We start from the raw sequence: 57671 nt of genomic DNA, 5'->3' as shown, positions 1-57671 counted from the left end.
TACCTTCCCAGTGTGCCTGGCCTTGCTTATGAATAGTCATATTGCTCCTCCGTTTGGTTTCACTGTATTCAGTATAGGCTCTGGCTGTCACTTTGCAGCATGCCCTAACCTTTTGCAGAGCATTCTGACCGGCTTAACAATCAACCGGCCAGCGCTCTGTGGAGGGTTAGTATTCGGCTACTTCGCGCGCCATCTCACGGCTATAGCACTGGCTGGCGTTAAGCAACATCCGGGTATAGGCCGTCTGCGCCTGATGATTCACCAAAGCATCAACCGTGAGGGTTTCAAGAATTTTACCGTACTGCATTACCGCCACTTTCTGGCACAGATGGGCAATGACCCCCAGATCGTGGGTCACCATCAGATACGTCAGGTTTGACTCCAGCTGCAAGTCCACCAGCAGATTAAGAATTTCAGCCTGTACCGAAACATCTAATGCCGAGGTCGGTTCATCCAGCAGTAAAATCTGTGGCTCAAGGATCAGGGCTCTGGCGATAGCCACACGCTGGCGCTGCCCGCCAGACAACTGATGGGGATAACGCTCACGGAACTGGCGGCTGAGGCCCACGCGATCCAGCAAGGAGTAGATCCGCCGATCGCGGTCTTTAATATCGTGGATCTGCAACGGCTCTTCGAGAATATCGCCAATGGTATGTCTGGGATGCAGCGATCCGTAAGGATCCTGGAATACCATCTGCACCTGACGGCAGCGGTTTTTCGTCAGCTTATGATCGAGGCGCTGACCATCGATTGCCAGCTCCCCCTGCCAGTGGGTGAACAGGCCCGCCAGGCATTTTAGTACCGTGGTCTTGCCCGACCCGGACTCACCGACCAAACCATAGATCTCTCCCGCCTGCACATGAAGGCTGACATCGTGCAGTACCTGACTGCGCTTTTCCCCTTCGCCAAAGGACAAATTGAGATTTTTTACGTCAATCATCACAGACTCCTTATTCGCTCAGCCAGCTCGCCTGACGCTGTAACACAGGCAGGATCGGGCGACGATGGTGGATTTCAGGCAAGGCGTTGATCAGGCCCTGGGTATAAGGGTGCTGGGCATTATCCAGATCCCTGGCGGCGATAGACTCCACCACCCGACCGGCATACATCACCAGCACCCGATCGCAGAAGCTACGTACCAGGTTAATGTCATGGCTGATAAAGATAAGACCCAGCCCGCGGGACTTAACCAGATCGTCGAGCAAACCTAACACCTGTAAGCGTACAGAAACGTCCAGCGCCGAGGTCGGCTCATCGGCGATAACCAGCTCCGGGTCGGTAATCAGCATCATCGCTATCATGATACGCTGACCCTGGCCTCCCGATATTTCATGGGGATAAAGGTGATAAACCCTCTGAGGCTCGCGAATGCGCACAATATCCAGCATTTCCATCGCCCGCGCTTTCGCCTCATCCTTACGCCCTGGATTATGCGTCAGCCAGGCCTCGGCTATCTGTTTTCCGACACAGACCACCGGGTTCAGAGAGTATTTCGGATCCTGCATAATCATTGAGATCCGCTTACCGCGGATCTTGCGCATCTGGGCTTCATTAGCCCCCAGCAAGTCCTGCGATCCAAACTGTAACTTACTGGCGGTAATGCGCGCGCTCTTCGGATGCAGATGGAGCAGTGCACGCCCGACCGTCGATTTTCCCGATCCCGACTCACCGACAATGGCGAGTTTTTCTTTTCCCAGTTGAAAGGAGACACCGCGCACCGCTTGGGTGATGGCGCTGCCGTTGACAAAGTCGACGCACAAATCGCGCACGTCGAGCAGAGGGCTATCATTCGCTGCGAGGGTCGAGTATGTCACGTAGGCCATCTCCTAAGAAGTTGAATGCTAAGCTGTTGATAAGAATGGCCAGACCTGGAATAGTCACCACCCACCAACACTCCATCATGTAAGTACGTCCGCTGGAAATCATCGCGCCCCATTCAGGCTCCGGCGGCTGAGCGCCAAGACCCAGGAAGCCGAGACCTGCTGCCGTCAGAATAATGCCCGCCATATTCATGGTGATGCGGATAATGACCGACGGAAGACACAGAGGAACAATGTGATGCCAGAGTACGCGAGCCGGAGAAGCGCCCTGTAAGCGTACTGCTGAGATAAAATCAGCCTGTCTGAGTGACAGCGTTTCAGCCCTGGCTAAACGCGCAATCGGTGGCCAGGCGGTAAGGGTAATGGCTATCACCACATGCTCAAGTCCCGGGCCTAAAGCCGCGACAAAGGCCAGCGCCAGGACCAGGCTCGGGAAGGAGATAAAAATATCCGTCACCCGCATCAGGACCATATCCACCTTGCCGCCAAAATATCCGGCACAGACCCCGAGCAGTAAACCAATCGGCCCGACCGTGATGGAAACCAGCAGCACAATGTAGAGCGTGATGCGTGCCCCGTAGACCAGGCGGCTAAAGATATCGCGGCCAAACTCATCGGTACCAAACCAGTGCTGGGCATTGGGTGCCACCAGGACATTATTGAGGTTCTGTACCAGCGGATTATAGGGGGCAATTAACGGGGCAAATATCGCCACGATAATCAGCAGCAAGATGATACTGCCGCCGATTGCCGTAAGGGGATTACGGGCCATTTTAATCGCGAATCCCCAGCAGCGAGACAGCGTGCGTTTGATACGCAGACTCGCCTCACTCGCCTGATTACCCTGCGGCGTATCGAGAGAAATACTCATGATTTTGTCCTCGGGTCGAAGAATTGATAGAGCATGTCAGAGAGCAGGTTGAGCATGACAAAAATGACCCCCACCAGCAGTACGCAGCCCATCACCGCATTCATATCCCCCAGCAGCAGGCTGCCCGTCAGGTATGAACCAAAGCCCGGCCAGGAGAACACCGTCTCAATCAGTACTGCACCTTCGAGCAACGAACCGTAGGCTAATGCCACCACGGTAAGCAGCTGCACGAGGATATTGCGAAAAGCATGGTTCCAGATAACCTGACGCTCGGTTAACCCTTTAACACGGGCGGTTAAGATAAACTCCTGTGAAAGCTGAGCCAACATAAAGCTACGCGTCATTCGGCTAATATAGGCCATTGAATGGAAGCCGAGCAGTGAGGCCGGTAACACTAAGTGATTAATCGCGTTCCAAAAGACCTGACTGTTTCCGGCAAGTATCGCATCAATGGTCATCAGCCCGGTGCGACGCGGTACCACGCCATCCAGCCCAAGTTCCAGACGCCCTGCTCCACCGACCCAGCCCAGCCAGGCATAGAACACCAGCAGCCCTATCATCCCTACCCAGAAAATCGGCGTCGAGTAACCGGCCAGGCTGATAATACGCACAATGTAGTCATAGACACTGTTACGGCGTGCAGCGGCCAGAACACCCAACGGGATACCCAGACCTGCACCGACGATGATTGCCATCGTCGCTAGTTCCATGGTGGCCGGGAACACGCGAATAATGTCGTCAATCACCGGCTTACCGGTCAGTAAGGCATTACCCAGATCACCATGCAGCAGGTTAACAAAATAGATACCGAACTGAGTCATCAGGGATTTATCAAAGCCAAGCTGCTGATAAACCTGCTGGTATGTACTCTGATCGGCATCCGGACCGACGATCGCCAGTACTGGATCGATGGGCATCACGCGGCCGATCGTAAAGGTGAGGATCAGCAGCCCCAACAGGGTTATCACTACCTGCATCAGCCGTTTTGAAAAATTCCGCAAGCGAGAGCCGGAAGCCATAAAAGTCGCACTCATGGTTTCTCTCCTTCAGGTGTTTTATACACCTCACGTAAGAAGGTGGTTGCCGATGGGTGGGATTGATAGTCTTTGACTTCATTACGTATCACTACCGAGTCAACCATCTGCGAGAGGGGTAACAATGCGGGAATCAATTTATCGTAACGGACCTGGATTGCCTGGTAATCCGCGATTTGTTTCTGAGGATCGCGCTCCAACAACGCCTGGTCGATCATTTCGTTGAGCTGCTTATCATAGAACCCGGTACGCCAGCCCTGGAAGTTAGTCAGTTTGGCGGCATCGCTATTATCCGGGTTATACACCAGAGCACGCAGGCTGGAATGAGGGTGAGGCTCCATGCCACTACCGCCACGTCCGACGAGTAACTCGAACTTACGCTCGCGCATCGCACCATAGATCTGGTTGCCGGTGCCGGTAATGATTTTGGCCTTAATACCCGCTTGCATCAGGGTCGATTGCACCGCGATGGCAATATTCAGGAACGGCTGATCGGAGAGGGATCGAATAGTGGTATCAAAGCCATCGGGATAGCCCGCCTCAGCAAGCAGCGCTTTGGCTTTGTCGATATCTAATTTATAGCCCGGATCCGGTAAGGTAGACGGCATACCGGCTTTAATCGGACGCTGATGAAGCACGCCATACCCCGGCATCAGAGCCTTATTGATACCATCATAATCAATCAGATATCTTATTGCCTCACGCACTTTAGGGTTAGCAAACTGCGGGTCTTTCATATTCATGGCAACGTAGTACATAGTGCCACGTTGTACTGCTTCAACCGTCAAATCCGGCTGCTTACGCAGGGCGTTTATATCAGATACCGCCATATTACTGGCGACATCTAAATCCCCTTTTTCAATCATCAGACGTAAGGTTTGTGATTCCTGAAAATGACGCAATACAACGCGGTTCATTTTCGGCTCACCGCGCCAGTAATCAGGGTTAGCCTTCATACGTAAGACGTCTTTAGCCTGCCAGGTATCGAGAATAAACGGGCCAGAGCCGGCTTCATTGGTTGATAACCAGCGATTGCCCCAGTCATTATCCCGCTCATGGCTTTGCACTGTTTTACTGTCCAGCACGCCTAAATTGCCCAGCGCCCCCAGAGAATAAATCACTAATTGCGGATCGTTTGCTTTCGGCAGGACCATTTTAACGGTGTATTTATCCGGAGCGGTGACCAGCTCATCGACATTTTTCTTAGTAAAACCGTAGGATTTCCAGACCGATGCCTGGGCCAGGTTAAGATGCAGGATCCGGCGCATTGACCAGACCACATCTTCGGCGGTTAAAGGATTACCTGAGTGAAACTTCACATCGTTACGCAGGTGAAAAGTCAGGGTTTTACCATCCGGACTCACATCCCAGGTTTGCGCCAGGGCTGGCGTCACACGGTTTAATTGCTTCGGATCTAACTCAACCAGCGAGTCATAGAGATTAACGACAATGCCCACGACTTCGTTACCGGTCATCGCGGCCGGATCAAGGGTCAGCAGGTTATTCATATTCATGCCAATAATCAGCTGATCGTCAGGCGTTTTTGCCTGAGCGCCAGGGCTTCCTATTGCCATGATAAGCGTGAGCAGACACACGCCAAGAATAGCGTTCTTTTTCATATCTACCGCCTGTAGGGTACGTCAGGCTACGCCGAGGTAGCGCGCCTGAACTTATTTATTTAGGTCAGTCGTGGCTGACAGTATTGGCTTCGATATAGTTGAAATTAATGTCTTCGCCCAGTCCCGGGCCTTGAGGCAGATGCACAAAGCCCTGCGCGTCCATAGGGTCGACAATGCTATTCAGGTAGGCAGCGGGTTCGTCGTACTCGAGGAAAGGATGCAGCAGGCCGCGTTCATACCAGCGACAGTTGCGAATGGCTCCGACAACCGCCAGACTTGCTGCACCGTTACCATGCACTTCACAATCCATACCGAACGACTCGGCCAGAGCGGCAACCTTCATGGTTGGCGTAATTCCGCCGACGCCGTTCGATCCGGCACGGAGAATATCGCAGGCGCCCGCTTTAACCCATTCGGCGCGCATATGGTGCTTACCGCCAAAACTTTCAGGACCGACGATAGGGATAGTCAGGTTTTCCGCAAGCCAGGCATATGAGGACATGGAGTCTTCTTCCATCGGCTCTTCGAACCAGGCAAAGTTAAGCTTCTCCAGCTCTTTACCTATCCACAAGGCTTCGCTGCGGCTGTACCAGTGATACCCGTCGATCATCAGGTCAATATCCGGCCCGACGGCTTCACGTACCGCGGCGCAGGCTTTGATATCCATTTTAGGGTTAGGTGCAAAAGAAACCGGCGGCATCCAGGTGTGCAGCTTTATTGCCTGATAGCCGCGGGCGACTAACTTCTCGGCAAAACTGGCGTACTCTTCGGGAGTGGACAGACCCCCGGGCAGGTCATCACCACACATGGTACTGCCGTAAGCAGGAACCTTGTCACGGAATCCACCCAGTAGCTTATACACCGGCATATTCAGTTTACGGCCAATCAGATCCCACAGCGCCTGCTCGACAAATGACAGGGCGCGCTCGGTCAGCTGATGCGCACTCCCGCGCTGCCAGTGATTGAGATCCTGCCAGATACGTTCACGATTGAAGGGATCTTGTCCTACCATCACCTTACGGAAGAAGGTGTTAACCACAAAAGGCCGCACCACTTCAGGGGGAGCAAACGAATAACCCTGGGTACCATCATCGGCAGTAATCGTCAGCATCGCCATTTTAGCCATCCCTTCCGCACCGGGATGAGAGTGACCAGCACTGTCAGAGACCCGTCGGGTGGGATATTGGAAAACGGTGACATTTACTGATTCAATTTTCATTATCAGTCCTTAAGGCAATAAGTAAATCACTGTGCTCACCTGAGATACATTGCATGGTGCAAAGTGGTAAAGCGGCTCGCGTTTATTGAAAAGACGTTTCAATATCAAATATAAGCATTATTTTACTCAACTACTTTAGACAAACACATCTAAGTAGAGACTTATATTTGTGCATTCGCATAAAGTAGTGTTGTGAGTATCACGCTTAACAGGACTATTCACATAAAGAGCGCTCCCGAGAGACTAAAATCCGTCGAAAGTGGAGAGAGTGTCAGTGATGCGTATCGCAAAGCGGGGATTTTAGGAGCGAGTGACGGTGAGAACCCATTGAGCGCTAAGAAGCTTCTTAGCGCGTTTAACTTATGAACCAATTTGTGAATATGACCAACTGGCTCCGTTTATTTCAATGGCAAATAGATGTCGGTGAGCAGTTCATGTTCCGCCACCTCATTCATAAAGTTGTGGTAGTGAAAGAACAGCGGGAAATCGCGCAGTTCTTCTCCGCTCTGCGGTAGCCAGTCGCGATATAGCGATTTAGCCAGCTCGGTTAATGCCTCATGCGACCCTTGATGGCGCAACACTGCACATCGACCTGCCGGGATATCACTGTTTATCACTCCAAAGCGACTCTCTTCCACAATTGGTGAGGTGACCGTTCCGCAAAGATGAAACTCAAATTCATCCGGCGGCGTTAAAGTTGGATCATGGGGCGCAATACCGTATGTCTGGCTGCTGGCAACGGGCGAATATCCGGTGTTTTTTCGCCATTCAATAAAACGAGCCGCCGTTTCATTGATAAGCTCTGGTTGCCCGTGATGAGTCAGCATCGCGATTGATGCCGCGGGAAAATGGATGATGTTTACCTGGCCTTGCATAGGTTGTCTCCTGGCTTTATAGGGTTCAGATATCCGCTTATGCCAGTCCACCCAGGGGGGCTGCTGGCGAAATTGCGTCGGTGACATGCCAAACATTTGCCTGAAAGCCCGGCTAAATGATTCTGCATGCTGAAAACCGGCGTCGAACGCGATATCAGTAATTTTCTCTAACGGATTAAAAGCCAGCCGATAAGACGCGCGTTTTAAGCGCATTATCTGGATGTAACGGCCAGGGGGTATCCCGCAATAACTCGAAAACTGGCGATGGAAATGAAAGGGCGAGAAGTGAGCCACTTCACTGAGTTTTTCCAGTAATAAGGTATCGTCGAGATGGCGGTCAATATAATCAAAGACCTGTTTAAAACGTCTGGCGTAACTCTCGGTTTTATTATCACACATGACTTCCTCCGTGCTGCTTACTATGCTCGAAGGCGATTGAGTTTGCCTGACCAGTCTTGCTCAAATAGCGTTTACCCATAAAGGCACGGTAGTAATCAATAATACAAGGTGACATAGAGGGTATTTTAAGACAGAACAGTCTCAATCTACGCAAGACGAGTCAACTTTTAACCGCGGGTCGATTATTATGCCATTCACTTGCGCTATCATTCTTGCTAAAATATAAATAATTAGCATGCTAATAATTAAACATTGAGATAGGTAACAACCCTTATGCGCTTGCCTCAACGCAATCCTTATGCGCCTCGCGAGTGGCAGCCTCATGAAAAACCCGCCCTGCTCGGTTCGCCTTCAACCCCCATCCACAGTACCTCGAAACGCTTTGCTTTTGGTATTGTCGGTCTGCTGGTGTGTCTGACCGGGGCGATGGGTAATGCCATGGTTTCGGCAAACCTGCAAAATCTGCAGGGGACTTTTGCTGCCTGGTCGACAGAGATTGCCTGGCTGCCTGCCGTCTACGTGATGACCAATATTTCCATCAACTTACTGCTGGTGAAGTTCCGCCAGCAGTATGGTCTGCGCGCCTTCACTGAAGGGTTTCTGGTGCTCTATGTGCTGGTGACCTTCTTTCACCTGTTTGTTAACGATCTCAGTTCAGCGCTGATGGTGCGAGCGGCCCACGGTATGGTGGGCGCCGCGCTCAGTTCGCTGGGGATCTATTATCAAATTCAGGCCTGGCCCGCTAAACATCGCTTGAAAGCGTTAACCATCGGGATAACCGGCTCGTCGCTTGCTATCCCTATTGCACGGCTCTTTTCAACCGAGCTATTACAGCTTGAAGAATGGCGCGGCCTGTATCTGTTTGAACTCGGGCTGGCGCTGATTTCACTGGCCTGCGTTATCGCGCTCAAACTCCCCCCCAGCGACAGGCGCAAAGTGTTTGAGAAAAAAGATTTCATCACCTTTATTCTGCTGGCCCCCGGCCTGGCGCTGCTCTGTGCGGTACTTTCCATGGGCAGGCTCGACTGGTGGTTTGAAGCGCCCTGGATAGGCTGGGCGCTGGCTTTATCGCTGGTGCTTATCGTCAGCGCAATCACCTTTGAGCATAACCGCAGCAACCCGCTGCTGAATATACGCTGGCTTTCCAGCGGCAGTATTCTGCGCCTGGGGCTGATTATGCTGCTGATCCGCATCGTGCTGGCTGAGCAGAACACCGGGGTTATCGGCTGGCTGCAGTATGTCGGCCTGCAAAACGAGCAAATGACTCACCTGGCCTGGTCTATTTTCGCCGGGATCGTCTGCGGGATAATCACCAGCTGCCTGACGCTTAAGCCCACTAAACTGGCCTGGCCCATCATCACTTCGCTGGCACTGATCATGGTCGCCTCGCTGTTGGATAGCCAGTCCAATAACCTGACCCGCCCGGATCAGCTCATGCTGAGCCAGTTCCTGCTCGGATTCAGCAGCGCCTTTTTCCTTGCTCCGGCGATGCTTGCAGCCATTGGTGGTGTGATTGCCGACCAGCGTAATCTGGTCAGTTTTTCGGTGATGTTTGGTATAAGCCAGAACCTTGGCGGATTGTTAGGCTCGGCTATTCTGGGTACCTTCCAGACCTGGCGCGAGAAATACTATTCCAGCATGCTGGCAGACCAGCTCACCACCCTCAATCCGCTGGTCAATGAACGCCTGCAGGCCTATAGCCAGATGTATCAAAGTCAGATTAGCGACAGTGCCTTACTGAGCACTCAGGCCGTTACCCAGCTACAAACCGTCAGCACGCTGGAGGCCAATATTCTGGCTTATAATGATACTTATCTGCTGACTGCGGGTATTGCCGCCGCGACGCTTGTCTGGATTTTATGGCGATTACTACGACTGCGTCTGACCGCACGACTGGCGCTGAAAAAAATCGCTGGCAGTGAATAATGAACGTTAAAACAATGACTAATATTTTATTTCAGGAGTGGTTATGAGCCAGCAGGATGCCGCAAAAGAGCAGGTCAGTATCCGTAATAATCTGCGGATAGTGTCAATTTTCACGGCCGCAGCCATTGGTATCCTTGGCGTACTGGTTATTCTCTACGCCTGGCAATTACCCCCTTTTACCCGCTCAGCACAATTTACCGATAACGCCTACGTTCGCGGGCAAACCACCTTTATCAGCCCCCAGGTTAACGGCTATATCACCGATGTTCCGGTGAAAGATTTTGCTTATGTGAAACAAGGTGAGGTGTTATTCCAGATTGACGACCGGATCTATAGCCAGCGAGTGCATCAGGCGGAGGCACAGCTGGCGATGAAAATCGCGGCGCTGAAAAATAACCTGCAACAGCACAAAAGCGCAGAGGCGGTTATCCTGCGTAACGAAGCGGCGCTGAAAAATGCGAAGGCACAGAGCCTGAAAAACCAGGCTGACCTGAAGCGGGTAAAAGATTTGACCGCGGACGGTTCCCTCTCTATTCGTGAACGTGACGCTGCTCTGGCAAGTGCCGCACAGGGTAGCGCCGATATCGACCAGGCTAAAGCGACCCTTGAGATGTCGCGCCAGGATTTACAGACGGTGATCGTCAATCGTGATTCGCTGGAGGCGGATGTCGAGAACGCGAAAGCAACGCTGGAGCTGGCAAAAATCGACCTGGAGAATACCCGGATTATCGCCCCGCGCGATGGCCAGCTCGGGCAAATATCGGTACGCCAGGGAGCCTACGTCACCGCCGGAACCCACCTGACTTCGCTGGTCCCTTCCCAGCGCTGGGTTATCGCCAATATGAAAGAGACGCAGCTGGCTAACCTGCGGGTCGGACAGTCGGTGAAATTTACCGTCGATGCCCTGGACGGTAAAGCCTATCAAGGCCGGGTCGAAAGTATCTCGCCCGCAACCGGCGTGGAGTTCAGCGCGATCAGCCCGGATAACGCGACCGGTAACTTTGTGAAAATCGCCCAGCGTATACCGGTGCGTATCGAGGTCCTGAGTAAACCTGAGGAATCTGCCCTGCTACGCCCCGGCATGTCGGTTCAGGTGACCATCAATACCGAGGAGGTAAAATGATCCTTCGCCCTATCGCGGTGCTGATAACCACCGTTATGCTGAGCGCCTGCCAGTCGGTGGATGTTGCGCCCGCAAAACCGTCATTGCAGATCCCCACTGAGTGGCGCACCGCTCATGGTGCCGCAAGCCCGGTGGAACAACGCTGGTGGCGCAATTTTCACGATAATCATCTGAACCAGTACGTCGACCTGGCCTTGCGCAATAACAGCGACGTACTGATTGCCCGGGAGCGGGTCAATGAGTATCAGGCCCGCGTCTATGCCTCAGAAGGCAGCCTGTTTCCATCATTGGATGCCGGAATCAACGGCTCCCGCGCGCGCGCTCAATCTGCCGCGACCGGCCTGCCCGTCTACAGCACGCTGTATAAAGGCAGCCTGACCGCAAGCTATGATGTCGATCTCTGGGGCGTGAATAGCAGCGCCGCTAAAGCCGCTGCCGCCACGCTGGAAGCGCAAAAAGCGGCCGCCGCAGCCGCGGATTTAACCGTCACATCGCTAGTGGCATCAGGCTATGTCACCCTGATGGCGCTGGATGAACAGCTGCAAGTCACGGAATCAACCCTGAAATCCCGGGAAGAAGCCTTTAACCTGGCAAAACGCCAGGTGGCCGCCGGGTATAGCTCACAGCTGGAACTGATGCAGTCTGACTCCGAACTACGCTCAACCCGGGCGCAGCTGCCCCAGCTGAAGCATCAGATTGTGCAGCAGGAGAACGCCCTGAGCCTGCTGCTGGGCGCTAACCCGGGAGACGTCGTTCGCAACACCGACTTCGATACCCTGACGCCTCTGAGCCTGCCGTCACAACTGCCTTCAACCCTGCTAAACCGCCGACCGGATATCGTCGAGGCCGAACAACAGCTGATAGCCGCAGATGCGACCCTGGCTAAATCCCGCGGCAACCTGCTGCCATCGATAAACTTAACCGCAACGGGATCGATACAGGACCGCAGGCTAGCCAACCTGCTCGATAACCCCCTCCAGCTCTGGAGCCTGGGCGGCAGTATCCTGGCCCCGCTGCTCAACCGCCAGGCGCTGAATGCCGAAGTGGATATCTCCCAGTCCCAGCGTAACCAGGCGCTCTATAGCTATGAAAAAATAGTGCGAAATGCCTTTGCCGAGGTCAACGACAGCCTCGACGCCATCACCGGCTACCAGGAACAATGGGCCGAGCGGCAGGCACAGCAAAAAGTTGCCCAGGAAACCCTGCGCATCGCCCAGAACCGCTACCAAAACGGCTACTCATCCTACCTCGACGTACTCGACGCCCAGCGCACCCTGTTCTCGGTACAGACTGACGAAGTTAAGGCTAAAAATAACCTGCTGCTGGCGCAAATTGATCTGTATAAGGCGTTGGGTGGGGGGTGGGTTGTGAAATAAGCATTTTGATCAGTAAACTAAGGTCACGTTGTATCGCCATAGACCATCTCCCCGCCTTCAAAACTCCAAATATCGCTTAAGGGTACCCTGGCTGTTGTTCCTGAAAACCAGGGTTATTCCCGCACCAAAATAACCTCAATCCCGGAACGCTGTAGCTCTTTCAGGCTTTCGGCCGGTACGCCTTCATCCGTAATCACCAGGTCAATTCTCTGGGTATCAATGATTTTGTGCAGGCTTGAGCGATTGAACTTGCTGGAATCAGTGACGACGATAATACGCTCGGCAACCTCACACATGCGGCGGTTTAGTCGCGCCTCGTCTTCATTATGGGTACTCACACCGCGTTCGGTATCAATGGCATCGACGCCAAGGAATAGCATGTCGAAGTGGTAATTCTGTAACGACTGCTCTGCCTGGTCGCCATAAAATGAGAGTGACTGACGGCGCAAGGACCCGCCGGTCATCAGGAGTTCGACGCCTTCGGCTTCGAGTAGCGCTGTGCCAACATTCATCCCGTTGGTCATCGCAATAACATCATGATGATGACGCATCATGCGAGCAATTTCATACGTCGTGGTACCGGAGTCGAGGATAACCCGGTGCCCCGGCTGAATAAGCTCCGCCGCTACACGGGCGATACCACGCTTCAAGGCCGTATTGAGGGAACTCTTATCCTCAACCGAGGGTTCACTGGCGGTGGCATTTCCTTCACAGATGAGTGCCCCTCCGTAAGCGCGAACGGCAATTCCCTGTTTTTCTAAAAAAGCCAGATCGTTGCGAATGGTCACCGTCGAGACACCAAACAGCGCAGAAAGATCGTTAACCTGAACGCTTCCCTGCTGCCGTAATCGCTGGATTATCTGCTCGCGTCGTTCACTGGTACCAGTGACGCGCTTATCCGTTGAATAATCGGTGCTGCTCATAGGTGATCCTTTAGTCAAATCTTTCGTTTCATTTCGATTCGCCTATTAATACCTTTCCTTTGCACGAATGCAAGCACTGTCCTCGGATCAACTGTGATAAAGACGGTATTCAGTAACTTTCATTACGTTTCTTTTGTGAAACAGATCTAAAAACCATAATCTTTCGTTTTATTTTCATAACACCTTGATGCAGTATAAATCGAAATGAATCGAAAGATTATAGCCAAATCGAACCACTATGGAGAGGAAAGTGAAACATTTGACAGAAATAGTGAAACAGCACAAACAGGGAACCGCGACAGGAATTTATGCGGTTTGCTCGGCACATCCGCTGGTTCTGGAATCCGCCATTCGCTTCGCAAAGAAACACAATACCCCACTCCTTATAGAAGCAACCTCTAACCAAGTCGATCAGTTTGGCGGCTACACGGGGATGACTCCCGCAGACTTCCGCGGTTTTGTCTGCCAGCTTGCCGACAAGCTTGACTACCCTACTTCGCTGCTGATTTTAGGTGGCGATCACTTGGGCCCAAACCGCTGGCAACATCTACCAGCTGCCGAAGCCATGGCGCATGCCGATGACTTAATCCAAAACTACGTCGCCGCTGGATTCAGCAAAATTCATCTCGACTGCAGCATGTCCTGTGCCGACGACCCGGTGCCATTAACTGACGAAGTTGTCGCGTCACGTGCGGCCAGGCTAGCCAGAATAGCTGAAACCACAGCACAGAAGCATTTTGGCGAATCCTCCCTGGAATACGTTATAGGTACCGAAGTCCCGGTACCGGGCGGCGCACAGGAAACGCTGACCGAGCTGGCGGTGACCACGCCGGAAGCAGCCAAAGCCACCCTGCAGGCACATCGCGATGCATTCGGGACCGAAGGGTTGAGCGCTATCTGGCCACGGATTGTGGGTCTGGTGGTTCAGCCTGGCGTCGAGTTTGACCACACTCACGTTATCGATTATCAGCCGCAAAAAGCAGTGGCGCTGAGTCAGATGGTGGAAGAGTATGACACTCTGGTATTTGAAGCGCACTCCACGGACTATCAGACGCCGCAGGCACTGCGTCAGCTCGTGGTTGATCACTTCGCCATCCTGAAAGTCGGCCCGGCACTCACCTTTGCCCTGCGTGAAGCACTGTTCTCGCTCGCCGCCATTGAAGAAGAACTGCTCACGGCAAAAGCCTGCTCCGGGCTACGCCATATTCTTGAAAACGTCATGCTGGATCACCCGGAATACTGGCAAAACCATTATCACGGCGACAGTAATGCCCGACGCCTGGCGCGCGGCTATAGCTACTCTGACCGAGTGCGTTATTACTGGCCAGACGGGCAAATTGATGAGGCCTTCGAGCAGCTGGTACGCAATCTAGCCGATGACCCTATTCCGCTGCCACTTATCAGCCAGTATCTGCCGCTTCAGTACAGTAAAGTCCGCGCCGGAGAACTTACTGCCACACCGCGCGAATTAATCATCGACCACATCCAGGAGGTAATACGTCAGTATCACGACGCATGCCAGAGTGTTCAGACCCATAAATAATAAGAGGAATTCCATAATGCCCAATATCGTTCTAAGTCGTATTGATGAGCGTTTAATTCACGGTCAGGTCGGTGTGCAGTGGGTTGGATTCGCCGGAGCAAACCTGGTGCTGGTTGCCAATGATGAAGTCGCCGAAGACCCGGTGCAGCAGAACCTGATGGAGATGGTACTGGCAGAAGGGATCGCCGTACGCTTCTGGTCGCTGCAAAAAGTGATAGACAACATTCACCGGGCAGCCGATCGCCAGAAAATTCTGCTGGTCTGCAAATCTCCTGCTGATTTCCTCAAGCTGGTTGAGGGAGGTGTGCCAGTCACACGAATCAACGTGGGCAACATGCACTATGCCGATGGCAAACAACAAATCGCCAAAACGGTTTCCGTCGATGCTGACGACATTACCGCCTTCAGCGGCCTGAAAGCTGCCGGTGTGGAATGCTTCGTGCAGGGCGTTCCGACTGAAACGGCTATGGACCTCTACAAACTACTCTGAGGGATTCGCGATGGAAATCAGTCTATTACAGGCTTTTTCGCTGGGCATTCTTGCCTTTATCGCCGGCCTGGATATGTTCAACGGCTTAACACACATGCACCGGCCGGTGGTTCTCGGGCCGCTGGTGGGTCTTGTCCTCGGCGATCTGCATACCGGTATTCTTACCGGTGGTACGCTGGAACTGGTATGGATGGGCCTTGCGCCGCTCGCTGGCGCGCAGCCACCTAATGTGATTATCGGCACCATCGTCGGTACCGCGTTCGCGATTTCCACCGGTGTTAAACCGGAAGTCGCTGTCGGCGTTGCGGTACCCTTCGCTGTCGCAGTCCAGATGGGGATTACCTTCCTATTCTCGGTGATGTCCGGCGTGATGTCCCGCTGTGATCGCATGGCGGCAAATGCCGACACCCGCGGTATTGAGCGAGTGAACTACCTGGCGTTGCTGGCGCTAGGAATTTTCTACTTCTTCTGTGCTTTCCTGCCGATTTACTTCGGTGCAGAGCACGCCAAAACCATTATTGATACCCTGCCAGCGCGGCTTATCGACGGTCTCGGCGTTGCGGGCGGCATCATGCCAGCTATCGGTTTTGCTGTACTGCTGAAAATCATGATGAAAAACGTCTACATCCCTTACTTCATCATCGGTTTCGTTGCCGCCGCATGGCTGAAACTCCCCGTACTAGCGATTGCCGCAGCTGCTCTGGCAATGGCTCTTATCGATCTGATGCGTAAAGATCCGGAACCCACTGTATCTCAGACCCAGAAAGAGGAGTTTGAAGATGGAATCTAATAAAACCCCCCTGCCGTCGATTACTGAAAATGAAGAGAAAAATCTGCTGACCGGCGTCAATGAAAACACCTATGAAGATCAGACTATTGGTGAAGAACTCACCAGGAAGGACATCAATCGTGTGGCATGGCGATCCCTGCTACTGCAGGCGTCTTTCAACTACGAACGTATGCAGGCCTCCGGCTGGCTATATGGCCTGTTGCCCGCACTGAAGAAGATCCACACCAACAAACGCGATCTTGCCCGTGCCATGAAAGGACACATGGGATTCTTTAATACCCATCCGTTCCTCGTCACCTTTGTTATCGGCATTATCCTCGCGATGGAGCGCTCCAAGCAGGACGTTAACAGTATTCAGAGCACTAAAATTGCCGTAGGTGCCCCCCTGGGCGGTATCGGTGATGCGATGTTCTGGCTCACATTGTTGCCTATTTGCGGGGGCATCGGTGCAAGCCTGGCATTGCAAGGTTCCATCCTCGGCGCAGTGGTTTTTTTCGTGATGTTCAACGTGGTGCACCTTGGGCTGCGTTTTGGGCTGGCCCACTACGCATACCGTATGGGCGTAGCAGCCATTCCGCTTATTAAAGCGAATACACGTAAGGTCGGTCACGCAGCGTCGATTGTCGGGATGACCGTGATCGGCGCGCTGGTTGCGACCTATGTTCGACTCAATACGACACTCGAGATAACCGCAGGAGATGCCGTCGTTAAGCTGCAAACTGACGTTATCGATAAACTGATGCCCGCTTTCCTGCCGTTGGTTTATACCCTGATGATGTACTGGTTAGTCCGTCGTGGCTGGAGCCCGCTACGCCTGATTGGTATCACCGTTGTCCTCGGTGTAGTCGGTAAGTTCGCCCACTTCTTGTAAGTCTCAGGAGTCATAATGTTAGGCATTATCCTTTGCGGCCACGGCGGGTTCGCCAGCGGCCTGGAACAAGCAATGAAGCAAATCCTTGGCGAGCAGCCGCAGTTTGTCGCCGTTGATTTTCCACAAGCTTCCACCACGGCGCTGCTGACCTCGCAACTCTCAGAGGCCATTAACACACTCGATCCCGAGCAGGATGTCGTCTTTTTAACCGACCTGCTGGGCGGAACGCCCTTCCGGGTGGCGTCGATACTGGCTATGCAAAAACCCGGACGAGAAGTGATTACCGGCACCAACCTGCAGTTACTGCTGGAAATGGTGCTTGAGCGTGATGACCTGAGTAGCGAGGCATTCCGCCTTCAGGCGTTAGAGTGCGGGCACCGGGGGCTGACAAGTCTGGTGGATGAACTGGGACGCTATCGCGAGGAAAAGGCGATTGAGGAAGGCATATGAGCATGCTACTGCGTGCTCATCGTGTACTGAGCGAAACAGGCTGGATGGACGACCATCAGTTACATATCAGCGAGGGGAAAATTACCGCCATTGAGCCCATCCCAGCCGGCGTTACGACGCGCGATGCCGAGCTGCTCTGCCCGGCGTACATCGACCTCCACGTCCATGGTGGCGCCGGAGTCGATGTGATGGATGAGGATCCGCAAACGCTCGACACCCTGGCGATGCACAAAGCGCGGGAAGGAGTTGGTGCCTGGCTGCCCACCACCGTAACCGCGCCGCGTAAATCGATTGAATCCGCACTACAACGCATCGCCCGACGAATGCATCACGGCGGGCCTGGCGCACAAATACTCGGCAGCTATCTTGAAGGACCCTATTTCACGCCGCAGAACAAAGGCGCCCACCCGCCGGAACTGTTCCGCGAACTGGAGTTAACCGAACTCGATGCGCTTATTGCCTGTTCGCAAAATACCTTGCGTGTTATGGCGCTGGCACCAGAAAAACCGGGGGCAATAGCGGCTATTCGCCACCTTAAGCAGCGTGGTATTCGGGTGATGCTTGGCCATAGCGCCGCGACCTACGAGCAAACCCTTGCCGCACTCGATGCGGGCGCCGATGGCCTGGTGCACTGCTTCAATGGGATGACCGGTCTGCATCACCGTGAACCGGGAATGGTGGGTGCAGGATTAACCTACTTTCGAGCCTGGATTGAACTCATTGCCGATGGTCATCACGTTCATCCGGCCGTCATGCGTCTGTGCTCCCAGTGTGCAAAAGACCGTGTGGTGCTGATAACCGATGCAATGCGTGCCGCCGGAATGCCTGACGGGAAATATGATATCTGCGGATATGACGTTGAGATGAAGGGCGGGGTGGTTCGCACCGCGTCCGGTGGGTTAGCGGGCAGTACGCTGTCGCTCGATGCTGCGGTTCGCAACATGGTGGCGCTCGCGGGTATCGATGCAGGGACAGCAATTCATATGGCCACTCTGCATCCGGCAGCGATGATTGGCGTTGACGACACGTTAGGCTCTCTCCGCGTCGGCAAACGGGCAAACCTTATTGCTCTTGACGCGGGTTTGCAGGTGCAACACACCTGGGTTCAAGGCCTGGCTATCCCCTTATAACTGTTTCAATGTTTACCTCCTTCCCTGCGTAGCGCGCTACGCAGGCCTTTTATTTCCCTTTCGAAAGCTTACTTTTCCTGTTACCGATCAAAAGAAAGACAAAGTAACACAACTATAGATCACAATTTTCGATTTATTTCATTTCGTTTAATTGAACTTTCGATTTCCTTTCTGTAAATTTCACTTACTGACTTACGTGACAAAGTGAAATGAAACGAAAGGCAATCCATAAGATAACGGAACCTGTCTGACGCTGATTTCACGCGACTAAGGACTGAGTTATGCCTGAAACCTATATTCCCGCCCCCGCCCAGACGGGCACCTGGACCGAAGAAGAGATCCGCCAGCAACCCAGCACGTGGATCCGATCGTTAACCCATATCGACAGCATCCGCCAGAAGATCGAGCACTTCCTCACTCCGCTACTGCAGAAAAAAGATCTGCGCATCGTCCTGACCGGTGCCGGAACTTCTGCCTTTATTGGTGACATCATCGCCCCTTGGCTGGCGCGCCATACCGGAAAAAACTTCGCTGCGATACCGACAACCGATCTCGTCACCAACCCGATGGATTATCTGAAGAGCGACAGCCCCCTGCTACTGATCTCTTTTGGCCGTTCCGGTAACAGCCCGGAGAGCGTTGCAGCTGTCACGCTCGCTAACCAGTGCGTCGCCGAGTGCTACCACCTGGCTATCACCTGTAACGAAGCGGGATCCCTGTTCCAGACCGCTCACAACAGCAGCAATGCCTTCGCGCTGTTGATGCCAGCCGAAACCAACGATCGCGGCTTTGCGATGACCAGCAGCATCACTACCATGATGGCAAGCTGCCTTTCAGTATTCGCACCGGAAGTCATCAACAGCCATACTTTCCTGGATGTAGCTAACCGCTGCCAGAGCATTCTGCAATCGCTCGGCAATTTCAGCGACGGTGTGTTTGGCCGCCTGCCGTGGAAACGCGTGGTGTATCTTGGAAGCGGTGGCCTGCAGGGAGCTGCCCGTGAATCGGCGCTAAAAGTGCTGGAGCTTACGGCAGGTAAAGTCGCCGCATTCTACGACTCCGTTACGGGATTCCGCCACGGGCCAAAATCGCTGGTAGATAGCGAAACGCTGGTGGTGGTGTTCATTTCCAGCCACCCCTACACCCGCCAGTACGATCTCGATCTACTGACCGAACTCCGCCGCGACAACCAGGCTATGCGCGTCGTGGCGATCGCTGCCCACAGCGATGCTATTGTTGAAGAAGGCCCTCATATTCTTCTGCCTGCCTCCCGGGATTTTATTGATGTCGAACAGGCCTTCTGCTTCCTGATATACGCCCAGGTTTTCGCCCTGACCGAATCACTGCACTACAGCAATACCCCGGATACCCCTTCTGCCAGCGGCACCGTAAACCGCGTGGTGAAAGGCGTAGTTATTCATCCATGGCAGGCCTGAGAGGATTAAGAGATGGGTATTATTTCTACGAAGTATCTTCTGCTGGACGCTCAAGCGAAAGGCTATGCGGTTCCGGCCTTCAACATTCACAACGCCGAAACTATCCAGGCAATACTGGAAGTGTGCAATGAAATGCGATCGCCGGTGATCCTCGCCGGTACACCGGGAACCTTTAAGCACATCGCTTTTGATGAAATTTATGCGCTGTGCGAAGCCTACTCCAACACCTACGATATGCCACTGGCGCTGCATCTGGATCACCATGAATCACTGGAAGATATCAGCCGAAAAGTCGATGCTGGTGTTCGCAGTGCGATGATCGATGGCAGCCACTTCCCGTTTGCCAGTAACGTTAAGCTCGTGAAATCCGTTGTCGATTTTTGCCATCTGCACGACTGCAGCGTTGAGGCTGAACTAGGCCGTCTAGGTGGCGTTGAGGATGACATGAACGTGGACGAAGAGAGCGCGTTCCTGACTGACCCGCAGGAAGCCAGACGCTTCGTTGAGCTGACCGGTGTTGATAGTCTGGCCGTCGCCATTGGTACCGCCCATGGTTTATACACCAAACGTCCTAAAATCGACTTCCAGCGCCTGGCCGAAATTCGTGAAGTGGTGAATATCCCGCTGGTACTACACGGTGCAAGCGATGTGCCGGATGAGTTCGTCCGCCGCACTATCGAACTGGGGGTGTGTAAAGTTAACGTGGCCACTGAGCTCAAAATCGCTTTTGCCGATGCGGTGAAGCAGTGGTTTGCCAATAACCCGGAGGGTAACGATCCACGCTACTACATGCGCGTGGGAATGAATGCGATGAAAGAGGTGGTGAGAAGCAAAATTATCGTTTGTGGATCGCAAAACCGCCTGCTGTTGCCTGCCGAAGTCTGAATATTGTCGCATCAGAACCTCATTAAAAAATCACTCTAAGCCTCGCAGGAAATGAAGACGCATTCTTATCCAGGATGCGCCTTCCATTCAAAATAGTTTCAATAAACGAAAACAAGGATCTCTGCTCCATGAAAAAAGTGCTCAATGTTTCGTTACTCGCCCTGATGGTATCAAACAGCGCCTTTGCCGCGAATTACTCGCTGAATAACGAAAATATGGCTATTACCTTCGACGACGCTAACTCGACGACGGTGATTAAAGATACCCGCGCCAACCATCAGTTGTCGCCGCAGGAGCTGTTCTTTCTGACGCTACCGGATGAGAAAGTCATTCATGCTGCTGATTTTAAAATTAAGCATGTCGACAAGCAGGACGACTTCATCCGCATCGATTACAGCCACCAGGATTTCAATGTCACCGTCACGCTAAATCTGCTGAAAGGCAAATACGCCAGCATTGACTACAGTATTGCTGCGAAAGACAAAGCCCGTGACGTTGCGAAAATCACCTTCTTCCCGACGAAGAAGCAGGCACAGGCCCCCTACGTAGATGGCGCAATCAACAGCTCGCCAATCATTGCCGACTCATTCTTTATTCTGCCAGACAAGCCCATCATGAATACCTATGCCTATGAGGCAACCACCAATCTTAACGTCGAGCAGAAAACGCCTGTTCAGCCGGAAACGCCGCTGAGCTATACCGTGTTTTTCGGCACATTCCCTGAAACCAACCAGCTGCGCCGTAGCCTAAACCAGTTCATTGATACGGTACGACCGCGCCCGTATAAACCATACCTGCACTACAACAGCTGGATGGATATCGGCTTTTTCACCACCTACACCGAAAAAGACGTTATCGGACGTATGGACGAGTGGAATAAAGAGTTCATCACCGGACGGGGCGTCAAGCTTGACGCCTTCCTGCTGGATGATGGCTGGGACGACCGTACCGGCCGATGGCTGTTTGGCCCGGCGTTCAGCAACGGTTTTGGCGTGGTGAAAGATAAAGCCGACAGCCTGCACAGCTCGGTGGGTCTGTGGTTATCACCCTGGGGCGGCTACAACAAACCGCGAGATATTCGCGTGTCGCACGCCAAAGAGTACAATTTCGAGACCGTTGACGGCAAACTGGCACTTTCCGGGGCGAATTACTTCAATAACTTCAACCAGCAAATCATTCATCTGATCAAAGACGAGCATATCACCTCATTCAAACTCGACGGCATGGGTAATGCTAACTCGCACATTGAGGGCAGCCCGTTCGCCTCTGACTTTGATGCCTCTATTGTACTGCTCGACAATATGCGTAAAACCAATAAAGACCTGTTTATCAACCTGACCACGGGGACCGATGCAAGCCCGTCATGGCTGTTCTATGCCGACTCCATCTGGCGCCAAGGGGATGATATCAACCTCTATGGTGTCGGTTCGCCCGTGCAGCAGTGGATGACCTACCGCGACGCAGAGACCTATCGCTCTATCGTCCGGAAAGGCCCACTCTTCCCGATTAACTCGCTGATGTATCACGGAATTGTCAGTTCAGAACATGCCTACTACGGGCTGGAGAAGATACAAACTGACAGCGACTTTGCCGATCAGGTCTGGAGCTACTTTGCCACGGGTACCCAGCTGCAGGAGCTGTACATCACGCCATCCATGCTGAACAAAGCGAAATGGGACACCCTGGCACAGGCGGCAAAATGGTCACGCGACAACGCCAGCGTACTGGTCGATACCCACTGGATTGGCGGAGACCCAACGGCACTTGAAGCCTATGGCTGGGCGTCATGGAACAAAGACAAAGCAATCCTTGGCCTGCGTAACCCATCGGACAAACCGCAAACCTACTACCTGAACCTGACGAAGGACTTTGAACTGCCGCAGGGCGAAACCTCCCAGTTCAACCTGAAGCCAATTTACGGCAATAACAATACTATTCCGGCAAACTACAAAGAAGCGGTAGTTATTACGCTAAAACCACTGGAAACAGTGGTCCTGGAAGCCACACCGCTGAAATAACCGCAACGTATGTACTGCCCGGGAACGGGTAGTACATATTCATACTGAAGATAGTGCTCCGGGCCTATTTAGCCACAGAGATACTCATTGTGAGTAGGGTCACACAATGGAATCTTCCAGCAAAACTCAAACGAAATCCTGGCAGGAATATGGCATAAATGATCGTCATTCCTTAGCCGACGAGTAACCCTGCAGCAAGGGTTTATCAGTGTTATCGATGTGCTTTACGACCAGAATTGCCGATTGTTTTTAATCAGTGAAAGGGATTAGGCAAAAATTAAGATGCAAGAAACTTTCATGCTTTCAAGTTACCTGGCGCTGACCGCTTCCCTGCTGGTGGCCTATATCATTTTCGGCATCGCGGGTTTTGGTACGGCATTAGTCGCAAGCCCGGTGATGGCGCTTTATATCCCGGTAGCGAAAATTGTCCCGTTACTGGCACTGCTGGACATGTGCGCGGCCATTGTTAACGTCAGCCGTGATGCTCGCAATGCGCAATGGTCAGAGTTAAAACGGTTAATTCCATTGATGATCATTGGCAGCCTGCTGGGGGCGGCAATATTGCTGAAAACCCGGCCAGATATCCTTTTATTGGCTATGGGAGGCTTCGTCGTTTTTTATGCCCTCTATTCGCTCAGCGGTTTAAAACCAGACCGGCAATTTTCAGCCAAAGCCTCGCTGCCTTTTGGCCTGGTAGGAGGCGTGTTCAGCGCCTTATTCGGCAGCGGCGGCTTTATTTATGCCATCTATCTCAGCGGACGCATTAACAAAAAAGAAGATTTCCGCATTACCCAAACCACACTGATCGGAATGAGCACCCTTAGATGCAGTTTATAAGGCGTTGGGTGTCAATTAGAATTATAACCATTTTTCTAAAAGTTGAAGAGGCTACATATGGTAAAACGCTCTGAAATTAAATTCATAAGACCTTGCCTATCCATATATGAAAATAATAAGGTATTGACCCCAGCTTATGCTTTGCAGTGTTTGACGCAGAAAAAAGTGGTTCAGATAAACTTAGATAATTGCTCTTTACAAAGAATGGAGGAATTATCATCGACATCAACTCTGGAGGATGTAAAACGAGTTGGCCTATTGCCGTTAGTGAATTTATTACGATCAGGAAATATATGTTTAACCGCAATTGGTGTTAATGAAATGCCTGATATATGGGTTGAGAAATCAATGACGGCCTATCAGAACTTTTGCCACCGATTCTGGCCTGGGCATATTGACGATCCCGAAGCGACTTTCAGGGATTACGTCCCAGACTCTGAAAAAAAGAAAATTAACTTCCAGGAACTTTCCGTTGAAGCAAGGACAGTATATGGTCTCCATTATATATCTATGCTTCAAATTCAAAATATAAAATTAAGCTATTCTCATCTCACGCCTGAAAAAAGATTAGAAGTATATCTTTTTAGCATGATAAGCTTCATTGATATGATCAGTGCGTATGATTTGGAAATAGCAAAATATGCTTTTTGGGATCTTGACGCCAACACCATTAACCAGCTACCAGAGAGTATACATACTCGTCGAAAATATATAAAAGAGAATTTTTATAAGAACGGAAGCAATCTTGATAAATGTCGATGGCATGCATTTGATGCGGCGATGGATTTACACTGGCTTACGGGAGCTAATTTCTCAGAAGATATAGGTTCCTTCATCACTTTAAATGGTGTAAATTTTGAGACTGAACACTGGGTTGGAACAAACGACAAAAAATTATATTACATCTCACAAGATATTCATCATATTTACTATGAGGGTTCAGCGATGAAGGCGTTGAGTTCCTGTAGAGAAAATGAGATGACTGCATTTCAATACTGGAAAATTGTTGATAGTCTTTCGCAGTCTGTACTTTTATCCCGTAAATATTCAAAAAAGGAACCAAACCCTAATATTACTAAGTTAATTGATTTGGCTGTAGAAAAAATCGAAAATGATTTACATAATTATTTTTTAACAAGAGATGCCTAAAGTTATCATTATCGAAATAATACGCTTCAGTCCCTTTTTAGCTTTAAGCGGCCAGGTGATTTTCAGAATTGTATCTTAGTCTTGATCTAACATAGACCAACGCATGCAGGATGGTACTCATTGCGTGGGAAAACCATGTCTCACCATTCGCATTTTGTAAGCCTTACTATCGTAGGTCACTAAATTCGGCCTGTCAGTTTGCCACAACAAACTGACAGGCCCTTAACGGAATACTTAAGCCTACACCACACTTTTATACTAACTCAGCCAGCTAATTTCTGGAAAACTCCCGTTTCCCAAAGTCAAAAGGACTAACTCACTTCTCCCTATTCGCATCTAAATAATCCGCCCACTACTGCAGCATCAACCTACGCTCCCCAAAATGTTCCGCCTTATGGATTACGCCGCACGCACAGAGCTACGCTCCTGGTGACTCATCTGCCGCTCTACCGCATCCATTGACTGTAAGTATCCCTGCTCATTCACTTTTAGAGATCTCCCAACATACTGAATATGTCCCAAAGAGGAGATCATCATGCGTAAAGCCCGATTCACCGAACACCAGATTATTACCGTTTTGGAATTAGTCGAAGCCAGTCGAACAGTTAAAGCTGTCTGCCGTGAGGCCGCTATTTCAGAAGCCAGTTATTATAACTGAAAGGCAAAATAAGGTGGTATGGAAGCCGCGGATATCAAAAAAATCAAAGAGCAGTAAGATAAAAACAGGCGCCTCAAAAAAATGTTTGCTGACCTGAGTATTGAGAATCACGCACTGAAAGATGTTATCGAAAAAAAAGCTTTACAACCAGTGATAAAGCGTGAGCTCGACAGTTATCTGGTCTCGCAGTTTTCGATGAACATACGCCAGGCATCTAGGACGTTATCACTGAGCAGGACTGTCTTTTTTACCAACCTGATACCCGGCGAGACGAGTCGGTGATTCAGGCGCTGATGAAAACAACAGAGCTGCTACCCACAATACGGTTTTAAGAAGCTTTTTCAAGTCATTCGTCGGCAGGGAAACGTCTGGAACCATAAGTGAGCTCACCGGATTTACTGCCTGTTAAAACTGAATTTTCAACGTAAAGGAAAGCAACGTTTGCCGGCACGTAATCCGGCTCCGCTAGCTATACCGGAGGCATTTAAACAAAGCTGGTCAATTGATTTTATGCATGACGAGCTGACATGTGGCCGACGTTTTCAGACTTCAATGTCGTCGATGATTTTAACCGTGAAGCTCTGGCGATAGAAATAGACCTGAATATCCCGGCGCAGCGAATGGTGCGGGTGCTGGACAGGATCGTGGCAAACCGTGGATATCCGCTGAAGATGCGGATGGACAATGGCCCGGAATTAGTCTCACTAGCTCTGGCGCAATGGGCTGAAGAGCATTGCGTGATGCTGGAATTTATCAAGCCAGGCAAGCCAATACAGAACACATTTATAGAACGGTTTAACCGAACATACCGGACCGAAATACTGGATTTTTATCTGTTCAGAACAATGAACGAAGCACGAGAAATTAAGGGACGCTGGCTGAATGAATATAACAGTGAGTGGCCTCATGAATCCCTGAATAACCTGACGCCGGAAGAGTACCGGTTGATCGCTGAGAAACCGGAAATCTCAAAAAGTGCGTGGAACTAAAAGCGGTCTACTTACAATACCATCATATATACCAACAACTGTTGGCAGCTGCAGGTTGAAGTCGATTGACCTAGGGAGAGTTAATACAGCGAGAAAGGAAGACAATTACTGAATTTCAGACACAAAAAAAGCCGCTCGTAAGCGACTTATTTTTTCGTACTTTTTGGTGCCGAAGGCCGGACTCATGGTTTAAGGAAAAATGGCTGATATTTATAGATTTTCTGATTGTCGCCGTTCAGCGATATACGGTAAAAGTCCGTGATGGGCGATAATGCTTGGGTCTATCTCACTTACCGTAATGCCGGTATAGGCTGTCCAGCCATGCAGGCGTTTCACATACTGCATCACCTCCGCCGGAACCTTGGGGGAAAAATTAAGCACAATCTCTTCTTCCTCACCATGCCAGAGCGGCAGCGTGGTGACTTCTACATCCGCATGAATGCGCTGCCAGTCAGTCATCCTTAAACCGCAGATTTGCAGCAGGCTCAGTATATCGCCATTTTCGTCATCAAACGGCAAAACCTCAGGTATCACATTCACTTCAATAGAATGTGGCTTAATCTCAGGGATCTGCTTTTTCACTAACTGCTGTATACCCGCTAATAATTTCCCTGCCGCAAAGCGTGGCTTAAACCAGTGCAGAATTTCCCGTTGGAAGTTATCAAGACTAAAATCGTAATATTCCACTGATATTTCCAAACCAATAATTTCATCATCAAAAATATCACTGGAGGAATAGGATTCATTTATTTGAGAGTGAAAAATAAAATCAATTTTTTTATCCATCATAATTAACCTCGAAGAAAATAATAAAAAGGAGAGTGAAGATTATTAATGGCACCCATTAAATATAACCTATTATTCGTGAGCAAAGAACATAATCAATAAAAAATAATTGGTTATCGAACTTCACGCTTTATAAGAACCTATCCCAAAAGGAATTATCGCATAATGCTCTACGGTAATTTCTGAGGGAGAATGTATGGTGTGCAGCAAGTGGCAGATCAGTGATGAACTATGGGAAAAAATGGATCCACTCATTCCGGAGCATAAAACCAACCACCCACTGGGGACTCATCGTAAACGCATTGACAACCGTGCTGTCATGGATGCCATATTCTTTGTCCTCAGGAGCGGTTGCCAGTGGAACGCCCTGAACGCCACCGGGATATGTTCATCGAGTTCTGCACACCGACGTTTCTAGGAATAGCGGGATGCGGGAGTCTTCGAACGCTTCTGGCAAAACGGATTGCTTGCCTGCGAACATCTGGACGGCATTGACTGGTCCTGGCTGTCGATGGACGGTTGTATGAGCAAATCGCCACTGTCGGGAACAAAAAAACAGGCCGTAATCCCACGGACAGAGGGAAACAGGGCGTAAAGCGTAGCCTGCTGACAGACGCCAACGGGCTTCCTCTGTCGCTGGTTGTTGCAGCAGCGAACACGCACGATATCAAACTGGTTGCAGATACGCTCGATGCACTTCAGACGGGGCGTCCGGGGCAAAAACTCAAGCTCTGTCTGGACAGAGGTTACGAAGCTGGCTGAAAGCATATCTACAGAGCCGCTGCTACGAGCCACATAACTAGTTCCGTAAAGAGGAGTCTGAAGCCAAGTAAAGACACTGACTTCAAAGCCCATCGCTGGGTGGTCGAGAGGACTCACAGCTGGATGAATCGCTTTCGCCAGGTCCTGATCCGATGGGAAAAGAAGACCGAATACTATACTAATCCCTAACTATCATAAGCTTAACAACAAGAGTGGCGATAGTTTTGCGATGTGGCCTGCATTGATTTTTTAACAAATGAAAGATTTTAAAGAGTAAATTTATTAAACAAAAAATAAAATAGCCACCAGTTTTTCATGAAAAAGTTGGTGGCTTTAATATTATTTAGTCTGAACTGCATTTTTTGCAATTATACGCATTTCATAAAGCCAGTTATAAAATGCAAAATTACCAGTTCCATTTTTAATCGCCCAAGCCAAATCGCTAGGATTTTTTAAAGTTACTATATTGTAATGCAATACCATTTGACTAGTAAGATCTTTCATCGTTTCAACATTCTTATGAGCGCCAGCATTCCTTGCTGATTGAAGATGATTAAGGTCTTTGAGCGGCAAACCGAATGCTGATAATAGTCTGCTTTTATTTTGTGGATTAAGAGCATTAATCAAACTAACGATTTTATCTCTGTCTCCCCAAGTAGGTTCACGCCGCATAAAAAAATTCATATGCCCGGTAGCTGAACAGGATTGACCTGCTTTAGAAGCTTCAAAGCCAATTCTTTGCCATGAATTGTCCGAGGTAGTACTGCGCGGAACAACTACGCTCTTGTCTAAGCAGGCACCTCCGCGACATGATTGATGTAAAAGCCTACGACAAAAAAGGCACCATGTTTGCCACAAATCAGACATTAAAGCTTCAGTCAACCTATTCAATGTCCATTCGTCTATCGTTCCCTTGGCCCTCTCGTCCCTCAAAGTATCAAAACGACGCTGATGAACGTTACATTTAACGAGTAAACTCCTATATAAATAATTCATAAATTACTCGCTTATAAGAATGCTTTGATTAATTCTTTTACACGAGTTGTTCTTTGCAACTGCTTAGTAGTTGTCGACAAGCATGATTCAACATAATCTTTGTATGAGCCATCCTCATCCTGAACCTCATGCGCTTCAGCCATCAAAAGCAATGTAGGAACAACTTTATCAGCGTCAGGCTTAAAATTAATATCAGCCTCGAAACCTAATTCATTTTCGAGTGAATCACTTCCAGGAAGCCCAAATTTTAAAGCAATAATTGCACAAAATAGCGAATGAATTACATAAGATTTCATCATAAATGAATCTCTAAGAATTGAAAAATCACCCTTCAAAAGATTAAAGAAATAATCAATTTTCTCATCAAACTCAGTTTCCTCCGCAAAATTTAAATCGAATTTCTTATAAATATTTTCGATAGTTGTGGCTGATTTACTAGTAATACCTCTATCTAAAACGACTGCTAAATCTGCAATAAATTCAGCATCGCCCATGCGAGCCAGCACTTTCGGCGAAAGTATTCCGTAAATTTCTAAAAGCTCAGCATGCTGATCTGCTTTTTCAACAATGAACCATTTGAACTTGCCTTGATATTGAGAATGCCTTTTCTCTGCTGAGGATAATGGTGAAGTATAAGCATTCATCCTTCTGAACATTTCAAGTAATTCAGACCTACTGGCTGAGTAAACAGTTGATGTTTCCACTTGAAAGCTAATGAAATTTCTTTTTGCTTCTTCGGGAAGATCTCTAAATCTCATTCCAGAGTAGTTTCTTGAAGCAGAAGTAAGCGAGAATTTATTTTTATAGAAATCGATAATTGTTGTTACACGTTGCTGACCATCAACTATTTCTTTAATAGGCCTTTCATTTGCTTTGTCAAAAGCTTGATAAAGATATATTTTTGGGAAAGGGTAATTTTCAAGTATTGTATCTATAAAGTAACTTTTTGCATAATCGGGCCAAATCCCGCTACCTCTTTGATAATCCTTATTAATTACAAGCTCTTTTCTTTCGAGCATTGAAACCATATCAATTAAAGTAATTTGTCCGACATTAGTGTTCATAGTAACCTCTCACTTTTTATAAAATTTTATTATAAATCCACATCCATAGAGACGATAACCTTACCTACCACATCCACTTTTGTAACATCATAAACATAAAACCTACCTCGATTACTTATTTTTATTTTACCTTCTGGAATTAAAATCACATCATATATATCCAGAGAACTATCAATTGATAAAAGCCATTTCCCATTGCTGATTTTTTTCCACCTTTAACTAGCCAATGCAAATCGGTCCCAGTGTCGAGAGCGCACTTTATTATCACATTCCCGCGAACACTGTTGCGCTGAGACCATGCATTTACATTGTTTGACGGCACATTGAGAGCTTCTGCCAATGCGCGTTGTGTTGTAACGCCATAAGCAGAAAGTAGTCTCTCAATTACCTCTTGAGCACTCGACTGGATGTTAGACATACCGAATTAACCACAAAAGTAGTTTGCATAAGCACAATTGTGATCTAACGTAGGTACACACCACATGTAACACCGTAGAACACACCATTTAACCGGAGATACTGCGTCATGCATATTGAAAATGCAAACATTCAGAACGCATTTGACTTAGAGGCTATCCCAATAGGATTTTATTCCATACGATAAGACCACAGGCAAAATGCAACATGGCCTCGTAATTTTCGGTCTTCTTTTCCCATCGGGTCAAAACCCGGAGAAAGCGATTCATCCAGCTGTGAGTCCTCTCGACAACCCAGCGATGGGCTTTGAAGTCGGTGTATTTACTTGCTTCAGACTCCTCTTTACGAGACTGGATATGTGGCTCGTAGCGGCGGCTCTGTAGATATATTTTCAGCCAGCCAGCTTCGTAACCTCTGTCCAGACAGAGCTTGAGTTTTTGCCCCGGACGCCCCGTCTGAAGTGCATCGAGCGTATCTGCAACCAGTTTGATATCGTGCGTGTTCGCTGCTGCAACAACCAGCGACAGAGGAAGCCCGTTGGCGTCTGTCAGCAGGCTACGCTTTACGCCCTGTTTCCCTCTGTCCGTGGGATTACGGCCTGTTTTTTATTCCCGACAGTGGGGATTTGGTCATACAACCGTCCATCGACAGCCAGGACCAGTCAATGCCGTCCAGATGTTCGCAGGCAAGAAATCCGTTTTGCCAGAAGCGTTAGAAGACTACCGCATCGCGCCATTCCTGGAAGCGTCGGTGTGCAGAACATGATGAACATATCCCGGTGGCGTTCAGGGCGTTCCACTGGCAACCGCTCCTGAGGACAAAGAACATGGCATCCATGGCAGCACGGTTGTCAACGCGTTTACGATGAGTCCCCAGTGGGTGGCTAGTTTTATGCTCCGGGATAAGTGGAGCCATTTTTTCCCATAGTTCATCGCTGATCTGCCACTTGCTGCCCGCCATACATTCTCCTCAGAAATTACCGTAACGTATTATACGACAATCCCTTTTGGGATAGGCTCTAAGTATCAATATCGTAGGAAATAATACAAAAGGTGATCATTGCCCAACATTTTCTCGACAGAATGCCCTGTTCTTATCGATAAATACGACAAGATATAGCCCTGAAAGGTAGAAGTTAAAATCTTTAATTAACAATGAATTAAGTTTATTCCCCAGATTGTGCGCCTATAGGGAAAGAAAATGGGGAATCACATAGCGAAGAGATTCATTCCCCGTAAAGCGCTTGATTCACTGTACGGGGAGAAAGGAATAGCAGGCGCGTATCGCCTTAAAGGGGTGAGCCTGAGCCATCGGCCAAGAGAAAAAGGGCTCAGATATGAAACGCGATGCGCTTTCCAGTGGGTAATTCAACATCCAAGCTAAGCTTGCCGCCCATTGCTTCAATATAGCGCTTCAGTGTGGCCAGTTTCAGGTCATTACCCCGCTGCTCCAGCTGGGTGATGGCTGGCTGGCTAACGCCCATCATTTCCGCCACATACTTCTGCGAAAGCTGAAGCTCTTCACGCATCATCTGTAAGCCGACCTCAAGGATCATTTCATCCGACATCTCTTTGATTCTGGCCTGGCTTTCAGGAGAGCGTGCGGCAATCACATCGTCTAGTGTTCTCATTGGTTTATCTCCAGATTTTGCAGGTGCGCGGCAAACTCATCTTCAGCAATACGGATCAGTTTCTCATAAAATCGTTTGTCATTGCTCTTATCCCCGGCACAAAGCACAATCGCCCGGCGAATCGGGTCAAAGGCATAAAATGCGCGTATCGGCTGCCCGGAAAACTGAATACGCAGCTCCTTCATATTCTTGTATCGCGAGCCTTTGAGCGTATCCGCATAGGGCCTTGGCAGCTCAGGGCCATACACCTGTAACTTGCCCAAATCTGCCAGCACTTTTTCCTGAAGCGCGTCATCCTGTTCGCTTAGCCAATCATCAAAGCGTTGGCTAAAAAGTACTGTCCACATACCATCCACTTATAAGCTATGACTTATAGGTAATGATATAAGCTAAAGATTATATTATCAAGAGAAAGTGCGTGGGATTACCCTTTGTGCCACTTCACACTACGCCACACCGATACGCTGATGTGAGTCGTGGCCAGACCTGGCCTTTATCACATAACACCAGAACCTCGCTCAGAAGTCCCATCAACGGGAGATGGCGTTAGCTACGCAAAGCCAATAAGCAAAATGCCTCACGGCGGGGCAATTTATTGTCCGGTCGTGAGGCGTTGGCCAACGAATGCAATGAGGCGGCAGGAAAAACCTTCTATACCCATCATACTTCAAGCTGCAGCTGCGTTGGCTGCATTCGCTTACCCGAATCACTTACCCACGTAAGCTCATCGGAATTCCCTCATTTTCCGCCTTCCTGCAACTTGAAATATTCTGGGTATATCACTCGAAAAGCTGATAAATCTAAAATTTCAAAAATGATTTATATCAGTAAAATATATGAAAATATTCACTGCCTTACTGGTAGTAGTTCTTCACCATTTTCTATCAATATTCCATCATCAATAAATTTTTTCACCCATCGATGAAAGTGCTTAACCTCAATACCCTGTTGCTTCAACTCATCACGAAGCATTTTTTTAGTACATACACCACCATTTGAAGAGTTTTTATGTATCATTTCCCAAACAGTTTTATGATTATCAGTCAGATTTGGAACATGTGATAATTCAGGGTGTAGGTTTACTGGTCTTCGAGTATGATCAATGACCGCCAGAGAAGAAATCCTTTCACCATCATTATCTATAAATAACTCTGATTCATACAATTTATAAGCATAGCTCTTTGGTTCTTCCGCGTCTTTCATTTTGGTACAGGACAAAATTAGCGCTTGGTTTTCTTTATCTTTTTTAACATTAAATTCAACATCCAGTGCGGCTTTTAATGAACTTGAGCCTCTGGCACCTTTCGTTTCATCTTTACCCGAGTGATGTACAAGAAGGACGCTGGCTGATGTTCCATTTTTTATCGCATCACATCCAACAACCAGGCGGCCCATATCTTGCGAGTTATTTTCATCCAGATTGCCGTAACAACGTGCTAGCGTATCAAAAATAATTAATCTGACAGGTAATTTGCATTTACCTTCAATGTATTTTATCCCATTCAGTAAAGCACGCCGTTCTGAGAGATCGGCAGGAAACACCGGCCGATTGACTAATATAAGGTTACTGACTTTTTTATTGTAGATGTTTTCCCATGCTTTTACTCTTCGGCTGACACCGATCCCGCCTTCACCGACAATATAAATCACAACACCCGGATTAACTCTATTACCAGACCACTCAATACCGGTTGCGATATGACACGCCCACGATATAGCAAGAAAACTTTTAAAAGATCCAGTAGGACCGTAAATACTGCATAAAGAATTTTCTGTTATATAATTTTTCATGACATAGCTACTTTGTTTATCATAGCCATCCGATCCTACACTGATAGGTAGTTTGTCGATGACATGTTCATGCTTGTTTCTATTATTTTTTATCTGACTCATTTTTTATACTCATATAGGAATTAATTAAATTCTGGCAATAGTTACCCACTGCCAGAAAAGACAGTTATTTTCAGAAGTGAAATTTATCTTACGGAGGTAGCGATCTTATTCTGAACCCAGTCTTTAACTTCACTTTCGACAAAAGCCACTTTACTTGCACCTATCTTTATTTTTCTTGGGAATAAACCCAGCTTTATCAACTCATAAATACGCGGCCGTGAATAACCGGTAATATCCATAACCTGATTAAATGATAATAACTTATCCATGATATACCTCTTTATATAAGTAAATTAAATGTTAGTGTCAAACGAGTAAGGATGTTTAAATTCATGATGAATTTGTTGTAGATAATCGGACCACCACTGCATCATTTTCCTTCTTTCCGGAATAAGCTCGGCTTTATGGATATAAGCCGCGCGCACATTATTTCTTTCCTGATGACTCATCTGTCGTTCAATGGCATCCCGACTCCATTTCCCTGACTCAATAAGTGCACTACAAGCCATAGTACGGAATCCATGAGAACAAACGTCTTTTTTGGTGTTATACCCCATTGTTTGCAATGCATGATTAATAGTATTTTCACTCATTGGCTTTTTGGGATAGTGATCGCTGGTAAAGACAAATATTCTATTGCCAGTAAACTCCTTAATGCTTTTAATTAACGTCAAAGCCTGATCACTCAATGGTACAATATGTGGTGTTTTCATTTTTGAACCACGATATGAAAATTTCACATCAGGAATTTCTTCCCTGATAGAGGGAATAGTCCATACAGCATTCTCTAGATCAAACTCATCCCAACGCGCAAAACGCATTTCGCTCGATCTGACAAAGCTATGCAACAGGAATTGAATTGTTAGTTTCGTTAGTTCCCGCCCCTTATACTCATCAATTCGCTTCAGTAACTCGGGAATTTTCTCGAGTTCAAGAGCAGGACGATGAACTGAATTTTTCTTTATTAATGCGCCAGATTTATGAGCAATGGGATTAAATTCCAACAACCCATTATCAACCGCCAATGTCATAATAGAATTAATACGCTGATAAATACGCGAGGCTAATTCTAAGCGCCCTGATGTCTGAATGATTTTTACGGGTTGTAATAGCTCCTGCGCATTAAGGGCTTTAATATTGTTTTCACCTAACTGAGGAAAAACTTCATCCATCAGAGATTTTAAAATACGCCGACTATGCTCTGGTGACCACTGCCGATTACTATCGTGCCACTGCATGGCCACTTCTCGGAAAGTTAATACATTTTCCTGATCTTTTATTCCGCGAGGATCGATCCCCCTAGCAATATTGGCTTTATATTCTTCCCGCTTTTCACGCGCCAAAGCCAGAGAAATATATTTATACTCACCAAATGAGGTCAAACGGTCCTCGCCCTGGAAGCGATAACGTAATCGCCAATAAGCGCTACCGCTGGATTTGAGCAGTAGATATAGCCCTCCCCCATCCGACAAACGTAATTCTTTTTCGACACTCTCCCCAGCTAATTTTTTAGCATTTAACTCTCTCAGCTGTTTTTTGATAAATGCATCTGTCAGCAACATCATTAATTCTCCGATTGTATTTTTAGATACGAACACATCTGGTAATCACTGGCCACATATCCAAGCTACTACGAGTGTTACCAGGGTCGAATAGCACTTTTAAAAAATAAATCAGAAAATATTATTAAATTGCATTAATGTAATTCTAAGAAAAGAAAAATTAACATTTTACAGAATATTACTCCGAAAAAATGGAGGTTTTAACAAAACAAAAGATTTAAATTCTTTTTACCTAAGGTATGTTTTGGTGATTTCTGCCCTAAAATGGCCCATTTCCTGACTCACCACCTCGAGTGACTCGTCATAGGAACATCCGTAATCTTGTAGTTCAGCCATACGTTCCTGTGCATAGCTGTGTCGCGTTCCATGACTCCCCGCTGACCATCCCAATGCTCTGGTGCTGGTATTGCTGAATGATCGACTCCAAGATTGACCCGCAGAAATCGCATAATATTGCTGATAATGAATGCCTCGGTCCGTCACTGTTACCGGTTCTGCTAATCGCCTGCTTTCCAACATTTCTGCTAATTCTGAAGCGATCTTAACTTCCCGGAGCAGCCCTCCTTTGCCCTGGACTGTGTATGATACGCCGCCCCGCCCCATAAATTTTTTACCTGACGCAGGCCGGGCACTGGGTTCGCGATACCGCCATTCACGTAGAGAAAACAGCTCGTGGCTGCGTAATCCTGCGTTATAGGCAATACGCGTAGCTAAGCGGTTTTTGTCTGACTGGTGAGATGCGATGACTTCAATTTGTTCTGATGTATAGGACCTAGATGACAACGACTGTTCATGCAAAGAACGCACGACTGTCAATGTTTGTCCATCGGGTAGAGCCTGAGTCAGATGTGCCATCATCGCCTGTAGAGCCTGACGCTCCATATCCAAGCTTTTTTGACCAACATCAGCAGCCCGAATGTGGAAATAGCGGATCGCCATTTCAGGCGTGATTTCCTGTAGGTTCACTCCACCATTGGTTCTGAAATAGAGAGCAATACGTGTGAGTGCTGCCTGATAATTTCTGACTGTACCGACAGACTGGAAAATATGTCCCTGTAAGGATTTCATGACGTTAGCAGCCTGACGTTGAGCTATGTCTCGATCCGTCTTTGCAGATGAAAATCTAGCCATGATTTTTCTCCAGCCAACGTGTGACTGTCGTTAAAACGACACAGACTCTTTTTTGTCTTAACCAACGCTGAATTTCCGCGGCAGAAGCGCCATGATGTTTTAATGCGAGAATTTCTACCCGATATCTGTCCAGACGTGACTGATTACGCCGGTAAGGCCGTTTCCTGCGTAGCCTGGTCTCCTCCTGTAATGTCATAACTATCGTTTTTGCATCAAACATAATATCAGTGCCTACTAGTAGTGAGTTGTAAGAACATCTGACCTGTAATGCTATAGCCAGCGACCACCATAGATATCATCATCCATAGCGCCTATTCGCCCCGGTTTGCCTGATTCAGACGGGCTCGGACTGGTCTCGCCCCAAAATAGTTTTTATACGTTTTGCCGCAGGGGATAACACCCGCTAGATTGGGGGTTCTGCGTAGATTTAATAAATTTAAGAAAATGCTTATAAAACATCACATTATCAAAACAATGATGCTGTGAGTGGCATCTTCATATATTTAATAGATTTAAGGCTGTTATTTGGTCATAACTTTCTGAAAAGTTAGACAAGCCATAGATTTGATACCTGTTTTGGCCAGGTTTTGCCGTTACAGCGAAGTTATTTGTCTGTTATCGGCCAGACTTTGCCATCAAAAGTTAATGTTGTCAGTATTAGCCCTGACAGCTCTCATGAGCGGCTTCACGCTTTATAAGTTAGTAAAAAGTAATAACAAAATCAACGTTGCATCAATTAAGTTGCGCATTTTCCCTTCCAGCCCTTGCCCTTCAAGGCCTTCAGGCCTTTTCTTTATATAACGCATAGCGTCATTGGAGGTAAAAACCTTGATCGAGTGAGCCTTCAGGCGATGCATTTTTTGTAAGCCTTCAGGCGTATGAAATTTTTTGTCTCTGCTACCCGTAACGTCATGATTTTTAATGACCGTTATTTGAGGATCATTTGGATGTCAAACGACTGTCATTTGAGACTCGTTTGTATGTCAAATGGCTGTCATTCGGGAGTCATTTGAAGGTTATCTGAGCCTTTGTTAAAGAAGTGAGGGGCAGCTTTGAGCAATCTGCTGACATTGGTAACAACATTCTGAGTGGGTCAACTGGTTTGCTTTACCTCTTTCTCAGGTTTCCTTTAGATTTCCTTGGGACACCTTTGGGATTTCTCAGGGATGAATTACGGGACAGGATATACTTTGTAGCACCGCCACCCCGGTGGACGTATTACAAAGCCCGGTCAGGGCTGCTCCCCGATACCTTGGCAACGTCTCACAGCCGTATCCGGTGCATAACCATTCACTCCCGTAAAGCGCCTCGGAACGATTCTGCGGGGTTTTCCGGGAGGAAGAAGTCTTTTTAGGCTCAGGGCCTGAAAACGCGTTGAGGCCGTCTGAGGCGGTGTGGTAAAGCGATGTTATGTTCAATAAGAGTGGCAGTCCCGGCCACTCTTAAAAGTATGGTATTCCTGCAGGTCAGCTTTCGCAGATGTAATGCGAAGGTCGTAGGTTCGACTCTTATTATCGGCACCATCTTTCTTCATAAAATCATTAAATTACAGTTTCATTGTTTTGCTTTGTTCAACACTAATGTGCGTTTATGAGCGTTGTAAGTGTGGCAAAATTGTGGCAACAAGAAATGTTTAACTTAGCACTACAAAGTGAAACTAGTATCAGTTTGACTTCGTGTTATTATGAAATGACAACATCAAATAATTGTTTTTTTATGGATTTTCTCATCATTATCACTTAATTAGATGAATTGAAATTTCGCGAAATAAGGCGTATGATGTAAACGCTCTTTAGCGTATTGTGGATTTACCATGTTTTTGGTCAAATCTAGTTGGGCGTTGCGCCGAACTCTAATTTATTGATTACATTTACAGTTGCGGAACAAACTTTTTGAGCCGCAATCCAGTAGGTTGCGGATCAAAAAGTTTGTTCCGCGGCTACAAGTAAAGAGCCTAGACCAAGGGATGGACAGGGAGGTAAGAACTCCTCGTTCATTCTTTGGTACTAGTTAATGACTGGTAAACGGAACAAGCTGGTAATGAGCATCGATATCGAAACGACACTTAAAAAAGCTTACCCTGATTTTGAAATACTTTTAAAATCAAGACCAGCTACGCATTACAAAGTATACAAAATCCCCAAGCGCACGATCGGTCATCGTATCATAGCTCAGCCTACGCCACGAGTAAAAGCAATACAAAGTGATATAATAAAAATACTGAAAGAATATGTATATATTCACGATGCAGCTACAGCCTATGTTGATGGGAGGAATATATTAGATAACGCCCAAATACATCAGAATTCAGTTTTTTTATTGAAATTAGATTTAGTTAATTTCTTCAATAGAATTACACCTGAAATTTTATTCAAGGCATTATCTAGACAGGGTTTACATATTTCAGATGACAATAAAAACATATTAAGACAATTTTGTTTTTGGAATCGGTCAAAGAGAAAAAATGGTGCCTTGGTTTTAAGTGTAGGAGCACCTAGCTCACCTTTTATTTCGAATGTTGTTATGAAAAGCTTCGATGAAGAGTTAACTTCTTTTTGTGAATCAAATAAAATTAACTACTCAAGATATGCAGATGACTTAACTTTCTCGACAAATGAGAGGGATGTGTTAGGGTTGGCTCATCAAAAGGTAAAAACAACACTGAGTCATTTTTTTGGCACCAGAATTATTATTAATAACAACAAAATCGTATATTCATCCAAAGCACATAATCGTCATGTTACAGGAGTGACTTTAACCAATGATAATAAGCTATCAATAGGAAGGGAAAGGAAAAGATATATATCTTCTTTAGTGTTTAAATTTAAGGAAGGCAAGCTTTCGGGTGATGATATCAACCATCTTAAAGGCTTGATTGGTTTTTCTTTTAATATTGAGCCATTGTTCATTGGAAGACTTGAAAAAAAATATGGAAAATCAACCATTAAGTCTATCAAAAAACATTCAGAAGGAGGGGTAAATGGAACAGATCTTACCGAGTAGGATAATCAAATTAATAAAAAAATCGGAAAGCGGCGATTTTGCTTCCTCTTACCAACTTTTTAAAATATTTGGCTCAGATGAGTACGGAGTTGATCCAGATGAAAAAATGTCTAGCCATTATAAAGAATTATCAGCCAAGCAACTCGAAGGTGGTCAACTAAGGGTTGCGGATATCCATTTGGAAAACTATAAAGGATTTGAGTCCCTGATTATGGATTTTTCCATGAAAAAAGGCTCTACAATTTTAGTAGGAAATAATGGTTGTGGAAAGTCGACGATTCTCGATGCAATCCAAAAGGGACTGACACATCTCTCCTCAAGGCTATCTACTCGCTCACATAATGGCGATGGTATCGAAAAGCATGAGCTAAAAACAGGTAAAAATTATGCATCGATAGCTATCAATTACGACTTTATGGGAGTTCGTTTTCCTATGATCATAGCTATGACTGAACCTGGTTATGAGGATAGTGCTAAAAGCAACTATAGCGGAATTAATGAGTTAGGGAATATTTTCAAAACAGCCCATTCAATCAATCCAAATGCATCTTTTCCTTTAATTGCAATGTATACAGTTGAAAGAGCGAATGACGTTTCTACTAAAGATATTGAGAATTCTGACGAAATCAAAGAAGCTCAAATCTGGGACAAATTCAAAGCATATAATAAAAGTCTTACAGGAAAAGCTGATTTTAAACTATTTTTTAGATGGTTTAAAGAATTAATAGAAATTGAAAACTCTGATAATGCTGAAATTAAAGCATTAAGAGCAGAGATTCGAGCTAAAGAAAAAGACTTAGATAACCCATTACTAAAGGCTCTCCTGGCAGAGAATAAGAATTCTGATACTACTAAAAAATTGTTAGCAGATCATGAAAATTCCCTGAAATTTTTAAGAAGTAAATTAAATAACTATTATTCAATTAATAGTAAAACATTACACACTGTTGAAGATGCAATTTATTCTTTTCTGCCCGGATTCAATAATCTTAAACTTCAAAGGGCGCCTCTTGATCTCATAGTGGATAAAGATAATGTATCTTTAAGCGTTCTGCAATTATCACAGGGTGAGAAAACCATTTTAGCATTAATTGCCGATATTGCTCGTAGATTGACATTATTAAACCCTAACAATGAAAAGCCTTTGGAAGGCACCGGAATTATCTTGATTGATGAAATAGACCTGCATCTGCATCCGTCATGGCAGCAAAATATTATTCCACGGCTTGAAAAAACTTTTAAAAATATTCAGTTTATAGTTACAACTCATAGCCCACAAGTTTGTCATACTATTGATAGTCAAAATATATGGTTATTAAAGAATGGCCAAAAGTTTAAGGCTCCTAAAGGAGTTAGGGGGGCAATATCTTCTTGGGTATTAGAAAATTTGTTTGAAGTTGCTCAACGACCGCCAGAAGATAAGTATACAAAGCTTTTGCAGGAATATAAGAGTTTAGTGTTTTCAGAAAAATATTCTAGTGAAGAAGCAAAAAAGCTAGGCACTACTTTATCCCAACATTTCGGTCCGGATGATGAAACCTTAGTAGAGTTAAAGCTTGAAATTGAAAAAAGAGATTGGGAGGATGATTTTGAAAAGGATTAATAAAACAGGAGAAGACCAATTCTTTATTGATTTTAAAACGCAGAATCCAAATGGAACTTGGGACGAATTTAGAAATCATGAAAAAAGCGTTTTGTATAAGAGGCTCAAACAACACATTTGCAATGACCAGATGTACCTTTGTGCATATTGTGAGATAGATTTAGATCGTAAAAATGAACATCAAATAAAAATAGAGCATTTCAAATCTAAATCTGGCTCGCTCCCCGGTGGAAGTAACTGGCATTTAGAATGGTCTAATCTCTTAGGTGTATGTCTTGGTGGTACAAATACAGGTGATAATTATGAATTACCAGCTAACTTAAGTTGCGATTCATATAAGTCACACTATGAAGATAAAAATAAAATTACTGACAAAGACTGGACAGGTAAAATTCTCCTTCCTCTCACGCTTCCGAATGCGCACAATTTATTTAACTTTGACAAGGTCACAGGTAAGTTGCTACCTAATGAATCGTACTGTAATAGCATAAGTATAGATGGTAAACCTGCGGTAGAAACACTAGGTATTGTTACAAAAACAATAGAAGTTTTAAATTTAAATTGTAGCAGGCTAAATAACGCCAGAATGAAGTTGCTGTTTCACTTCAACAGTTGCGCACGAGAAAGAGATTTGAGGAAAATTCATAATTTATTGATGCAATGGAGTCAAGGTGAACCAAAATTTTTTCAGACGACACGAGATATAATAATTCGAGAAAGTAGAATTTGCCGAGGATTGCTGGATGGAACAATAAAGTATTAGAATGTGTTAAATATGCGCAGCAGAGCAGAAAGTATTTTTCTATCACACTAAGTGATAGGTTGATAATATTCTGCTCATGGATTTTTTTTCGTAAATGTATAGTTTGAAAATCACTCCAATTCTTATGATGCTCTTGTAGATTCAGCCAAAAATAAGCATCGGTGTTTAATATATTCGAAAGAGCTAAACTTTCGGATTCTTTTATTATAGATTTATTTTTTAATATATCCATTGTTCTATTATAAGAAATGCCCATTCTGTTGGCTAACTCATATACCGACATTTTCAATGGTTTCAAAAACTCCTCCGACAGCATCCCCTCAGTGTCAGGGTAGTTGCCCATCTCTCTAAAAATCAATTTAAGGGTGTGGAGTAACAAATGAAACGTATTTCCCCTGAACGAAAAGCCAGCATACTGGCGAAATTGCTACCGCCCTACAATATGACTGTGGCTGCTGTTGCACAGATGGAAGGAATATCCGAAGCTACCCTGTATAACTGGCGTAATCAGGCTAAATCAGAGGGAAAACCGGTGCCGGGTGCAGATAAAACAACAGAACAGTGGTCAGCAGAATCGCGCTTTGCCGTGATATTGGTCAATAACAGTACGAGAGCTTTCTAGAACCACTAATTCCACTTATGCCACAGAACGGACGCTAATCTGCTTTTAGCTGTACACTCTTCGCCAGATCGGTGCTACGCATGAAGTAATTTACATAACAGAGGTCATACATACTCTTGGGCTATCGGTAGTACCCATTCTTGCTGCTAACACCCATTTCCATCCAGCATCTTTACAACACAAACCACCAAAGGTCATTTTTCAAACAAAACTGTATACCGCCCTAAATCGAATTTGGGATATACATATTTATATCCCGCTTTATGCGATATACCCACAGATACCATCAGATACGAAGAGAATGAAAAATGAGCAAAAAAGAAGTAATCCACTGATTTTAGGCACAAAAAAAGCCACCCTTAGGTGACTTAATTTCGCATATGGTGCGAAGGCCGGACTCGAAAAAAACATATAACCAACTGTATTAAATAACATTTAATACGTATAAAAAAATAAAGACCACCAAAATGACCCCAAACGACGAATCTCTCCTATGTCAGTCATTGCAATTTCAATGATTACATCATAAAACAATCATCTAATTCTTAAAAATTGTTGCAAGTTCTGAAATGCATTGGATAAGGTGTAGAGGTCACTTCTTGCCGATGGGATGGACTCATGTGGAATGATGTTGAAACTGCTGATGATTTACTAAATTTCAAGCTGATCGCAGGAATTGCGACACGTCTTGTTTTCGAATCCGCCGGAGAGCCAGTATCTATTGGAATATCTGGCAAATGGGGAACGGGGAAATCATCTCTTGTCAAAATGATTGGGGAAAAACTCCAAAATGATAGTTCCGAAGATGACTATGTTTTCTTGGAATTTAATGCATGGCTGTACCAAGGTTATGATGATGCCAAGTTAGCACTGTTACAATCGGTATCAGATAAAATATTATCAATTGCCAAAGAAAAAAAAACCTTGATTGATAAAGCAGTTTCCTTTTCTAAAAGAATTAATTATTTCAGAGCATTGAAAATTGCGGCGCCGGCAATTTCTGGAGCGATTTTTGGAAGTGTAGTCGCTGGCCCAATTGGTGGGATTTTAGGCGTTGTAAGTGGTATTGCTTCAACTGGTAAAATAACTGAGGATGATGTAGGGAAACTGAGGGATGATTACTCAAAACTAGCACCTCAATTCAATGGAATATTAAACCCGGAGCAATCATCTTCATTACCACGACAAATTGAAGAACTGAGAACCAGTTTAACCAGCTTGTTAAAAAAATTAAATATAACATTGGTAGTATTGGTCGATGATCTAGATAGATGCATGCCAAATACAGCAATATCTACTTTAGAAGCAATGAGATTACTTTTATTTGTACCTCGAACTGCCTTCATAATTGCTGCTGATGAAGGAATGATCCGTAGTGCTGTACGTTCCCATTTTTCGCAAACCGATCTTGACAGCGATCTAGTAACTAATTACTTCGATAAATTGATACAAGTTCCTCTAAGAGTTCCGCGACTGAGCACTAATGATGTTAAAGCCTATGTAGTTATTCTTTTGTCAGAACTTGCTGTCCGTCACAATATTATTCCAAAAGAAGATGCGGAGTCAGCGAAAAAAATAATTTTAGAGAAAGCAAAAAAATCTTGGCAAGGATTATTAACTAGGAAAGAATTAAACGAAGCCTTCGGAAGATACTCATCCGTACTCGAAAAAGAAATCACCATCGCCCTAGAAATTTCTGAAATATTATCAAGCACTAAAGAAATTGCAGGTAATCCACGTTTGATAAAAAGATTTCTGAACAACTTAATTATCAGACAACAAATAGCTGAGGAACAAGAGTTAGCAATTTCATTCGAAGCTCTGGTAAAAATGCAACTATTTGAAAGGTGTGCCACAACAACCGCTTTTGAATATCTTGCGAGAGCAGTTACTGAAAGCGAAGATGGGAAGCCAAATTTCATTGCAAAATTAGAACGAGAGTTGCAAAGAGGAAATCCTTACACCTCTCCAGATAAAAGTTGGAACAACCCATTTATTGAGTCATGGATAGGAATTAAACCAAGTTTATCATCGGTTGATTTAAGACCTTTATTATATCTCAGCAGGGAAAAATTTATTTCTATCTCAAGCATGGATGAAATTAGTGATGATGCAAGAGCGTTGTTTGAGTCAATACTCATATCCGATGATACTTTCGATATACTTTCACCACAGCTTTTAGATATTGGTGAGATTGAGGCAGAGAAGATATTAATAAAACTAAAGGTAAAGTGTCGTTTAGAACAATGGAGCTTTGAGTATTTAAAAAAATGCCTATTTGTAGTATCAGAATATAGTTCTTTAAGCAATGAGTTAACTTCGCTTTTGAAAGAAATACCAGCCAATATACGCCCTGCGCCTCTAATCCCTTTAATAACTAAGTATCCATGGGCTGTGGAAATATTAGAGTCATGGGAGAAAGACCCTAATACAAATAAACCAGCATTAAATGCAATTAAATTGAAAGCAAGGAGATAAATATGGGTACTTCGACTTCTAGTTCAGGTTCTGGAGCTAATGTTCCAATCATTCCTCCCTGGGAGGATAAGCTTCAAAGCCTCCCGATAGGTTCGGGTGAAATCATATACCCTAATTCAGATGATGAGAGGGAGGAAGAACCACAGGAACCCCTATCTGTTGAACATAATGGAAGCATTGATGGAATAGCACCACCAAGGAAATATGCCACAGCCAGGAGAGAATTACGAAATTATGCTGAGAGCTCAGATAAATCGCACTTCAGCAAGGCAGTTGGAAGCTTCTCAAAAGTAGGAAACGGTGGTGCAAAGAAAGCCTCACGTAAAATGAGGACATCGACACGCGCAGCGACTAATTTGTTATCATTATTACTCAATTTGAGAGAAGGTAATAATGTATCAGTCAAAAACTGGGCGCAGAAATTATTAAAAAGTAACCCATCTGCATCTGAGATTATTGATGCAATAATCTCAGAAACAACAACATCTGGGGGTACTGTCGATGAGGAATCAATCAAAAACTCAATGTCATTTGCATTATCGGAACTAATAAATAAAGATAAAAATATAGATCTTTTTAAGATGAGTGACAATAACATTTGGAACTTGATAGAGCTATATCTTTCCAATGAAGTTAAAAACAAGCTGATTCATGAAATCGGGCAATTGTTTGAAGGTTCAAAAAACATACCATCAAGCTCAATGAAAAATATAAATATGATGAGAAAGTATCTCCAATCAGAAATTTCAGAACAAATATCAGTATTAAAAAAAGAATTCCCAAATCCGAGCACCAAACAATTTCAAAAAGTCATGGATAAAGCACTTGAGAACACATTTATTGTCTATGAAGGAGCATTACAATGAAAGTAGTATGCGCGCCTGAAAAGCTTTTACCAAAAGTATTAGAAGAAGGTGTTGAGTATTTTTCCCTTTACACAATTCCCGCGAACAAAAAAATAGGTCACATAGCGCAAGATTGGAGAATAAGACTAAAGAAAATGGGTTTTCACCCTGATATTGTGACTTGGGATTTTGTAACTATAGCAATGTCAGTTTGCGCCGCAGACCTAGCATGTTTAAGGAAGAAAACCGCTGATGGCTGGACTCGGGAGATTAAACTAGCAATAACGGTTTGCAACAAAGAAAATTGGTTACCGCATATTAATAAACTCCAAGATGCATTTCGTTTTTTAACAGGTGACTTTTGGGAAATAAAATTAAAAAATGGTGGTGAACCTCCTTTAGAACCATCAACTTTAACGACTTCCTCTGCGGACTGTATATCATTACTCTCTGGCGGAATGGATAGTTTAATCGGTGCAATCGATCTAATGGAAAATGGTCGTTCACCATGTTTCGTTTCACAAATGGCAAAAGGTGATTCTAAGAAACAAATAGAATTTTCAAAAACATTAAATGGGAAAGTACGTCATTATCAGTGGAACCACAGAATAAAAGTCCCTCATATAACTGAGCGCTCAACCCGTGGCCGTTCATTAATATTTATTTCATATGGTGTTCTTGCTGCAACAATTTTAAATCTTAAAACTCCAGTTGAGTTGTACATTCCCGAAAACGGATTTATTAGTCTGAATGTTCCACTTAACGAAGGTAGATTTGGAAGCCTTAGTACAAAAACCACTCACCCTGTTTTTTTAGCTATCATTCAAGATATTTTTGATTCTGCCGGAATAAATATTTCAATTAAACGCCCTTATCAAGGATATACAAAGGGTGAGATGATTAAAAACTGCAAAAACCTTCCACTTCTTCTTAACTACATCGGTAATACTACAAGTTGTGGTCGTTTTGGCTACTATAATTATCAACATTGTGGTCGATGCGTCCCCTGCTTAGTTCGCAGAGCCGCATTCCTAAGCGCGGGGATATCAGATACAACCACGAATAAATATTATTTTGATGATATCGGAAATCCTAATTCAGAGAGAGAAAAAGGCGCAAATGATATCGGAGCTGTTGCTCGAGCCTGCTTACTTATCAGAGAAAAAGGAATTAATGAAGTAATAGGAGGATCGCTCGTTTTCTCAAGTAAATCTATTGAAGGACGGAAATTTTATTCTGATGTGGTTGAGAATGGATTCAAAGAACTTGATTTGCTTCTTACAAAGCACGGCATTCTATAAGTCTATTCAAAAAGCGCTCCTCTTAGAACTCGTGCAATGCTTCCCCGCCACTCCTTCTCGCTTGGTGTGGCGGATTTAATACAGATCAATAGGTGATCACAGCCCCATGCATCATGGTGAATTCATTAATAGGAGATGAGGAACTTAAAATGCGATATCATCGAGACCGAAATGACTTATTTCCCTCCTCCTTCGGGTGGTATTGTCTTACCCCACCTGACAGCCTCAGAGGATCATCTTATCCTCAAACAGCATAGTACCTGTCACAGATATCCAAATGGATCCGCGTGTCTCAGCGACGATTACTGGTCGTTAAATTAAATAAATACTTTATCGCTAGCGCGCAATACTTCCCCCTCCTCGCCTGCCCGCTTTGTGTGTCGGTTTTAATGCAGTTGAGTGGAGGCGCTCAGGCCGCGCCAGTGCTGGCGTGGTAGGGTGTGAAAAGTTCGAATATTTAAATGCAAAACCATGCAGCGTAGGCGTGCATGGCTATTTTTAGAATAATAACGGGTATTTTTGGGGCGTTTTACGCGGATTTTTTGCGGTTCAGTTCTGCCTGACGACGCGAGAAAATCAGGCTCTGTTCAGGCGAATATTTTACCTGATTATCTGCCCGTGACGCCCTGTCAGGTCGGAATCCGATAGTGGTCAGAATATCCCGGTCATCTTCTGCGTAATCAACAGTAACCCCGCTGGCCAGATAAACGGATAACGCCTCGCGGAGACTGGCGGCAGCGCGGTCGAGGGCGCTTTCTCTGACGATTTCAGGCTGTTTGCTGATATGCATCAGTTCAGGAGCCAGGGCAGCGGTCAGGGCGGTGCCGTTCGCTGTCATAAAGGAATGAAGCTGACGGCGGATGCTGATGTGCTGTACGGCTTCATGAGCGCGGATATAGTCCCCGGCAGACTGATTCACTTCCCATTTTTTCAGGTCAGATAAATCGCGTAACGCCTGTATTTCTTCCGGCTCAGGGTTATCACAGGATAACTCTCGCTCTCTGAGTATCATTTCAGCCTGTGCCAGTCCTGCTTTGCTATCAAGCCAGCGCGTTTTATTGTGCTGGCAGACTGTAAAAGCCTGCTCCAGTGGTGTAGGGGTCATGTTTCTTTCTCCTGAATCAGTAGCGCAGTGATGAACGGGAACAATCCTGTATACGCGGAGGCGCAACGGGTGCAGCCGGTGCCGGTTCAGGTGACTCTTTCTCCACAGGAGGGCGTATCACCTCATCAATCGATTCGACGGTGCGAAAGGTCGCCGAACAGAACACATTGATGCACTGAAGATAGCTCTGTTTAACGTTATCCGACAGATAGCGGCTGGTACGCACATGAGCAGCCTTTTTACAGTACGGGCAGCGCATCATGGCTTCACCTCCTGCGGTTGTGTCTTCCGTGCCAGCTCTTTAGCCAACAGCATTCTCTTAGCGGGGCTTTTATAGAGCTTCATATCCACACCGGTGAGCGCAGGGCGATGAAGGCCAATCTGTGAAATCACCGGCTCATGCGCCATATCGAATGCGTAAAATCGGCTCTGTGCCAGTACATTCTCGCCCAGCTCCTGAATCAGAACACTGTGAGGGCGCTCTTCCCCTTCCATTTCAAGTTCACGCAGACGTAACGTGAAAGCACGTATCAGTGCCGGGGGGATGTCCTTCATTGCAGTTGCCCACTCGTTCCGGGCATAAATAGAGAGCGCTGAAGAATGGGCACCAACGTATTTACCGCCTGATTCACAGGCCGACAGCATGACATCGGTTTTATCATCTTCCAGCTCGGCAATGACAACAGTGATATCTTCTGCCAGCTCGCGGCCAGCCACTCGTTGACTATGTTCCGCTTTAAGCTCCGGCGTCATCATTCCGCGTAATTCCCTGAAGCGGGTTCGGAAGTTTTGCTCTGATTTTGCACTCTCATTCAGGGCGTTCTGGCGTTCTTTTTCACTGCGGGTAATGGCTGCATTGATATCATTCAGTTTCAGCATATTTTCCGTGTGTGCAGATTTGGCCTGACTGAATACCTCAAGAGCGTTGCTCATCCTGGCTTCTGCGTTCTGGTTTGCCTCTTCGTTAATGATATTTAGTGCGCTATTAATGACTGTACGTATTTTTTCATCCTGCTTGCTGCCAATGGTTTTCATTACTGATGTAAATGAAGCTGCTTTCATCGTCGGGCTCTCTCTGTGTTTTCAACCTGACGTCATTCTGTAGTTCCTCAGACAACAATTCGATTCATTGCAGTTGTGGCATATATGGCACAAACAGAGCTTAAAAATCAGGCTGGCCAGAGAAAGGTCTCAGCAAAACCCTGCTTCTGTTTATTTTTATACTAATAACTATTCACCATTGTTCACCAAAATAAAAACATAAGTAATACAGTAAGTTAAATGGTGATCAGTTGATGATTGACTGTTCACTGTCTGTTCACCACTGTTCACCTCTTGATAAAGGTCATCTCATTTTCATCTGTGGGATTGAATGTTTATTCCTATTAATGATGAGATGGTTAATTGATAGAAACAGTTTTAACTTTTGAGAGTTAATCTCATTCGTTCACATCCAATAACATTCAACAATATTCGTAATTAGCCGTTTTTTTAACTAGTACTCAGAGGTGGCATAGTGTATTTCCAGCTTATTGCAATACCCGAATTTATGCTGAAAATAGAGAGCTATCCGAAGCTAGACGGACACGCCTGGCACTGTATGGACTTTATGAGGTAGCCCAATGCGCACTGCTTTTTTATCCCCATTACCCTCCCTTGCTATAATTCAATTACTTAGAATTAAATGTAATAAATATTAGTTTTTATATTCCTGTTTCTTCGTTACTGAATTGCTAATATCCACCAATTTAGGCCAATATCCACCAATATAGATCAGCAATTATCATCTTATAAAAATCAATTGGTTATCTGCCTTTTTGATATAAAAAATCTTGTTGATCCGAATAAAAATATTCACAAAATAGAGAGCTATCCCAAGCCGGATGGATACGTCCGGCTCTGTATGGACTCTATGAGGTAGCCCTATGCACACTGCTTTTTCTTCCCCTTCTTCTGCCCCAGCTATTCCGCCGGTGCCATTTTCTAACGTCGTTCAGGAGCGTTTTTTACGTCTGCCGGAAGTGCTGCATCTGTGTGGTCTTTCCCGCTCTTCGGTTTATGATCTCATCAGCCGTGAGTCTTTCCCGAAGCAAATCAACCTAGGTGGTAAAAACGTGGCATGGGCGCAGTCTGAAATTACTGCCTGGATGGCGGATCGCATTGCTGAACGCAACCGGGGCTATGACGCATGATGATGGTCGTTCTGCAAAAACATCCTTTTTCTGGCTTGCATCCGTTGTGTGTTTCCTGGTACAGTTTTCCCGCTGTCGCAAAATCGACAGTCGGAATTGGCGTTCCGAATATCTCAATGGCGACACCAGACGCGCCGTGCGTCTTTTTTTACGTCGTAGCTCAGGCATATCCATTTTTTGGATTGTGGTGCTTATACATACACCATAGTCTTATTCAAATAATGGTGGCTCGGGCGGGGCAGCCTTCGGGCTGGCCGGTATCCATTGAGGCCGGTTACGCCAACCCCGTTCGGGTCACCACCAGTGAAATTGGCGTTTCCGGTGGTGGCGATAACCGCTACTCAATGGAGGTTGCCACAATGGCTACGACCCTCACCCTGTCACACCCCCAATTTGTCTTTGTTTTCGCTGCCGTTCGTCGTTCAGAGCACAAACCTAATATCTGTATGCTTCGCACCATCGCCGGTGATGAACGTAGCGCCCGTCTTTCCCTCGTTCGCGATTACGTCCTTACGTTTGCTGGCCGTCTGCCAGTGACGGAGGTCTACGCATGAAACAGCCTGTTCTGACCCTGAAAGACCTCGAATGCCTGGAGCATCTGCGCAACGTCGGTCAGTTAGTCACGGATATGTCACGTCATCAGGAGTGCACCTCTCCTCGTCGCGCTCCTGCACAGCAACTGACCTCTGTCATTTATCTGATGACCGCCCAGCTTGATGGCGTGCTCGAGCGTTGCAATCAACACTGGCTGACCGGGGAGGCTGGCGCATGAATAAGGCCTTAACATCTTTCCTTCGTACTGCCCTGTATCGCCGTGCTGTGGCCTGTGCCTGGCTGACGGTGTGCGAGCACAACCAACGTTTTCAACACATCACCCTTGAAGTACTGGAAACCGCTATAGCCAGCGAACTGGAAGGATTTTATCTGCGCCAGCATGGCGAGGAAAAAGGCCGTCAGATTGCCTGTGCCTTGCTGGAAGATTTAATGGAAGCCGCACCGCTTAAAGCCACGCCGTCACTGTCTTTCCTCGGTCTGGCTGTGATGGATGAACTGTGTACCCGTCATATTAAGCCGCCGGTTCTGCACTGAGGGAGATATCATCATGAAAATAAACGTAACTGAAACAGTAAAACAGGCTTGCGGTCACTGGTCGCATATTCTCCCGGCGCTGGGTGTGAAGGTGATTAAAAACCGCCACCAGGCTTGCCCCGTCTGTGGTGGCTCCGACCGCTTCCGCTTTGATGATAAAGAGGGGCGCGGGACATGGTTCTGTAATCAATGCGGAGCGGGTGATGGGCTTAAACTGGTTGAAAAGGCGCTAGGTTTGAGCGCCGGGGATGCGGCTAAACAGGTGTGTGGCGTAACCAGCAATCTGTCGCCTGTTGCCCCGGAGACACTCATTGCTATAGACACCGACACGGAAGCCAGCCGCAAAGCGGCGGCTGAACTGGCTGTAACGCTGATGGAGAAAACCCGTACCGCCACCGGTAACGCTTATCTGACCCGCAAGGGCTTTCCTGACCGGGAATGCCTGATGCTGACGACCAGCCACAAAACTGGCGGTGTAAGCTACTGCACCGGGGATATAGTGGTGCCGCTGTACGATAATTTAGGCGCACTGGTTAACCTCCAGTTGATTAATGCTGACGGTATTAAACGGACTCTGAAAGGTGGTCAGGTAAAAGGGGCATGTCATATCATCGAAGGGCAGAAACAGATCGGAAAACGGCTGTGGGTTGCTGAAGGGTATGCCACAGCGTTGAGTGTGCATCATCTTACAGATGAAACGGTGATGGTGGCCTTATCGTCCGTCAACCTTCTTTCTCTGGCGAGCCTCGCCCGGCATAAATATCCGGCCCGTCAGATAGTGTTGGCGGCTGACCGTGATTTAAATAGTGACGGCCAGACTAAAGCCGCTGCCGCCGCGAAAGCCTGTGAGGGGCGTGTCGCCCTGCCGCCAGTATTTGGTGACTGGAATGATGCCCATATCCAGCAGGGCGAAGCGGTAACCCGCCAGGCACTGACTGATGCGCTGAAACCACCGGTGGCCAGCCCGTTTGATACCATGAGTGAAGCTGAATTTACCGCCATGAGTACCAGTGAGAAAGCGATGCGGGTACATGAGCATTACAGTGAAGCGCTGGCGGTTGACCCTAACGGCCAGCTTCTGTCACGCTATGAAGCCGGGATATGGAAAATCATTCAGTCGTCTAGATTTTCTCGTGACGTTGCCGGACTTTTCCAGCATCTGCGCGCGCCATTCTCATCTGGTAAAATTGCCTCGGTGGTCGACACTCTGAAGCTGATTATTCCACAGCAGGACACCCCGGCGCGGAGACTGATAGGTTTTCGAAATGGCGTACTCGATACCAGTACCACTGTATTCAGCCCACACAGTAAGTCGCACTGGCTACGCACGCTGTGCGACGTAGATTTTACCCCACCGGTGAAGGGGGAAACGCTGGAGACACACGCGCCAAATTTCTGGCGTTGGCTCGACCGTGCTGCCGGGGGGAACGCTCAAAAACGCGATATAATTCTCGCCGCGCTATTTATGGTACTGGCAAACCGCTATGACTGGCAGCTCTTCCTTGAAGTAACCGGTCCTGGTGGAAGCGGGAAAAGCATACTTGCCGAGATTGCGACCATGCTCGCCGGGAAGGACAACACCACCTCTGCCACCATCGAAACGCTGGAATCATCGAGAGAACGTGCGGCCGTAATTGGTTACTCCTTGATTATTCTTCCGGATCAGGAGAAGTGGAGCGGGGATGGCGCAGGTATAAAAGCCATCACTGGTGGTGATGCGGTTTCAGTCGATCCGAAATACCGCGATGCGTACTCTACCCATATTCCGGCGGTGATTCTGGCCGTGAACAACAATCCGATGCGCTTCACCGACCGTAGCGGCGGAGTGTCACGGAGAAGGGTGATTATGCATTTCCCGGAGCAAATTGCCCCTGAAGAACGCGACCCGCAACTGAAAGACAAAATTGTCCAAGAGTTAGCAGTCATTGTACGTCAGCTTATGCAGATATTCTGTGATCCTATGACCGCGCGAACATTACTCCAATCACAGCAAAACTCTGAGGAGGCAATCAACATAAAACGTGACGCAGATCCGGCCTTTGATTTTTGTGGTTATCTCGAAGCACTGGAACAGCCAAACGGAATGTATATGGGTAACGCCAATATCGTTCCACGGCAGCCACGAAACTATCTTTATCATGCCTATCTGACCTACATGGAGGCCAATGGGTACAAGAATGTGCTGAGCCTGAAAATGTTCGGGCTCGGACTGCCGATGATGCTTAAAGAGTACGGGGTCAATTATGAGAAACGCCATACCCGACAAGGAACCCAAACTAACGTCACTCTGACGGATGGGAGCAATTCCGACTGGCTACCCAAGTGTAATGACACATCCTCAATATAATCTGATAAACCGGCGCAAGTCGGTTTTTTCACATTAAGGAGACTGAGATGAACAGTGAACTCTTCACTCCTCACGCTTTAATCATCACCTATTACAATGATTTTAAAAGATAAAAAGGAACGTGAACAGAGTGAGTAGTTAAAAGGAAAAAAAGTTTATTTATGACTGATACCGCTTAGCAAACTCAAAAGGCGTTATATGCGCGTTTATGTTGGCATCTAAATAATCAGCCCACCATTGCACCATCAATCTCCGCTCTTCCAAATGTTCTGCTTTATGAATGTACGCAGCCCGAACACCATTTCTTTCCTGGTGGCTCATTTGCCTTTCAACCGCATCACGAGACCATAGCCCTGATTCAACTAATGCACTACACGCCATCGCACGGAAACCATGCCCACAAACTTCAGTTTTGGTGTCATAGCCCATCCCACGTAAAGCATTATTGATGGTGTTTTCACTCATCGGTTTAGTTGGATGATGATCTCCGGGAAAGACTAAATCACTATGCCCACTTAAAATCCTGATTTCTGCAAGTAAGGCTATCGCCTGATGAGATAGTGGCACTAAATGAGTCGTTTTCATTTTCGACCCACGGTGGGAATGTTTTACACCTTCAATGACCTCTCGCTCAGCAGGAATAGTCCAAAGTGCTTTCTTGAGATCAATCTCCTTCCAGCGTGCAAAACGTAACTCGCTGGAACGGATAAAAATATTAAGGCAAATTTGAAGAGCTAAACGCGTTAGCAAGCGACCTTTATGGCATTCAATTTTTCGGAGAAAATCAGGTAGTTTCTCAAGAGGTAAAGCAGGTCTGTGAGTCGCTTTTTTTGATATAATAGCCCCAGCGAGATCCTGTGCTGGATTTCGGTCAATGAGACCACTTTGTACGGCGTAGCGCATAATACCGGTGACACGTTGTTGTAATCGAGAAGCCACATCCAGACGTCCGCTCCGTTCGACTTCACGCAACGGAAGCAAGAGATCGCGTGTAGATAAATCTGCAATATTTCTGGCACCAATAGCCGGAAGTATATTGCGCTCTAAATCGCGCCATACCCTTTCAGCATGACCGCTAGACCAACGCTTATTATTTGAATGCCACTCTTTGGCCACTTTTTCAAAGCTATTCAATGCTGCTTGTTCTTGCTCTCTTATCTCTTCCTTTTTTGTATTCGGGCTAAAACCATCAGCTAATAAGAGACGTAACTCATCACGCTTCTCACGTGCTTTTGCAAGGGATACAAGAGGATAAGCGCCCAAAGCAACTCTGCTTTCCTTGCCCTCAAAACGATACTTGAGATACCAGCGTTTAGAACCTGTTGGTTTAACTAAGAGATATAAGCCGTGGGAGTCAGTAAGTTTGTATTCTTTTTCGCGAGGCTTTGCCGTGCGAGCTGCTACGTCTGTGATAGCCATAAATTGGGGGTCAATCCTTTATCGAACCGAGCTGACCACCATTCTGACCCCCATTAGTACTGGATGTCAACGGATGTACTCGGACGAATTTGGATCAAAAAAAAAGCCTTTCGGCTTTTTTTTCAGTAACTTACGGACTGTTACGGACGTTCTCGGAATACTTTTTGGTGCCGAAGGCCGGACTCGAACCGGCACATCTCTCGATGGTTGATTTTGAATCAACTGCGTCTACCGATTTCGCCACTTCGGCACGAAGGGGTACGCGGATAACGAGGGGGATTATACCTGTGATGGGCGGTGTTGCAAGTAGCACGATAGGTATGTTGTGTTAAGTGCGTAAATTTTCAGCGAATGCCTGTATGTTGTATTCTTATTAAGGGATAGCACCCTTTGTTACCCTTATTTGTCAAAGTGATGCTTTACACTGTCCGCCATAACCCTAAAGAGGAATCGCGAATGTCTGTTATCAAAAGTTATGCCGCCGCTGCTGCGGGTGCTGAGCTGGAGCTTTATGAGTTTGATGCCGGTGAGTTGCAGCCTCAGGATGTTGAGGTCCGGGTGGAGTTTTGCGGGATTTGTCATTCCGATTTGTCGATGATTGATAATGAGTGGGGCTTTTCGCAGTATCCGCTGGTTGCCGGGCATGAGGTGATTGGTCGGGTGCATGCTTTGGGGTCTGAGGCGCAGAGTAAAGGGCTGAAAGTGGGTCAGCGGGTCGGGATTGGCTGGACTGCACGCAGCTGTGGGCACTGTGATGCCTGTATCAGCGGGAGTCAGGTGAACTGTCAGAGTGGCAGTGTCGCCACCATTCTTAATAAGGGTGGATTTGCCGATAAAATCCGCGCCGACTGGCAGTGGGTTATTCCGTTACCGGAAAGTATTGATGCCGCTTCTGCCGGGCCGTTGCTGTGCGGTGGCATTACGGTATTTAAGCCATTGTTGATGCACAATATCACCGCCACCAGCCGGGTTGGTGTGATTGGTATCGGTGGTCTGGGTCATATTGCGATTAAACTGCTGCATGCGATGGGCTGTGAAGTGACGGCCTTCAGTTCTAATCCTGCTAAAGAGCAAGAAGTGCTGGCGATGGGTGCCGATCGGGTGGTGAATAGCCGTGATCCGGAGGCGTTAACCGCTCTGGCAGGTCAGTTCGATTTAATTATTAATACCGTCAATGTCAGCCTGGAGTGGCTCCCCTACTTCAACGCCCTGGCCTTTGGCGGGAACTTCCATACCGTCGGCGCGGTGCTGACGCCGATACCGGTTCCGGCATTTAGTTTGATCTCTGGCGATCGCAGTGTCTCCGGGTCAGCGACCGGTTCACCGCACGAGCTGCGGTCATTAATGAAATTTGCCGGACGCGCGAAAATTGCCCCGCAGGTGGAGTTCTACCCGATGTCGAAAATCAACGATGCGCTGCAACATGTGCGTGACGGTAAAGCGCGTTACCGCGTAGTGCTGGAAGCTGATTTTAGCTAAGAATCAATCCGCTTAATGCCAGCTTACCGGCATTAAGCGGAACTCAGTCATATCAGACTATTTTACCAGGTCAGCAAATACCCCAGCCACTGCCGCAGCCCCCGGATCCACTACCCCATCAAGATTTTTACTGTTCACATAGGATGAACGACCCGCTCCGGCTTTTTTCATGCTGGCGGTGGCTTGCGCCCCTTTCTCAGCCGCCTCGGCAGCAGCAGCAAGTGAGCCGGTTTTCAGAGCTTCCAGCGCCGGTTGCAGGGCATCAATCATGGTGCGGTCGCCCGGCTGTGCTCCGCCGTAGTGTTTCATCTGCTCAAGCCCCGCCAGCAGCGCTTCGGCTATCGGCGCTTTGTCTCTGACTTTTTGCCCGGCAGCGGTAAAGAATATCGACATTAATACGCCGCTAGAGCCGCCCATCACCGTTGCCAGACGCTCACCAATCCGCTCCAGTAACGCCGCAGTATCATTTAATGGCAGCTGACCTTGGTCGCTCAGGCTGGCAATATCGCGCGCCCCTTCGGCAAAGGTTGAGCCGGTATCACCGTCGCCCACTTTGGCATCGAGATCGTTCAGATAAGCTTCATTGCCAATCAGGCTCTGAGTGACGGAGGCAACCCAGGCTTTAACCTGTGCATTCTCGGAAGGAGTGACCTTCACTTCATCATGGATCAGGGTGATTTTTTTGCTGGTCACCGGCTGATATTTTACCAGTGGCTGCCAGCCCGAAGTTTCAACCTCGGAAGATAAAGCGGT

52 protein-coding genes, 1 tRNA gene and 8 pseudogenes (2 of these 61 only partly in view) are annotated in these 57671 nt (G+C 46.9%); 30 read left to right on the top strand and 31 right to left on the bottom strand.

Annotated features, from left to right (window positions below):
• The 8 genes from M2387_RS19710 to M2387_RS19675 all read right to left on the bottom strand — a co-directional run.
• Window positions 1–40: the 5' portion of an OsmC family protein gene (locus M2387_RS19710; protein WP_259051927.1), read on the bottom strand. It extends 392 nt beyond the left edge of the window; 40 of the gene's 432 nt are visible here — the first part of the coding sequence; it begins with the start codon at window positions 38–40; its stop codon lies off the left edge, out of view.
• Between the two features lie 126 nt (window positions 41–166).
• A complete protein-coding gene (locus M2387_RS19705; protein WP_259051925.1) occupies window positions 167–940 on the bottom strand; it encodes an ABC transporter ATP-binding protein in 774 nt (257 codons plus the stop codon).
• 10 nt (window positions 941–950) lie between these two features.
• The gene (locus M2387_RS19700) at window positions 951–1823 is read right to left on the bottom strand and encodes an ABC transporter ATP-binding protein (RefSeq protein WP_259051924.1); all 873 of its coding nucleotides are present in this window, start codon (window positions 1821–1823) and stop codon (window positions 951–953) included.
• Entirely contained in the window at window positions 1786–2691 is a 906-nt protein-coding gene (locus M2387_RS19695; RefSeq protein ID WP_259051921.1) for an ABC transporter permease, read from the bottom strand. The genes M2387_RS19700 and M2387_RS19695 overlap by 38 nt, the downstream gene beginning before the upstream one ends.
• Window positions 2688–3725, bottom strand: coding sequence for an ABC transporter permease (locus M2387_RS19690; RefSeq protein WP_259051918.1), 1038 nt, complete (start codon window positions 3723–3725; stop codon window positions 2688–2690). The genes M2387_RS19695 and M2387_RS19690 overlap by 4 nt, the downstream gene beginning before the upstream one ends.
• Window positions 3722–5344 (bottom strand): ABC transporter substrate-binding protein, encoded by a 1623-nt coding sequence (locus tag M2387_RS19685; protein WP_259051916.1) that lies wholly within the window; start codon window positions 5342–5344, stop codon window positions 3722–3724. The genes M2387_RS19690 and M2387_RS19685 overlap by 4 nt, the downstream gene beginning before the upstream one ends.
• Before the next feature lie 64 nt (window positions 5345–5408).
• Window positions 5409–6563: a mandelate racemase family protein gene (locus M2387_RS19680; protein ID WP_259051914.1), complete on the bottom strand. Its 1155-nt coding sequence runs from the start codon at window positions 6561–6563 to the stop codon at window positions 5409–5411.
• A gap of 398 nt (window positions 6564–6961) precedes the next feature.
• Window positions 6962–7837: an AraC family transcriptional regulator gene (locus M2387_RS19675; RefSeq protein ID WP_259051913.1), complete on the bottom strand. Its 876-nt coding sequence runs from the start codon at window positions 7835–7837 to the stop codon at window positions 6962–6964.
• A 279-nt stretch (window positions 7838–8116) separates the two neighbouring features.
• Here M2387_RS19675 and M2387_RS19670 point away from each other — a divergent pair, with 279 nt between their 5' ends.
• The 3 genes from M2387_RS19670 to M2387_RS19660 are packed head-to-tail and all read left to right on the top strand — an operon-like array spanning window position 8117 to window position 12262.
• Window positions 8117–9763, top strand: coding sequence for an MFS transporter (locus M2387_RS19670; protein ID WP_259051997.1), 1647 nt, complete (start codon window positions 8117–8119; stop codon window positions 9761–9763).
• A gap of 43 nt (window positions 9764–9806) precedes the next feature.
• Window positions 9807–10886, top strand: coding sequence for an HlyD family secretion protein (locus M2387_RS19665; RefSeq protein WP_259051912.1), 1080 nt, complete (start codon window positions 9807–9809; stop codon window positions 10884–10886).
• Window positions 10883–12262 carry an efflux transporter outer membrane subunit gene (locus M2387_RS19660; RefSeq protein WP_259051910.1) on the top strand — a complete coding sequence of 460 codons (1380 nt, stop codon included), beginning with the start codon at window positions 10883–10885 and terminating at the stop codon, window positions 12260–12262. Before M2387_RS19665 ends, M2387_RS19660 begins: the two co-directional genes overlap by 4 nt.
• A 113-nt stretch (window positions 12263–12375) precedes the next feature.
• Here the strand turns inward: M2387_RS19660 and M2387_RS19655 are convergent, their stop codons facing one another.
• Window positions 12376–13185 (bottom strand): DeoR family transcriptional regulator, encoded by an 810-nt coding sequence (locus M2387_RS19655; RefSeq protein WP_259051909.1) that lies wholly within the window; start codon window positions 13183–13185, stop codon window positions 12376–12378.
• A gap of 238 nt (window positions 13186–13423) precedes the next feature.
• Between M2387_RS19655 and kbaZ the strand changes: the two genes are divergently transcribed.
• The 11 genes and pseudogenes from kbaZ (at window position 13424) to M2387_RS19600 (ending at window position 24784) form a co-directional block, all read left to right on the top strand.
• Complete coding sequence (kbaZ, locus tag M2387_RS19650) at window positions 13424–14728, top strand: tagatose-bisphosphate aldolase subunit KbaZ (RefSeq protein ID WP_259051907.1); 1305 nt, start codon at window positions 13424–13426, stop codon at window positions 14726–14728.
• A gap of 16 nt (window positions 14729–14744) precedes the next feature.
• Entirely contained in the window at window positions 14745–15218 is a 474-nt protein-coding gene (agaV, locus tag M2387_RS19645) for a PTS N-acetylgalactosamine transporter subunit IIB (RefSeq protein WP_006818165.1), read from the top strand.
• Between the two features lie 10 nt (window positions 15219–15228).
• Window positions 15229–16008: a PTS N-acetylgalactosamine transporter subunit IIC gene (gene agaW, locus M2387_RS19640; protein WP_259051902.1), complete on the top strand. Its 780-nt coding sequence runs from the start codon at window positions 15229–15231 to the stop codon at window positions 16006–16008.
• Entirely contained in the window at window positions 15998–16879 is an 882-nt protein-coding gene (gene agaE / locus M2387_RS19635; RefSeq protein ID WP_259051900.1) for a PTS N-acetylgalactosamine transporter subunit IID, read from the top strand. The genes agaW and agaE overlap by 11 nt, the downstream gene beginning before the upstream one ends.
• A 15-nt stretch (window positions 16880–16894) precedes the next feature.
• On the top strand, window positions 16895–17329 hold the full coding sequence (agaF, locus tag M2387_RS19630) for a PTS galactosamine/N-acetylgalactosamine transporter subunit IIA (protein ID WP_259051898.1): 435 nt from the start codon (window positions 16895–16897) through the stop codon (window positions 17327–17329).
• The gene (nagA, locus tag M2387_RS19625; protein ID WP_259051896.1) at window positions 17326–18459 is read left to right on the top strand and encodes an N-acetylglucosamine-6-phosphate deacetylase; all 1134 of its coding nucleotides are present in this window, start codon (window positions 17326–17328) and stop codon (window positions 18457–18459) included. Before agaF ends, nagA begins: the two co-directional genes overlap by 4 nt.
• 281 nt (window positions 18460–18740) lie before the next feature.
• Window positions 18741–19895 carry an SIS domain-containing protein gene (locus M2387_RS19620; protein WP_259051893.1) on the top strand — a complete coding sequence of 385 codons (1155 nt, stop codon included), beginning with the start codon at window positions 18741–18743 and terminating at the stop codon, window positions 19893–19895.
• Between the two features lie 12 nt (window positions 19896–19907).
• Window positions 19908–20780 (top strand): tagatose-bisphosphate aldolase subunit KbaY, encoded by an 873-nt coding sequence (kbaY, locus tag M2387_RS19615; RefSeq protein WP_259051888.1) that lies wholly within the window; start codon window positions 19908–19910, stop codon window positions 20778–20780.
• Window positions 20781–20908: 128 nt separating this feature from the next.
• Window positions 20909–22798 carry an alpha-galactosidase gene (locus tag M2387_RS19610; protein ID WP_259051887.1) on the top strand — a complete coding sequence of 630 codons (1890 nt, stop codon included), beginning with the start codon at window positions 20909–20911 and terminating at the stop codon, window positions 22796–22798.
• A gap of 282 nt (window positions 22799–23080) precedes the next feature.
• A pseudogene (locus M2387_RS19605) lies at window positions 23081–23620 on the top strand (sulfite exporter TauE/SafE family protein); the annotation flags it as partial.
• Window positions 23621–23692: 72 nt separating this feature from the next.
• Window positions 23693–24784, top strand: coding sequence for a hypothetical protein (locus M2387_RS19600; protein ID WP_259051886.1), 1092 nt, complete (start codon window positions 23693–23695; stop codon window positions 24782–24784).
• 316 nt (window positions 24785–25100) lie between these two features.
• Here M2387_RS19600 and M2387_RS25840 read toward each other — a convergent pair.
• Window positions 25101–25264, bottom strand: a pseudogene (locus M2387_RS25840) (integrase); the annotation flags it as partial.
• A gap of 55 nt (window positions 25265–25319) precedes the next feature.
• On the opposite strand from M2387_RS25840, the pseudogene M2387_RS19590 reads away from it, so the two are divergent.
• A pseudogene (locus tag M2387_RS19590) lies at window positions 25320–26431 on the top strand (IS3 family transposase).
• Between the two features lie 210 nt (window positions 26432–26641).
• Here M2387_RS19590 and M2387_RS19585 read toward each other — a convergent pair.
• Complete coding sequence (locus M2387_RS19585; RefSeq protein WP_259051885.1) at window positions 26642–27220, bottom strand: hypothetical protein; 579 nt, start codon at window positions 27218–27220, stop codon at window positions 26642–26644.
• A 193-nt stretch (window positions 27221–27413) separates the two neighbouring features.
• On the opposite strand from M2387_RS19585, the pseudogene M2387_RS19580 reads away from it, so the two are divergent.
• Window positions 27414–28168: pseudogene (locus tag M2387_RS19580) on the top strand (IS5 family transposase).
• A 150-nt stretch (window positions 28169–28318) separates the two neighbouring features.
• On the opposite strand, the gene M2387_RS19575 reads toward M2387_RS19580, so the two are convergent.
• From M2387_RS19575 to M2387_RS19520, 13 genes and pseudogenes are all read right to left on the bottom strand, one after another.
• Window positions 28319–28846, bottom strand: a complete 528-nt coding sequence (locus tag M2387_RS19575; RefSeq protein WP_259051884.1) for a hypothetical protein — start codon at window positions 28844–28846, stop codon at window positions 28319–28321.
• A gap of 140 nt (window positions 28847–28986) precedes the next feature.
• Complete coding sequence (locus M2387_RS19570; protein WP_259051883.1) at window positions 28987–30039, bottom strand: DUF262 domain-containing protein; 1053 nt, start codon at window positions 30037–30039, stop codon at window positions 28987–28989.
• 29 nt (window positions 30040–30068) lie between these two features.
• Entirely contained in the window at window positions 30069–30188 is a 120-nt protein-coding gene (locus M2387_RS25950; RefSeq protein WP_409040085.1) for a hypothetical protein, read from the bottom strand.
• Entirely contained in the window at window positions 30185–30457 is a 273-nt protein-coding gene (locus M2387_RS19565) for a helix-turn-helix domain containing protein (RefSeq protein ID WP_259051882.1), read from the bottom strand. Before M2387_RS19565 ends, M2387_RS25950 begins: the two co-directional genes overlap by 4 nt.
• A gap of 154 nt (window positions 30458–30611) precedes the next feature.
• A pseudogene (locus M2387_RS19560) lies at window positions 30612–31416 on the bottom strand (IS5 family transposase).
• Between the two features lie 370 nt (window positions 31417–31786).
• Window positions 31787–32086, bottom strand: coding sequence for a helix-turn-helix domain-containing protein (locus M2387_RS19555; protein WP_038808067.1), 300 nt, complete (start codon window positions 32084–32086; stop codon window positions 31787–31789).
• Complete coding sequence (locus M2387_RS19550) at window positions 32083–32433, bottom strand: type II toxin-antitoxin system RelE/ParE family toxin (protein WP_259051881.1); 351 nt, start codon at window positions 32431–32433, stop codon at window positions 32083–32085. Before M2387_RS19550 ends, M2387_RS19555 begins: the two co-directional genes overlap by 4 nt.
• Before the next feature lie 499 nt (window positions 32434–32932).
• Window positions 32933–33979, bottom strand: coding sequence for a helicase RepA family protein (locus tag M2387_RS19545; protein WP_259051880.1), 1047 nt, complete (start codon window positions 33977–33979; stop codon window positions 32933–32935).
• Window positions 33980–34062: 83 nt separating this feature from the next.
• Complete coding sequence (locus tag M2387_RS19540; protein WP_259051879.1) at window positions 34063–34248, bottom strand: helix-turn-helix transcriptional regulator; 186 nt, start codon at window positions 34246–34248, stop codon at window positions 34063–34065.
• 24 nt (window positions 34249–34272) lie between these two features.
• A complete protein-coding gene (locus M2387_RS19535) occupies window positions 34273–35541 on the bottom strand; it encodes a tyrosine-type recombinase/integrase (protein ID WP_409040092.1) in 1269 nt (422 codons plus the stop codon).
• A gap of 228 nt (window positions 35542–35769) precedes the next feature.
• Window positions 35770–36672, bottom strand: a complete 903-nt coding sequence (locus M2387_RS19530; RefSeq protein ID WP_259051876.1) for a site-specific integrase — start codon at window positions 36670–36672, stop codon at window positions 35770–35772.
• On the bottom strand, window positions 36665–36892 hold the full coding sequence (locus tag M2387_RS19525) for a hypothetical protein (RefSeq protein ID WP_259051874.1): 228 nt from the start codon (window positions 36890–36892) through the stop codon (window positions 36665–36667). Before M2387_RS19525 ends, M2387_RS19530 begins: the two co-directional genes overlap by 8 nt.
• A 472-nt stretch (window positions 36893–37364) precedes the next feature.
• Complete coding sequence (locus M2387_RS19520) at window positions 37365–37529, bottom strand: hypothetical protein (RefSeq protein ID WP_259051871.1); 165 nt, start codon at window positions 37527–37529, stop codon at window positions 37365–37367.
• A 1183-nt stretch (window positions 37530–38712) separates the two neighbouring features.
• Here M2387_RS19520 and M2387_RS19515 point away from each other — a divergent pair.
• From M2387_RS19515 to M2387_RS19505, 3 genes are read left to right on the top strand one after another with little or no spacing between them, the layout of a single operon-like run.
• Window positions 38713–39675: a retron St85 family RNA-directed DNA polymerase gene (locus M2387_RS19515; protein ID WP_259051869.1), complete on the top strand. Its 963-nt coding sequence runs from the start codon at window positions 38713–38715 to the stop codon at window positions 39673–39675.
• The gene (gene ptuA, locus M2387_RS19510; RefSeq protein WP_259051867.1) at window positions 39653–41278 is read left to right on the top strand and encodes a retron Ec78 anti-phage system effector ATPase PtuA; all 1626 of its coding nucleotides are present in this window, start codon (window positions 39653–39655) and stop codon (window positions 41276–41278) included. Before M2387_RS19515 ends, ptuA begins: the two co-directional genes overlap by 23 nt.
• Entirely contained in the window at window positions 41259–42041 is a 783-nt protein-coding gene (locus M2387_RS19505) for a retron system putative HNH endonuclease (protein ID WP_005975761.1), read from the top strand. The genes ptuA and M2387_RS19505 overlap by 20 nt, the downstream gene beginning before the upstream one ends.
• Window positions 42042–42177: 136 nt before the next feature.
• Here the strand turns inward: M2387_RS19505 and M2387_RS19500 are convergent.
• Window positions 42178–42357: pseudogene (locus M2387_RS19500) on the bottom strand (HigA family addiction module antitoxin); the annotation flags it as partial.
• Between the two features lie 63 nt (window positions 42358–42420).
• On the opposite strand from M2387_RS19500, the pseudogene M2387_RS19495 reads away from it, so the two are divergent.
• The 4 genes and pseudogenes from M2387_RS19495 to qatC all read left to right on the top strand — a co-directional run.
• Window positions 42421–42636 (top strand): annotated as a pseudogene (locus tag M2387_RS19495) (transposase); the annotation flags it as partial.
• 645 nt (window positions 42637–43281) lie between these two features.
• Window positions 43282–45141, top strand: coding sequence for a KAP family P-loop NTPase fold protein (locus M2387_RS19490; RefSeq protein ID WP_259051865.1), 1860 nt, complete (start codon window positions 43282–43284; stop codon window positions 45139–45141).
• 2 nt (window positions 45142–45143) lie between these two features.
• Window positions 45144–46007, top strand: coding sequence for a Qat anti-phage system associated protein QatB (gene qatB, locus M2387_RS19485; protein WP_259051864.1), 864 nt, complete (start codon window positions 45144–45146; stop codon window positions 46005–46007).
• A complete protein-coding gene (qatC, locus tag M2387_RS19480) occupies window positions 46004–47287 on the top strand; it encodes a Qat anti-phage system QueC-like protein QatC (protein ID WP_259051861.1) in 1284 nt (427 codons plus the stop codon). Before qatB ends, qatC begins: the two co-directional genes overlap by 4 nt.
• A 529-nt stretch (window positions 47288–47816) precedes the next feature.
• Here the strand turns inward: qatC and M2387_RS19475 are convergent.
• Genes M2387_RS19475 through M2387_RS19465 form a run of 3 tightly spaced genes read right to left on the bottom strand, consistent with a single transcriptional unit; the run spans window position 47817 to window position 49454 of the window.
• Window positions 47817–48392 carry a phage polarity suppression protein gene (locus tag M2387_RS19475; protein WP_259051860.1) on the bottom strand — a complete coding sequence of 192 codons (576 nt, stop codon included), beginning with the start codon at window positions 48390–48392 and terminating at the stop codon, window positions 47817–47819.
• A gap of 16 nt (window positions 48393–48408) precedes the next feature.
• Window positions 48409–48654, bottom strand: coding sequence for an ogr/Delta-like zinc finger family protein (locus M2387_RS19470; protein ID WP_259051857.1), 246 nt, complete (start codon window positions 48652–48654; stop codon window positions 48409–48411).
• Complete coding sequence (locus M2387_RS19465) at window positions 48651–49454, bottom strand: capsid protein (protein WP_259051855.1); 804 nt, start codon at window positions 49452–49454, stop codon at window positions 48651–48653. The genes M2387_RS19470 and M2387_RS19465 overlap by 4 nt, the downstream gene beginning before the upstream one ends.
• Window positions 49455–50317: 863 nt before the next feature.
• Between M2387_RS19465 and M2387_RS19460 the strand changes: the two genes are divergently transcribed.
• The 6 genes and pseudogenes from M2387_RS19460 to M2387_RS19435 all read left to right on the top strand — a co-directional run bounded on the left by M2387_RS19460 (window position 50318) and on the right by M2387_RS19435 (window position 54020).
• On the top strand, window positions 50318–50584 hold the full coding sequence (locus M2387_RS19460) for a helix-turn-helix transcriptional regulator (RefSeq protein ID WP_259051852.1): 267 nt from the start codon (window positions 50318–50320) through the stop codon (window positions 50582–50584).
• Window positions 50581–50919 (top strand): annotated as a pseudogene (locus tag M2387_RS25835) (ash family protein); the annotation flags it as partial. The gene M2387_RS19460 and the pseudogene M2387_RS25835, both read left to right, overlap by 4 nt.
• Before the next feature lie 24 nt (window positions 50920–50943).
• On the top strand, window positions 50944–51138 hold the full coding sequence (locus M2387_RS19450; RefSeq protein ID WP_259051996.1) for a host cell division inhibitor Icd-like protein: 195 nt from the start codon (window positions 50944–50946) through the stop codon (window positions 51136–51138).
• Window positions 51135–51356 carry a hypothetical protein gene (locus M2387_RS19445; RefSeq protein WP_259051849.1) on the top strand — a complete coding sequence of 74 codons (222 nt, stop codon included), beginning with the start codon at window positions 51135–51137 and terminating at the stop codon, window positions 51354–51356. The genes M2387_RS19450 and M2387_RS19445 overlap by 4 nt, the downstream gene beginning before the upstream one ends.
• Window positions 51353–51673, top strand: a complete 321-nt coding sequence (locus M2387_RS19440; RefSeq protein WP_259051844.1) for a DUF5375 domain-containing protein — start codon at window positions 51353–51355, stop codon at window positions 51671–51673. Before M2387_RS19445 ends, M2387_RS19440 begins: the two co-directional genes overlap by 4 nt.
• A 13-nt stretch (window positions 51674–51686) precedes the next feature.
• Window positions 51687–54020: a primase-helicase zinc-binding domain-containing protein gene (locus tag M2387_RS19435; RefSeq protein WP_259051842.1), complete on the top strand. Its 2334-nt coding sequence runs from the start codon at window positions 51687–51689 to the stop codon at window positions 54018–54020.
• A 159-nt stretch (window positions 54021–54179) separates the two neighbouring features.
• Here M2387_RS19435 and M2387_RS19430 read toward each other — a convergent pair whose 3' ends face one another.
• Window positions 54180–55439 carry a tyrosine-type recombinase/integrase gene (locus M2387_RS19430; protein WP_259051840.1) on the bottom strand — a complete coding sequence of 420 codons (1260 nt, stop codon included), beginning with the start codon at window positions 55437–55439 and terminating at the stop codon, window positions 54180–54182.
• 165 nt (window positions 55440–55604) lie between these two features.
• Window positions 55605–55689: transfer RNA gene (locus M2387_RS19425), tRNA-Leu, on the bottom strand.
• A 206-nt stretch (window positions 55690–55895) separates the two neighbouring features.
• On the opposite strand from M2387_RS19425, the gene ahr reads away from it, so the two are divergent.
• Window positions 55896–56918 (top strand): NADPH-dependent aldehyde reductase Ahr, encoded by a 1023-nt coding sequence (gene ahr, locus M2387_RS19420; protein WP_259051838.1) that lies wholly within the window; start codon window positions 55896–55898, stop codon window positions 56916–56918.
• A gap of 57 nt (window positions 56919–56975) precedes the next feature.
• On the opposite strand, the gene M2387_RS19415 is transcribed toward ahr, so the two are convergent.
• A protein-coding gene (locus tag M2387_RS19415) for a dihydroxyacetone kinase subunit DhaK (RefSeq protein WP_259051836.1) crosses the window boundary here: on the bottom strand, window positions 56976–57671 show its final stretch. It continues 948 nt past the right edge of the window; 696 of the gene's 1644 nt are visible here — the last part of the coding sequence; the start codon falls outside the window, past its right edge — the gene reads right to left on this strand; it ends in the stop codon at window positions 56976–56978.

It is taken from the genome of Klebsiella sp. BIGb0407 (assembly GCF_024807845.1).
Lineage (GTDB): Bacteria > Pseudomonadota > Gammaproteobacteria > Enterobacterales > Enterobacteriaceae > JGM124.
The sequence above is the reverse complement of the archived record's forward strand: the minus strand, read 5'-3'. Positions and strand labels throughout refer to the sequence as shown.

Bases quoted from the DNA above. Each gene is read 5' to 3' on its own strand.
- M2387_RS19705 (WP_259051925.1), bottom strand. From the start codon at position 940: ATGATTGACGTAAAAAATCTCAATTTGTCCTTTGGCGAAGGGGAAAAG.
- M2387_RS19700 (WP_259051924.1), bottom strand. From the start codon at position 1,823: ATGGCCTACGTGACATACTCGACCCTCGCAGCGAATGATAGCCCTCTG.
- M2387_RS19695 (WP_259051921.1), bottom strand. From the start codon at position 2,691: ATGAGTATTTCTCTCGATACGCCGCAGGGTAATCAGGCGAGTGAGGCG.
- M2387_RS19690 (WP_259051918.1), bottom strand. From the start codon at position 3,725: ATGAGTGCGACTTTTATGGCTTCCGGCTCTCGCTTGCGGAATTTTTCA.
- M2387_RS19685 (WP_259051916.1), bottom strand. From the start codon at position 5,344: ATGAAAAAGAACGCTATTCTTGGCGTGTGTCTGCTCACGCTTATCATG.
- M2387_RS19680 (WP_259051914.1), bottom strand. From the start codon at position 6,563: ATGAAAATTGAATCAGTAAATGTCACCGTTTTCCAATATCCCACCCGA.
- M2387_RS19675 (WP_259051913.1), bottom strand. From the start codon at position 7,837: ATGTGTGATAATAAAACCGAGAGTTACGCCAGACGTTTTAAACAGGTC.
- M2387_RS19665 (WP_259051912.1), top strand. From the start codon at position 9,807: ATGAGCCAGCAGGATGCCGCAAAAGAGCAGGTCAGTATCCGTAATAAT.
- M2387_RS19660 (WP_259051910.1), top strand. From the start codon at position 10,883: ATGATCCTTCGCCCTATCGCGGTGCTGATAACCACCGTTATGCTGAGC.
- M2387_RS19655 (WP_259051909.1), bottom strand. From the start codon at position 13,185: ATGAGCAGCACCGATTATTCAACGGATAAGCGCGTCACTGGTACCAGT.
- kbaZ (WP_259051907.1), top strand. From the start codon at position 13,424: ATGGAGAGGAAAGTGAAACATTTGACAGAAATAGTGAAACAGCACAAA.
- agaV (WP_006818165.1), top strand. From the start codon at position 14,745: ATGCCCAATATCGTTCTAAGTCGTATTGATGAGCGTTTAATTCACGGT.
- agaW (WP_259051902.1), top strand. From the start codon at position 15,229: ATGGAAATCAGTCTATTACAGGCTTTTTCGCTGGGCATTCTTGCCTTT.
- agaE (WP_259051900.1), top strand. From the start codon at position 15,998: ATGGAATCTAATAAAACCCCCCTGCCGTCGATTACTGAAAATGAAGAG.
- agaF (WP_259051898.1), top strand. From the start codon at position 16,895: ATGTTAGGCATTATCCTTTGCGGCCACGGCGGGTTCGCCAGCGGCCTG.
- nagA (WP_259051896.1), top strand. From the start codon at position 17,326: ATGAGCATGCTACTGCGTGCTCATCGTGTACTGAGCGAAACAGGCTGG.
- M2387_RS19620 (WP_259051893.1), top strand. From the start codon at position 18,741: ATGCCTGAAACCTATATTCCCGCCCCCGCCCAGACGGGCACCTGGACC.
- kbaY (WP_259051888.1), top strand. From the start codon at position 19,908: ATGGGTATTATTTCTACGAAGTATCTTCTGCTGGACGCTCAAGCGAAA.
- M2387_RS19610 (WP_259051887.1), top strand. From the start codon at position 20,909: ATGAAAAAAGTGCTCAATGTTTCGTTACTCGCCCTGATGGTATCAAAC.
- M2387_RS19600 (WP_259051886.1), top strand. From the start codon at position 23,693: ATGGTAAAACGCTCTGAAATTAAATTCATAAGACCTTGCCTATCCATA.
- M2387_RS19585 (WP_259051885.1), bottom strand. From the start codon at position 27,220: ATGATGGATAAAAAAATTGATTTTATTTTTCACTCTCAAATAAATGAA.
- M2387_RS19575 (WP_259051884.1), bottom strand. From the start codon at position 28,846: ATGTCTGATTTGTGGCAAACATGGTGCCTTTTTTGTCGTAGGCTTTTA.
- M2387_RS19570 (WP_259051883.1), bottom strand. From the start codon at position 30,039: ATGAACACTAATGTCGGACAAATTACTTTAATTGATATGGTTTCAATG.
- M2387_RS19565 (WP_259051882.1), bottom strand. From the start codon at position 30,457: ATGTCTAACATCCAGTCGAGTGCTCAAGAGGTAATTGAGAGACTACTT.
- M2387_RS19555 (WP_038808067.1), bottom strand. From the start codon at position 32,086: ATGAGAACACTAGACGATGTGATTGCCGCACGCTCTCCTGAAAGCCAG.
- M2387_RS19550 (WP_259051881.1), bottom strand. From the start codon at position 32,433: ATGTGGACAGTACTTTTTAGCCAACGCTTTGATGATTGGCTAAGCGAA.
- M2387_RS19545 (WP_259051880.1), bottom strand. From the start codon at position 33,979: ATGAGTCAGATAAAAAATAATAGAAACAAGCATGAACATGTCATCGAC.
- M2387_RS19540 (WP_259051879.1), bottom strand. From the start codon at position 34,248: ATGGATAAGTTATTATCATTTAATCAGGTTATGGATATTACCGGTTAT.
- M2387_RS19535 (WP_409040092.1), bottom strand. From the start codon at position 35,541: ATGTTGCTGACAGATGCATTTATCAAAAAACAGCTGAGAGAGTTAAAT.
- M2387_RS19530 (WP_259051876.1), bottom strand. From the start codon at position 36,672: ATGGCTAGATTTTCATCTGCAAAGACGGATCGAGACATAGCTCAACGT.
- M2387_RS19525 (WP_259051874.1), bottom strand. From the start codon at position 36,892: ATGTTTGATGCAAAAACGATAGTTATGACATTACAGGAGGAGACCAGG.
- M2387_RS19520 (WP_259051871.1), bottom strand. From the start codon at position 37,529: ATGCATCGCCTGAAGGCTCACTCGATCAAGGTTTTTACCTCCAATGAC.
- M2387_RS19515 (WP_259051869.1), top strand. From the start codon at position 38,713: ATGAGCATCGATATCGAAACGACACTTAAAAAAGCTTACCCTGATTTT.
- ptuA (WP_259051867.1), top strand. From the start codon at position 39,653: ATGGAACAGATCTTACCGAGTAGGATAATCAAATTAATAAAAAAATCG.
- M2387_RS19505 (WP_005975761.1), top strand. From the start codon at position 41,259: ATGATTTTGAAAAGGATTAATAAAACAGGAGAAGACCAATTCTTTATT.
- M2387_RS19490 (WP_259051865.1), top strand. From the start codon at position 43,282: ATGTGGAATGATGTTGAAACTGCTGATGATTTACTAAATTTCAAGCTG.
- qatB (WP_259051864.1), top strand. From the start codon at position 45,144: ATGGGTACTTCGACTTCTAGTTCAGGTTCTGGAGCTAATGTTCCAATC.
- qatC (WP_259051861.1), top strand. From the start codon at position 46,004: ATGAAAGTAGTATGCGCGCCTGAAAAGCTTTTACCAAAAGTATTAGAA.
- M2387_RS19475 (WP_259051860.1), bottom strand. From the start codon at position 48,392: ATGACCCCTACACCACTGGAGCAGGCTTTTACAGTCTGCCAGCACAAT.
- M2387_RS19470 (WP_259051857.1), bottom strand. From the start codon at position 48,654: ATGATGCGCTGCCCGTACTGTAAAAAGGCTGCTCATGTGCGTACCAGC.
- M2387_RS19465 (WP_259051855.1), bottom strand. From the start codon at position 49,454: ATGAAAGCAGCTTCATTTACATCAGTAATGAAAACCATTGGCAGCAAG.
- M2387_RS19460 (WP_259051852.1), top strand. From the start codon at position 50,318: ATGCACACTGCTTTTTCTTCCCCTTCTTCTGCCCCAGCTATTCCGCCG.
- M2387_RS19450 (WP_259051996.1), top strand. From the start codon at position 50,944: ATGGCTACGACCCTCACCCTGTCACACCCCCAATTTGTCTTTGTTTTC.
- M2387_RS19445 (WP_259051849.1), top strand. From the start codon at position 51,135: ATGAAACAGCCTGTTCTGACCCTGAAAGACCTCGAATGCCTGGAGCAT.
- M2387_RS19440 (WP_259051844.1), top strand. From the start codon at position 51,353: ATGAATAAGGCCTTAACATCTTTCCTTCGTACTGCCCTGTATCGCCGT.
- M2387_RS19435 (WP_259051842.1), top strand. From the start codon at position 51,687: ATGAAAATAAACGTAACTGAAACAGTAAAACAGGCTTGCGGTCACTGG.
- M2387_RS19430 (WP_259051840.1), bottom strand. From the start codon at position 55,439: ATGGCTATCACAGACGTAGCAGCTCGCACGGCAAAGCCTCGCGAAAAA.
- ahr (WP_259051838.1), top strand. From the start codon at position 55,896: ATGTCTGTTATCAAAAGTTATGCCGCCGCTGCTGCGGGTGCTGAGCTG.